Origin of the sequence: Pseudomonas sp. Q1 (assembly GCF_009935975.1) — a bacterium.
Taxonomy (GTDB): Bacteria; Pseudomonadota; Gammaproteobacteria; order Pseudomonadales; family Pseudomonadaceae; genus Aquipseudomonas; species Aquipseudomonas palleroniana.
Window position 1 is genome coordinate 1 of the sequence record NZ_QODI01000028.1, and the last position, 40,479, is coordinate 40,479.

Sequence of the window (40,479 nt, forward strand, 5' to 3'; positions counted from 1 at the left end):
CGTAACTTCTTGTTTACCAAGGAGTTTTCAGTTTCGACTGCGCCGGAAGTGGGGCGAATTATAGACAGATATAATTCACCGTCAACACTTAATTTGAATTGACTATCAAATAGTTTGAAATCCCCATTTTCCTCTATATAAGTGAGAGCATCACGCAAAACTGAGCAATATATTGCCCAACGACAAACAGTTAAGCATCATAGCGCCTTCCGCCTACCGACCAAGACCCGGACGTACCCCAATGACCACCTCACACCGCAGCCTGGCCTCGACATTGTTTCCTGTCGGCCTGCTGTTGATCGCCATGGCTTCCATCCAGTCCGGTGCCTCCTTGGCAAAAAGCATGTTCCCTATCGTCGGCGCGCAAGGCACCACCACCCTGCGCTTGATTTTCGCCAGTGTGATCATGTTGCTTCTACTACGCCCATGGCGCGCCAAGCTGACGGCCAAGTCCCTGCGCACTGTCGTCATCTACGGGATGGCGTTGGGCGGCATGAACTTTCTCTTCTACATGTCCTTGCGCACGGTCCCGTTGGGTATTGCAGTGGCCCTGGAATTTACCGGACCACTCGCTGTCGCCATCTATGCATCCCGCCGAGCAGTGGACTTCCTATGGATCGGCCTTGCAATCACCGGCCTTCTCTTATTGATCCCAACGAATGAGGCCAGCAGCGGCATCGACCTGACCGGCGCAGCCTACGCACTCGGCGCCGGGATTTGCTGGGCGCTGTACATTCTGTTTGGCCAGAAAGCGGGTAACGACAATGGCGTCCAGACCGCAGCCCTCGGGGTCATGATTGCCGCATTGTTCGTCGCACCCATCGGCATTGTCCATGCAGGCACCGCGTTACTCACGCCAGCGTTGATTCCTGTCGCCATCGGTGTCGCCATTCTATCCACCGCTCTGCCCTACACCTTGGAAATGGTCGCGCTCACTCGCCTTCCCGCCCGCACCTTCGGCACTCTGATGAGCATCGAACCCGCTTTCGGTGCACTTTCAGGCCTGTTTTTCCTGCATGAACATCTGTCCCTGGCGCAATGGCTTGCAATCACCTGCATCATCCTGGCTTCCGTAGGCGCCACTTTGACAATGCGCAACGAAGCCAAACCTTTGGTGCCAGCCGATTGATCCGCATGAAAAGGTAGCTCTGGCAATTACCCCTCATTTAGGCCATGTTTAGCCAGCAAACAAATGTCACTTATGGAGAATTTCGACAAGGACAGCCTGAACGCTACAATCGAGAGCGAATAAAGCCTGCATCGAGCCTTTTGCGAAGCGGCTATAAGGATAGGAATGAAACGAATTTTGATACTGTTAATGATCGTGGGCATAGCTGGCTGTGCCGCGACCACCAAGACAGAAGTGAAACGGGGCAAAAAAGGGCTGCATATCAACTGTTCCGGCCTGTCCTCCTCCTGGGACCAGTGCTACACCAGTGCAACCAATTCATGCGGCGCCAAGGGCTATCGGATCATCGCAAAATCCGGTGACAACGCCGAGGAACCAGGAGATTACCCCTTCGGGATAAACCCGGCCGGTTATACCAGCCGTAGCATGATTGTGATCTGCAAGTAGCGCCGTTCGGCGACTAGAGTCGCCGACGCTTTAGTCCTGCACCCCGAGCTGCGACCGATCAAATCGCAGCTGTACGTACCCGCAACCACTCCAAAGCGGCACCACTGAGCAGCGGGCTCAAGCGATCACGCACCTCGGCGTGGTAAGCGTTGAACCACTCCCGCTCGTCCGCCGTCAGCAGCGACGGTATCAGGCAACGGGTGTCGATCGGGCATAAGGTCAGGGTTTCAAACTTGAGGAACTCACCAAACTCCGTCTTGCCCGCCTCACGGTTCAACACCAGATTCTCGATACGCACGCCCCAACGACCTGGGCGATAAGTGCCCGGCTCGATTGAAGTAATCATGCCTGGCTGCATCGCCGTTTGCGGTGCAGTGGCGGCCTGGTAGGCGATCACCTGCGGGCCTTCATGCACATTCAGGAAATACCCTACGCCATGACCTGTGCCGTGACCGTAGTCCACACCTTCGGCCCAGATCGGCGCACGTGCGATGGCGTCCAGCAGTGGCGACAGAATGCCCTTGGGGAAATGCGCCCGGGACAAGGCGATCACCCCCTTGAGCACACGCGTGCAATCGCGTTTCTGCTCGTCACTCGGCGTACCGATCGGCACCATCCGTGTGATGTCCGTGGTGCCACCCAGATACTGGCCGCCCGAATCGATCAGTAGCAGGCCGTCACCTTCAATCACCGCATGCTCTTCTTCGGTCGCGTGGTAATGGGGCATGGCACCGTTGGCGTTGAACGCCGCGATAGTGTTGAAACTCAGCGATACGTAATCGGGACGGCGGGTACGCGCGGCGGTCAGGTGTTCGTCAATGGTCAGTTCGGTAATGCGTTCGCGACCCAGTGCACTGTCCAGCCAGGCGAAGAATTCGCACAGTGCCGCACCATCCTGTTCCATGGCCCGGCGGATATGCTCCGCGTCGGCCAGGCTCTTGCGGGACTTGGCCAAGGTGGTCGGGTTCAGCCCCTCAACCAGCTTGACGCCGGCATCGAGGTTCTCCAGCAAACCGGCGGTCACGCGCGCCGGATCAATGTGCAGGCTTGCCCCCGCTGGCACGTCACGCAGTGCTTGTGCGACTTCGCTGTAGTCACGCAACGTCACGCCATCCTGCGCCAATACCGCGCGCAGTTCGTCATCCACTTTGTTCAGGGCCACAAACAATGTGGCCTGCGCCTGGCTGATCAAGGCAAAGGATACAAACACCGGGTTGAACGACACATCGCCGCCGCGCAGGTTGAACAACCAGGCGATGTCATCCAGGGTGGCGATGAAATGCCAGTCGGCGCCCTTCTCTTTCAAGCTGGCGCGAAGTGCCGCGAGTTTTTCGCCACGGCTGACGGTGGCTTGCGGCGGCAGGTGCGGGTAGACCGGCTGGTTCGGCAGTGCCGGACGGTCTTTCCAGACCTCGTTCAGAAGGTCGATGTCCGTACGCAGCCGCGCTCCACGTTCTGCCAGCTTGGCGCTCAGGGTACGCGCCGAGGCCACCGCCATGACCGCGCCATCCACCGCCACCACACCGCCTTCCGGGGTTTGCTCGGCCAGCCATTCCAATGGGCCGGGTTGGCCTGGCTGCAACTTCACCAGTTCAATGCCGCTGCCCTTGAGCTCCTTGGTCGCTTGCTCCCAATAACGGCTGTCGGCCCACACACCGGCAAAATCCGCCGTGACAATCAACGTTCCCACAGAGCCATGGAAACCGGACAACCATTGGCGTCCTTGCCAGTAACCCGGCAAGTATTCGGACAGGTGCGGGTCAGCCGACGGCACCAGCAAGGCATGAATGCCCTCGCGGCTCATCAGTTCGCGGGTATGCGCCAGGCGCTGGGGAACCGTTCCATGGGTCAAAGGCTGCGTACTCATTGTGTCTCCTGCTAACCACTCATAATTGTTATGTGAATCAAACGGCCCAAAACGCGGGTGCACTGGCCAGGGCTGCCTTGATCAGTTGCACGGCTGCATCGATATCCTGCTCGGTGGTGAACCGACCCAGGCTCAGGCGGATGGTACGTGCGGCGCTGCGAGCATCATGGCCCAGGGCCAGAAGCACGTGAGACGGCGCATTGCTGGCCGAATTGCAGGCCGAGGTCGCCGAAAAGGCAATGCCTGCGCTCAATGCGCTCGAGTTGAACTCCCCTTCAGCAAAGGTCAGGCTGAGTGTATGGGGTATGCGCTGCGTCGGGCTGCCATTGAGGCGCACGCCGGCAATCGGTTCCAATTGGTCGAGCAGACGCTGACGCAACGCGGCAATCATCGCTTTCTCTTCGACAAAGGACTGCGCAGCCAAGGCGAACGCCGCCCCCATCCCCGCAATCTGGTGGGTCGCCAGGGTGCCGGAGCGCAAGCCGCCCTCGTGACCACCGCCGTGAATCTGCGCCAACACTTTCTGCTGCGCACGCGGGCCGACATACAGCGCGCCGATGCCCTTGGGGCCGTACAGCTTGTGCGCGGAAAACGACATCAGGTCCACCGGCCATTCAGCCAGGTCGATGGCGACCTTGCCGGCCCCCTGCGCCGCATCCACATGCAACAGCGCGCCGTGTTCACGCACGCACGCGCCAATGGCAGGGATGTCGTTCAAGGTGCCCAGTTCATTGTTCACCAGCATCAGCGACACCAGGAAAGTGTCCTCGCGCAACGCTTCACTCACTGCATCGGCGCTGATCAAGCCTTCGGCGTCCGGCACCAGGTAGGTCACGGCCACCCCGGCTTCCTGCAACTGCCGTGCGGTGTCCAGCGTGGCCTTGTGCTCGATCTGGCTGGTGATGATATGCCCACCCGCCACGCCGCGTGCCTGGGCGACGCCCTTGATCGCGAGGTTGTTGGATTCGGTGGCGCCGGAAGTCCAGACGATCTGCTCAGGACCGGCACCGACCAGATCGGCCACTTGGCGACGCGCCTGTTCAACCGTTTGCCGGGCCGCCTGGCCGAACGCATGGGAACTGGACGCCGGGTTGCCGAAATTGGCATGGAAGCCCAGGCACTCGACCATCACCTGGATGACTCGCTCATCCACCGGCGTGGTGGCGGCGTAGTCGAAATACAACGGACGTTTATTCATGACGTTAAAGACTCGCAGAGCGTATTCCCGAGAACAACGTCTCAGGGGCATCGATGGGAACAGAGGTCGTCAGGTTTAACCGATCGTATGCCATTGAAAGAAGATCACTGTAGGCAAATGTGCGTAGGAACGCTCCTGAAATCCAGCTTAACAGGCGCAAGTGACGTCATGGAAAACAAAAAGCCCGAGATTCCTTGTGGGAACCTCGGGCTTTTCGCCATTGAGCGCGGGCTCAACTGGGACGACCTTGCAACGTCACGCTGCGCTCGGCGTTCATTTCGCCCTGGCGATCAAAGCCAAAGGGCTTCTGTGGCTGGGCAGTCAGCGCGGCCCGTTGCTGTTGATATTCGTCAAACGACAGGCCGCGACGGCTCAGTGCTTCCAAGGCCAATTCCTTGGTTTCTTCGGCGGTGTAGGGGCGTAGTTCGGGCGAAGGGTGGGTTGCGCATCCGGCGAGCACGGAGCTGACGATCAACAAGCAAACAGCGAGAAAACGGTTCATGGCGAAGGTCCTGGGAAGAGGTTTCAAGTCGATGAACACAGGCTACTCCCGCCCTCGCACGGTTAAAAATCACCGCCCTTGATAGTCGCTATCAGCTATTCAGACACCTTCGATAGCCACCACCAAATATTCTATTTAGATCTATAAATATGGAAATACGTTCATTTACGGAATAACCAAGACCTTTTATAAAGGGCTCCCGGCTTCACCACACTGTTCGCCACGCAACTGTTGCCCAAACAACAGCCGTTTAACGAAACCCCCAGTTTCATTTTGAGGAATACCGTGTGACAGCCAACTCCCAAAGTGTCCTGCCCTCCCCCTTGCAGACCGCACAGTTGCTGGCCGCCGAATTCGCCCTTACCGCCGTTGAGCGTGACGAACGCGGTGGCACGCCCAAGACCGAACGTGACGCTTTGCGTCAGAGCGGCTTGCTGGCGCTAAGCATTCCCACCCAGTACGGTGGCCTCGGCGCGCGCTGGAGTGAAACCCTGGAGGTCGTACGCGAATTCGCCAAGGTCGACAGTTCCATCGCCCATGTCTTCGGCTTTCATCATCTAATGCTCGCCACCGTGCGCCTGTTTGCCCGACCCGAGCAATGGCAACCCTGGTTCGAACAGACCGCGCGCAAAAGCTGGTTCTGGGGCAATGCCCTCAACCCCCTGGACACCCGCACGCTGGTCAAGAATTTCGGCGGCTGGCGCGAATTCTCCGGTAAGAAAAGTTTCTGCTCCGGCGCCAGCGACTCCGAAATGCTGATTGCCTCGGCGGTGGATGAAAGCGCCGGAGGCAAGCTGCTGATTGCCGCCATCCCCAGCGGACGCAGCGGCATCACTTTGCATAATGACTGGAACAATATCGGCCAGCGCCAAACCGACAGCGGCAGCGTGAGCTTCGAGCGGGTGCGCGTCGAAGAGTCGGAGCTGCTGCTCGACCCTGGGCCACTGAGCACACCCTTTGCCTGCCTGCGCCCGTTGATCGCCCAGCTGACCTTCACCCATATGTTCCTGGGCATTGCCGAAGGTGCCTTTGCAGAAGCCCGTCATTACACCCTCACCGAAACCCGCTCGTGGCATAAATCCACGGCCGACGACGTGCGCCAGGATCCTTACGTGCTGCATCACTACGGCGACTTCTGGGTGGCCCTGGAAGGTATACGCCTGCTGGTGGAGCGCGCTGCCGGGTTGCTCGACCAAGCCTGGGCCAAGGGGCCCCATCTGAGCGAACACGAGCGCGGGCAATTGGCGATTGCGATTGCCACCGCCAAGGTCGCCGCCACTCGCCAGGGCCTGGACCTGTGCAGCCGCCTGTTCGAAGTCACCGGCGCGCGGTCAACCCACGCCTCGCTGCGCCTGGACCGCCACTGGCGCAACCTGCGCACACAATCCCTGCACGACCCGGTGGACTACAAGCTCCACGAACTGGGGGACTGGGCATTGAATCAGTCCCTGCCGATTCCGACGTTCTATTCCTGAGAGAGGTGCCCATGCAGCTTCTGACCCTACCGCCCTCACCCGCCCTCGCGACCTCGATCCGCGCCACGGCCCAGGTCTTCGAAGACCCCAAATCCCAGGCGCTGCTCGATCACATCAGGCAAGTGGCTCCCAGTGAAGCCAGCGTATTGATCATCGGCGAGACCGGCACCGGTAAAGAGCTGGTGGCGCGGCATATCCATAACCTCAGTGCACGGCGCAACCGGCCGTTCGTGGCGGTCAATTGCGGGGCGTTCTCCGAATCCCTGGTGGAAGCCGAACTGTTCGGCCATGAAAAAGGCGCGTTTACCGGCGCCCTCAGCGCCAAGGCCGGCTGGTTCGAAGAGGCCGATGGCGGCACCTTGTTCCTCGATGAAATCGGCGACTTGCCCATGGCGATCCAGGTCAAGCTGTTGCGCGTCCTGCAAGAACGCGAAGTCGTGCGCCTGGGCTCGCGCAAGAGCATTCCAATTGATGTGCGCGTGCTCGACGCGACCAATGTGCAACTGGAAAAGGCCATCAATGCCGGGCATTTCCGCGAAGACCTGTACTACCGTCTCGATGTGGTCAGCCTGGAACTCAGCCCGTTGCGCGAGCGCCCCGGCGATATCCTGGCGCTGACCCGGCATTTCATCGAAACCTACAGCCAGCGCCTGGGCTACGGCCCGATCACCATCAGCCGCGAGGCCGAGCACAAACTCAAGAGCTACAGCTGGCCGGGCAATATTCGCGAACTGGAAAACGTCATACACCACACGCTGTTGATCTGCCGTAACGGCGTGATCGAACGTGACGATTTGCGCCTGTCGAACCTGCGCATCGAGCGCCAGGACGATAGCCAGCAGGCCACCGACAACAGTGCCCAGGCGCTATTGGAGCGCGCCTTCCAAAAACTCTTCGAGGAACAGGCCGGCGCACTGCATGAAAAGGTCGAAGACGCACTGCTGCGCGCCGCCTACCGTTTCAGCCATTACAACCAGGTGCACACCGCCAATCTGCTGGGCCTGAGCCGCAATGTCACGCGCACACGCCTGATCAAGATCGGCGAACTGGCAGTGAACAAACGCCGCCCGGGGGAAACCGTGCAGGGCGAGCGGATGCTGCATTTATCCATTTAAACGGCAGTGCAGAGCGTTGTCATGGCTGCGCTCGAAGCTGCGCAGCACCTGAAACGAACCGAAGGTCACCGCCGTGGCCTGATGGGCGCGGATCAACGTCCAGAAATCTTCTTCGCCGTGCTCGAAGCATTTGAACGCCGCCTCGCCATCCTCACGCGAGCGCCATTGCAGGTAATTGAGTACTCGCCGGCCATCGTCGCTGACTTGCACACTCGCATTGATAAAGCCGGCATGGCGCTGGGCCAGACGCTCGCTCTGGGTAGACAAGGCCGCCACCAAGGCAAATTGTTGCTGGGGCTCGATCTGGAACTCGATCAACTGAGTGAAGCTGCGATTTTTCTCTGATACCTGCATGAACACTCCCCTTCCTTTGTAAGCAGAATCTTGCGACTCGATGCCGTGCAGGGTAAAACCTCTAGTTAAGTCAAGGTCAAGCGCGAATTCGGAGATTTTCATGCTCAACAAGGAACTCACCGTCGGCCAGTTGGCCGCCCGCAGTGGCGTGGCCGTCACGGCCTTGCACTTCTACGAGAGCAAGGGGCTGATCAAGAGCAACCGCAATGCCGGTAACCAACGGCGCTACCCCCGGGATGTGCTGCGGCGGGTGGTGGTGATCAAGATCGCCCAACGCCTGGGCATTCCGCTGGCGACGATTGGCCAAGCCCTGCAAACCCTGCCCGATGGCCGCACGCCCACGGCGCAGGATTGGCAACGCTTATCGGCGCTGTGGCGGGAAGACCTGGATGAGCGCATCAACAAGCTGACGTTGCTGCGGGACAAACTCAGCGGCTGTATCGGCTGCGGGTGTCTGTCGCTGGAGGCATGCCCGCTGCGTAATCAGGGCGACAAGCTCGGTGAATGCGGCCCAGGCGCCCAATTGCTGGAGCCTAGCCCTTAGCCGGGAGCGTGTAATCGCCCGCTCACACTCGCCAGTCCCGCATCTCGTCGGTTGCTCGCAGGCCACGGTCGGCGTGGCCTATAGTGAAAAAGTCGTACCTCCCTGCCTCCCCACCAAAGGAGAACGAAATGAGCGTTAAACCGATTCCCGAGGGTTTCCACAGCCTCACGCCCTACTTGGGCGTCGAACAAGCCGCCGAAGCCATTGAGTTTTACAAGAAGGCATTCAACGCCACCCAAGTCATGCGCCTGGATATGCCCGATGGCAGAGTGGGCCATGCTGAACTGCGCATAGGCGACTCGCCCATCATGCTTGGCTCGCCTTGCGATGAAAGTCCGTTCGGCAGCCCTCGCGACGGCCACACCAGCGTCGGCCTGCATTTATATGTGGCCGATGTCGACGCGCAGTACCAACAAGCCATCGCCGCGGGTGGTATTGCCGTCTCCGACCCCAAAGACCAGTTTTATGGCGACCGTACCGGCACGCTGAGAGACCCGTTCGGGCATGTCTGGTTTCTGGCCACCCACAAAGAAGACCTGACCGAAGCGCAGATCCGCCAACGCGCAATAGAGATGTTCCAGCAAGGCTGAGCCTGCAGGAGCGAGCGTGCTCGCTCCTGCATCACACTTCATGAACACCCCCTCCACGCTTTCCTCCTTGCCCCGAGCGCCGTGTGATTCCAGGATGCAGGCAATCATCACAAGGAGTCATTCCATGTTCGCCGGATTCCAAAAAGACCAGTGCCACGTCAACGGCGTCAGCATCAGTTACCGCAAAGGCGGTAGCGGTCCCGGCCTGCTCCTGCTGCACGGGCACCCGCAAACCCACGTCATCTGGCACAAAGTCGCCGAACAACTGGCCGCGCACTTCACCGTAGTGGCCGCCGACCTGCGCGGTTATGGTGACAGCAGCAAACCGCCGGCCAATGCGCTGCACACGAACTATTCGAAACGGGAAATGGCCCGGGACAGCGTCGAGCTGATGCGGGCCCTGGGCTTCGACGCCTTTTCGGTACTGGCCCACGACCGTGGCGCCCGCGTCGCCCATCGCCTGGCACTGGACCATCCCCGGAGCGTGCAGCGCATGGTGCTGCTGGATATCGCGCCGACCCTGTCGATGTACGCACAAACCGATGAAGCCTTTGCTCGTGCCTACTGGCACTGGTTCTTCCTGATCCGCCCGGCGCCGCTGCCCGAGGCGCTGATCGAGAGCAACCCCGAACTGTACCTGCGCAGTGTGATGGGCAGCCGTAGCGCCGGCCTCAAACCCTTCACCGATGCAGCCTTCGCCGAATACCTGCGCTGCCTGAGCCTGCCAGGCAGCGCCACCGGTATCTGCGAGGACTACCGCGCCTCTGCCGGTATCGACCTTGCGAACGACCAGGCCGACATCGACGCCGGCAACCAGCTGAACCTGCCGTTGCTGGTGCTGTGGGGCGCCGAAGGCACGGTCGGCCGCTGTTTCGAGCCACTCAAGGAATGGCAGCAAGTCGCCACCGATGTGCGCGGCAAGGCGCTGCCGGCCGGCCATTACCTTGCCGAGGAAGTGCCTGAATTGTTACTGGACGAAGTCCTGACCTTCCTTCGCTGAAGCCCTGATCCGCTTCCCCGCGCCGGCGCGCAAACGCCGGCGACGGGGTCTGCTTGCCTCAAAAAAGACCCGCGAGATAACAACAATGACAATCAGAAAACTGCTGGGAACCCTATATGTGCAGGTGCTCATCGCCATCGCGCTGGGCGTGCTGATCGGCCATGTACGGCCGCAGATCGGTATCGACCTCAAGCCGCTGGGCGACGGGTTTATCAAGCTGATCAAGATGATCATCGGCCCGATCATCTTCTGCACCGTGGTCAGTGGCATCACTAGCATGCACGACGTGAAGCAAGTGGGCCGGGTCGGTGGCAAGGCGTTGCTGTACTTCGAGCTCGTGTCCACCGTCGCCCTGTTGATCGGTATCCTGGCCGCGCACCTGTTGCACCCAGGCGAGGGCTTCAACATTGATGTCAAAACCCTCGACAGCTCGGCGATCGCAGGGTTTGTCGGCCAGGCCGAACATGGCGAAGGCATCACCGGCTTTCTGCTGCAGGTGATCCCCACGACGTTCTTCGACGCGTTCTCCAAAGGGGAAATCCTGCCCGTGCTGTTCGTTTCGGTGCTGTTCGGCATCGGCCTGGTGATGGTCGGCGAAAAGGCCCGGCCCCTGGTTGGCGTGATCAATCAGGCCAGCGAAGTGTTTTTCCGCATCGTGGGGATCATCAGCCGCGTCGCTCCTATCGGTGCCTTCGGCGCGATTGCCTTTACCATCGGCAAATACGGTGTGGGTTCGCTGCTGCCGCTGCTGAAGCTGGTGGGCACGTTCTATGTCACCGCGTTTTTCTTCGTGGCCGTGGTGCTGGGCAGCATCGCCCGCTATGCCGGGTTCAGCATTTTCAAACTGTTGGGCTATATCAAGTCGGAATTGCTGATCGTGCTGGGGACCAGCTCTTCGGAGTCGGCATTGCCGCAACTGATCCAAAAGCTCGAAAGCCTGGGCGCGTCCAAGGGCGTGGTGGGTATCGTGGTGCCGACCGGCTATACCTTCAACCTGGACGGTACCAACATCTATATGACCCTGGCCGTGCTGTTTCTGGCGCAGGCCACCAACATTCACCTGCCGCTGGAACAACAGTTGACCCTGCTCGCGGTCGCCATGCTGACGTCCAAGGGCGCAGGTGCGGTGGTGGGCGCAGGCTTTGTGGCACTGGCGGCAAGCCTGGCGGTGGTGCCGACCGTCCCCGTGGCGGCGATGGTGCTGATCCTCGGCGTCGACCGCTTCATGGCCGAATGCCGTTCGCTGACCAATATCATCGGCAACGCAGTCGCCGCCTTGGTGGTGGCGGCCTGGGAAGGTGAGCTGGATCGCGAGAAGATGGCGCCGATTGCCCTCAAGCAGGGTCGCCATGCGCGAGCTGTGGCACAGGCAAAAATCTCCGCTGAGTAAGCGGTGCTATTCTGGCGGCTCATGCCGCCAGGTCTGTTTCTGATGACTCATAAGAAAGATACCGTGCCCCTACCCGAAGACCTGCGGGTGTTCCTGACCGTGATCCGCAAGGCCGGCTTTGCCGCCGCCGCCGATGAGCTGGGGTTGTCGCCGGCGTATGTCAGCAAGCGCATCCAGATCCTCGAGACCACCCTCGCCACCCGCCTGCTGCACCGCACCAGCCGACGCATCGCGCTGACCGAGGACGGTGAGCGGGTGCAACGCTGGGCCGTGCGTATTCTCGAAGACTTCCAGAAACTGTCCGACGAGCTTTCGGACGCCCATGACAGCCCCAGAGGCCACCTGCACTTGTGCAGCAGTTTCGGCTTTGGTCGCAACCATGTGGCCCCCGCCCTGTCGTTGCTGGCCGAGCAATACCCTGACCTGGAGGTGCGCCTGGACGTGTTCGACCGCGTGGTGGATATCGTCAGCGAAGGCTTCGACCTGGAGATCCGTGTCGGCGATGACATTCCCGGCCAGCACATCGGCCGGCGGCTGGTCAGCAACCGCCGCATACTTTGCGCCGCACCCGCGTACTTGAAACGCCGAGGTACGCCGCAACACTTGAGTGAGCTGGAGCAACACGACTGCCTGGTCCTCAAGGAACGCGACAACCCGTTCGGTCTCTGGAACCTGGAGCGCGACGGCAGCCAGGAAAGCGTGCGCGTACGCGGGCCGCTGTCCTCCAACAACGGCGAAATCGTGATGCAGTGGGCATTGGATGGTCGCGGGGTGCTGCTGCGCTCGATGTGGGATGTGAAGCCGTTGCTGGAGCAAGGCAAGCTGGTGCAGGTGCTGCACGGCTACACCCAAAGCGCCAACGTGTGGGCGGTGTACCCGACACGGTTGGCGCACTCCGGAAAGCTAAGGGCATGCGTGGAGTTTTTACAGGAGCATTTCAAAGGGCTGTCTATTTAGCCCTACTCCAGCCCTGTAAACCCTTCCACCACTTGAACTGCGACCGGTCAGCTGAGCCAGGGGTTGGCCGCGAGGTGCCGACGTTCGAACGCCTGGATCTCATCACTGCGTTGCAACGTACTGCCGATTGCATCCAGCCCTAGTAGCAGCGCGTTCTTGCGCAGGGTGTCGATCTGGAACGGGATCACCTGGCCGTCCGCCAGGCCGATCTGTTGGGTCTGCAGGTTGATGCTGATCTGCGTCTGGTCGGGCTGGCTGACGGTTTGCCCGAGCTTGTGCAGTACCGCGTCCTCCAGGGTAATCAGCAACACCCCGTTGCGTTGGCAGTTGTCATAGAAAATCCCGGCAAAGCTGCTGCCGATGAGCGCACGAATGCCCATCTGCTTGAGGCCCCATACGGCGTGCTCACGGCTGGAGCCACAACCGAAGTTCGGCCCTACGACCATGAAACTCGCACCCTGCCAGGCCGGTTGGTTGAGCACAAACGCGGGGTTGGGTTCGCCGGACGCCAGAAAGCGCAAATCGAAAAACAGCCCACGGTCCAGGCCGCTGCGGTCAATGCCCTTGAGAAACTGCTTGGGCATGATCACATCCGTGTCGATATTGGCCGCCAGCATGGGCGCGGCCTTGCCGGTAACCAAGGTAAAGGGTTGCAGGCTCATAGGCGGTCTCCAAAGTCACGTATATCGGTAAGGCGGCCGGTGATCGCGGCGGCGACGACCATCGCCGGGCTCATCAGATGGGTGCGTGCACCGGCTCCCTGGCGGCCTTCGAAATTGCGGTTGGTGCTGGAGGCGCAGCGGTCGCCGGGGGCCAGCACATCGTCATTCATGGCCAGGCACATTGAGCAGCCCGACTGACGCCACTCGAAACCTGCCGCGATAAAGATCGCCGCCAGCCCTTCGGCCTCGGCCTGGTCGCGGACCTCGGTGGAACCGGGCACGATCATCGCCCGCACGTGCGCGGCCACCTGTTTGCCGCGCACCACGCTGGCAGCGTCGCGCAGGTCTTCAATACGGGCGTTGGTGCAGGAGCCGATAAACGCATGGCTGATCACGATATCGCTCAACGGCATACCGGCTTGCAGGCCCATGTAATTGAGGGCGCGGCGCATGTCCTGGCGCAGGATCGGGTCGTCGACGTCTTGCGGGTCGGGTACGCGCGCACCGATGGGCGCGGCCTGGTCGGGGCTGGTGCCCCAGGTGACCATGGGTTCCAGCGCGCCGGCATCCAAGTGCACTTCCTGATCGAACACCGCGTCGGCGTCCGAATGCAGTTGGCGCCAGCTCAGCAGGGCCTGCTCCCATAATTCGCCCTTCGGCGCGCGAGGCTTGTCTTTGAGATAGGCGAAGACTTTTTCATCCGGCGCCATGAACGCGCCACGCGCCCCCGCCTCCACTGCCATGTTGCAGATAGTCATGCGCGCTTCGACGCTCAATGCATCAATCGTGGAGCCGCGAAACTCGATGGCATAACCGGTGGCGCCGGATGCGCCGATCTGGCCGATCAGCGCCATGATCACGTCCTTGGAAGTCAGGCCGCTGGCTAACGCACCATCGACGGTGACGCGCAGGCTTTTCAGGCGTTTGTAAACCAGCGTCTGCGAGGCCAGCAGGTGCTCGATTTCCGAGGTGCCGATCCCGAAGCCGAACGCGCCCAGCGCGCCATAGGTGGTGGTGTGGCTGTCGCCGGCGGCAATCACCATGCCCGGCAGGATGAAGCCCTGCTCCGGCGCGATGACGTGTTCGATACCCTGGCGCTTGTCGAGGATATCCAGCAACTCGATGCCGAAGTCCCGGCAGTTTTGCGCCAGGTAAGAGACTTGCCGGGCGCCGCCCGCATCCGGCATCGCCGCGATGCGCTGGGGCGTGGTCGGGTTCACATGGTCGACCACTGCCAGTGCCGTGCCTGGGCGCCATACGTTGCGCCCGGCCTCGCGCAAGCCGCTGAACGCCTGGGGGCTGGTGTATTCGTTGATCACCTGGCGGTCGATATACAGCAGGACATGGCCCTGATCATCCAGGGCGCACACGGTATGGGCATCGATGTGTTTGTCGTAGAGGGTTCTGGCAGTCATTTTTCCTGGGGCTCACTCAACGGTGTGCGCCCATCCTACGCAGCGCCCTGGCGCCATCAATGGCAGCCGGGTGATAGCAGGGAACATGTTTCGTGTTCGATTCGGCCTTGAAATACACAAGCGATTTGAACCAGAAACATTTTCTTTCATTTTCCGCTTAGGGATTTCCCACTCTCATTCGTCTTAACTTAGATACAGCCCGTCGCGTCAGCAAAAGCTACGACCGGCCTTTTCCGGGCCTCCATCGCCCGCTCCGATCAAGACCCGCATTCACATGTCGAAGAAGTCGCGCTCAAAACTCTGGTTTCTCGTCCACAGCTGGCTGGCATTGCCCATCTGGTTCTTTGTACTGATCGTCTGCGTCACCGGCACCCTGGCAGTGGTCAGCCAGGAAATCGTCTGGCTGGCCAACCCGGATATCCGTGCGAGCAAACCGTCAGAGGATGCACCACTGCTGAGCTTCGACCAGGTGATCGCCGCGATCAAACAGGCCGCCCCCCAAGTCATCGTGCAATCGATCATCCGCCCGGATGAATCGCACTTCGCCCTGAGCGTCAATCTCACCTACCCCGATGGGCGCTCGGTAGAGGCCTACGTCAACCCGTACTCCGGGGTGATCCAGGGCATCAGCCCGGCGTTCGACTTCAAGCAGTTCACCCGTGCCCTGCACGGCTGGTGGCTGGTGCCGTTCACCAACGGTTACAGCTGGGGCTGGTACCTGGTATCGCTGCTCGGCCTGCCGTTACTGGCCTCGCTGATCACCGGGCTGGTGGTGTACAAGCGTTTCTGGAAGGGCTTTTTCAGGCCGACCCTGCGCATCCGCCACGGCGCCCGGATCTTCTGGGGCGATTTCCACCGCCTGAGCGGGATCTGGTCGATCTGGTTCATCGCGGTCATTTCCATCACCGGCACCTGGTTCCTGATCCAGGCGATCCTGGGCGACAACCAGATTTCCATCTCCAGCGAACCCATCGTGCCGGTGATCGCCCGGGAGAAAGTGCCGCTGTCGGCCCCCGGCGTGCCGGCACCGAGGATCGCCCTGGACGACGCGATCAAGATTGCCGGCGAACGCATCCCGGGACTGGACGCCACCTTCGTGTTCCTGCCGGGCAACGCCTACAGCCATCTGCAGATCGGCGGGCGCGGCTGGTACCCGTTGATGTTCCAGACCGCGCAACTGAACCCGTACAACGGTGAAATCGGCGTCTCGCACCTGCTGTCCGACCGTACCCCGCTGGAGTTCGTCACCGAGTCCATGCGCCCGCTGCACACCGGCGACTTCGGCGGCCTGTGGATCAAACTGATCTGGGCGTTCTTCGGCCTGGTGCTGAGCATGATGGTCTTGAGCGGCCTGCTGATCTGGACCAAACGCACCGCCCTGGCCACGCTCCATGCACTCAAGCGCGAAGCCAAGGCCCCACGGCAATCGGCGCCTATCCCGGTGCTGCAAGCTGAAACCACGGAGGGTCACTGATGAGCAAAGTCGTCGCGGCTGCCCCTTCGCCACTGCGGGCCTTCTGGCTGAAGTGGCGCTTCTATCTCAATGTGCTGCTGATCCTGATACCGCTGGGGTTCATGCCTCGCTATTTTTCCGAGGCGGCCCTGTTTCGTGGAGACGCCGGTATCGGCGAGCGAGTGGCCGGGGAAGTGCAGGTCGGCCCCTGGAGCCTGACCCTCGCCGAATTTCGCAACGAAGGCCCACGCCCGGACCCGGCCGGCCCGATGAAATTCTTCAACGCAGCCCTGTGCGCCACGTGCACCGAACAGGTCAAGGCCACCTACTTGCGCATCGGCAAACCGCGCAGCCTCCGGGCCGCCGGGGTGATCTTCTTCGGTACGCCGTACCGCATGGGCGCGCTGTTGCCGGTGCCGGAACGCACGCCCGTCGATGCCGAGCTGTGGGTCACCATGGAAGGCTGGGACGGCAGCATGCACCAGGGTTCCATCCCGCTGAGCCAGGCCTCGCCTGCCACCATTGCCTGGCTGAACAAGCAAGGAGTCAAACCATGATGTTGAGGCGCTTATCCCGCGCAGTGCTATTGCTTTGCGCCGGTTTCAGTAGTGTGGCGCTGGCCCACAACCCGATGTGCGAATGCAAGGAAATCCCCGGCGAGCAGATCCAGTGCACGGGTGGTTTTTCCGACGGCAGCGGCGCGCCGGGCGTAACCCTGGATGTGATCGGCTACGACGAAACCATCCTGCTGCCCGGCAAGCTCGGCCAGGACTCGACCCTGACCTTCAAGAAGCCTTCCGCCGAATTCTACGTGCTGTTTGACGCCGGCCCCGGCCATGTCGTCGAAATCGACCAAGCGGACATCCAGCCACAATGAGTACCACACAGGTTGTACGCCCCGCCGGGGCCGGCCACGAAACCCTCTACGTGTTGCTGCTGTGCCTGATCATCCTGGCAGTGGCCGGCAGCGTGGTGTCCCTGCATGGCCAGACCCAGGAGGTAGCCGCGGTGCCCAGCCATCAGTTGGATGCCCGTCGTGACCTGAGCCCCGCCGAACAAGGCATCTACGCCGACCTGCGGGTCACCCTTGATGAAATCCAGCTGCTGCAACAAGAGCAGAACGCCCTGCCGACGCCCGAACAACTGGCCGAAGAAGGTTTTGTGCCGTTTGCCCAGGATGCCAGCTCGGTCAGCCGGGGCGGCCATCGCTGGCAATTGCTTGAGCCGGCCGCCTACCTGGGCTTGAGCCAGGTGCCCGGCACCAGCGGCTCATTGCTGATGCGTGTGCACGGTTCCGAACCGGATGTGTGGATCAACCGCCGAGCCGATCTCGCCGCCCCTTCCGACCTCACCGACCCGGCCCTGATTGCCGCCGGTTGGCAGCAGGTGGTCACGCAATTCGATGCCGGCGTGACCCGCCAGCACCGTCACTGAACGAGAAGACCGATTACCCATGCCTATTTCATCGCCCCTGTTACGCCTGTTGCTGGTTGGCCTCTGCAGCCTGGTGCTCGCCCCGCTCGCCAACGCCGAAGCGGCTAAACGCCTGCGCATCGGGATCACCCTGCACCCTTATTACAGCTACGTGACCAACATCGTCGGCGACAAGGCCGACGTGGTGCCATTGATCCCCGCCGGCTTCAACCCCCACGCGTACGAGCCACGCGCCGAAGACATCAAGCGCATCGGCACCCTGGACGTGATCGTGCTCAACGGCGTCGGCCATGACGATTTTGCCGACCGCATGATCGCCACCAGCGAGCGCCCGGACATCCCGGTGATCGAGGCCAACGCCAACGTGCCGTTGCTGGCCGCCACCGGTAACGCGGCCCGTGGCGCCGGCAAGGTGGTCAACCCGCACACCTTCTTGTCCATCAGCGCCTCGATTGCCCAGGTCAACAACATCGCCCGCGAACTGGGCAAACTCGACCCGGACAACGCCAAGACCTACACCCAGAACGCCCGTGCCTACGGCAAACGCCTGCGCCAGATGCGCGCCGACGCCCTGGCCAAACTGACCCGCGCGCCCAACCCGGACCTGCGCGTGGCAACGGTGCACGCGGCCTATGACTACCTGTTGCGCGAATTCGGCCTGGAGGTCACCGCCGTGGTCGAACCGGCCCACGGCATCGAGCCCAGTCCCAGCCAGTTGAAAAAAACCATCGACGAACTGCGCGCCCTGGACGTGAAAGTGATCTTCTCGGAAATGGATTTCCCGTCCACCTACGTCGAGACCATCCAGCGCGAGTCTGGGGTCAAGCTGTACCCGCTGTCGCATATCTCCTATGGCGACTACACGCCTGAAAAGTACGAAGTGGAAATGACCCGCAACCTCGATACCGTGGTGCGCGCCATTCAGGAGTCAGGCGCATGACGGCAGCGCAACCTCTGAAAGTGGCCAGCATCGGCCCGACCCTCGACTTCGACAAGGTGTCGTTGACCCTGGGCCGCACGACGATACTTGACGGCGTGAGCTTCCAAGTCCAGCCCGGCAGCATTCATGCGCTGGTCGGCCCCAACGGCGGGGGCAAAAGTTCGTTGATCAAGACCCTGCTGGGGCAAACCCCGCACCAGGGCCAATTGCGCCTGCACTGGCCGAACACGCCCGGCACCATCGGCTATGTGCCCCAGGCCCTGGAGTTCGACCGAGGCTTGCCGATGACCGTCGATGATTTCATGGCTGCCATGTGCCAGCCGCGCCCGGCATTTCTCGGCCTGTCCAGGCATTACGCCGGCGCGATAGGCGAAGCGCTGGAGCGGGTGGGCATGCAGGACAAACGCAAACGACGCATGGGCGCACTCTCCGGCGGTGAGCGCCAACGGGTACTGCTGGCCCAGGGGCTGATCCCGGCACCGCAATTGCTGGTGCTGGATGAGCCGATGTCAGCCCTTGATGAAGCCGGTATCCAGGTGTTCGAACGCCTGCTCAACGACTGGCGCCTGAGCGGCCTCACCGTGTTATGGATCGAACATGACCTGCAAGCCGTGAGCCGCCTGGCCGACCGCGTCACCGGCCTCAACCGTCGGGTGCTGTTTGATGCCACGCCCAAGGAGGCGCTGACCCCGGAGCGCCTGTTGAGCCTGTTCTCCACCCACCCGCGGAGCCCGGTGCAATGAGTTATGAAGCCTTTCGCTTGATGGTCCAGGGCTGGGCCTCTTCCGGCTATCTGCCGGAGGCACTGGCCTACGGTTTTGTGGTCAACGCGCTGCTCGCCGGTTTGCTCATTGGCCCGGTGCTGGGCGGCCTGGGCACGCTGGTGGTGGTCAAACGCTTTGCGTTTTTCTCCGAAGCCGTCGGCCACGCCGCGCTGACCGGCGTGGCAGTGGGCATCCTGCTGGGTGAGCCCTACACCGGCCCTTATGGCGCGCTGTTCGGCTACTGCCTGCTGTTCGGCATCCTGCTCAACTACCTGCGCAACCGCACGGGCCTCGCCCCGGATACCTTGATCGGGGTGTTTCTCTCGGTGTCGCTGGCGTTGGGTGCGAGCCTGCTGCTGATCCTGGCGGGCAAGATCAACGTGCACATTCTGGAGAACGTACTGTTCGGCTCAGTACTGACCGTCAATGGCAATGATCTGCTGGTGCTGGCAGTCGTCGGCGCACTGGTCATGGCCCTGGCCTTGCCGTTGTACAACCGCATCATGCTGGCCAGCTTCAACCCGCAGCTGGCGGCGGTACGCGGGGTGGCGGTGAAGACCCTGGATTATCTGTTCGTGATCCTGGTCACGCTGATCACCGTAGCGGCGGTCAAGGTCATCGGCGCGATCCTGGTGGGCGCGCTGTTGGTGATTCCGGCCGCAGCGGCGCGCCTGCTGAGCCAGTCGCTCAAAGGGTTCTTCTGGGTCTCGGTGGCGATCGCCACGGTGAGCACCCTGTGCGGCATCCTGTTGCCGATCATCTTCGACCTGCCCATCCCGTCCGGTGCCGCGATCATTCTGACGGCCGGCATCGCTTTTGCCTTTGCCGCCATCGCGCGCGGCACCGTGCCCAGCCTCAAAGGGAATCTTGGATAATGCACCCTGCCTTTCGCCCGCTGACCCTGGCCATTGCTTGTTTGCTGAGCACCTCGGCAACGGCCGCCGTCGACGGTTTCGACGCCAGTCACTTCAAGGTCAACCAGGGCCTCGGCCATGCCGCCCTGACCCAACCCCACACGCCGGTCAAGGTCCTGGCCTCACTGCCGATCACCTACGGTTTGGCCGAGGTGCTGCTCAAAGGTACCGACGTGAAACTCGAGCGAGCCGCCCCGGCCAACCTGCCGGGCTCGCGACAAGTGGCGTATTTCACCGGTCGCGGCGCGCAGGCTTTGAATGCCCTGGCACAGGACGCCGACGCGGCTATCGGCTTGCGCTCACTGTGGGCGGATGATCCGCTCTACCCCGTGGCGCGACGCAGCAATATCCGTATCGTCGAAGTGGACGCTGCACGCCCGGTGGACGGCGGTTTGCCAGGCATTGCCCTACAGCCAGGTGCTACCGATGGCCTGAACAGCCAGCCGTGGCAATCGAGCAACAATATGGGACGCATGGCCGACGTGATGTCTGCCGACCTGAGCCGCCTGGCACCGGCCGCCAAGCCGACAATCGACGCCAACCTCGCCGCCCTCAAGCAGCGCCTGCTCAGGCTCACCGCCGACAGCGAGGCCAGATTGGCCAAGGCGGATAACTTGAGCGTGGCCAGCTTGAGTGATCATTTCGGCTACCTGGTCAGCAGCCTGAACCTGGAAGTGCTCAACACCGATGCACGGCCTGATGCAGAGTGGACACCCGAGGCATTGCAGCAACTCACTGCCGACTTGAAGGGCAATGATGTGGCGGTGGTACTGCATCACCGTCAGCCGAGCGAAGCCGTACAAACAGCCGTGACGGCAGGGGGTGCGCAATTGCTGGTATTGAAGGTCGACGGGGCGGACCCGGTGGCTGAGCTGGAAGGCAATGTGGATCAGGTGATCAAGGCACTTGCACCCTAGCAATGTAGTGAGCGGGCTTGCACCCGCGCTGGGTGGCGCAGCCGCCCCAAATCCAGTCACCGCGGTCTTCCTGAAATACCACGGCGTCCTTGTTGGGACGGCTGCGCCACCCAGCGCGGGGCAAGCCCGCTCACTACCGTTAAACCACATCCACGCTCACATGGATCGCATCGTGCCGCCAGAACTCCAGGTCGCAGTCGATCAACCGCTGATGCTGGTCATAATTGACCCGGGCAATCCGCAGGCCCGGGCTACCGACCGACACGCGCAACGCGGCGGCGGCTTCCACCGGCAAGGAGGTCGGTACGATCTCGAAACGCACGCGGCCGTAATGCAGGTCATATTTGCGTGCGTACAGCTCGGTCATTGACTGGTTCAGGTCGCACGCCAGGATCCCCGGGAAGTATTGCGGGTTCAGGTAGTGCTCCACATACAACACCAGACGCCCATCAATGCGCCGGCCCCGGCAAATCTGAATCACGCTGGACAGCGCCGGCAACTGCAACCACGCACACACGGCCGCAGAGGCCGGTTGCAGGCGCGCAGAAATCACTTCGGTCGACGCCACCCGCCCCTGGTCGCTGACCATCGCGTGAAAGTGGCTGCGCTGCATCAGGTTGTAGGCCAGCCGCGGCGGCGAGACAAACCAGCCACGGCGCTCCTCACGATAGATCTGGCCCTGGGCTTCCAGTTGTAACAAGGCTTCCCGCACGGTAATGCGGGTGGTACCAAACAACTCGCTGAGCTTGCGCTCGGCGGGCAATTTACTCGCAGGCGCCAACAAGCCATGGTCGATCTGCTCTTGCAGCGCCAGGCCGATGGATGTCACCGCCTTGATTGCCTCATCACGCATCAACGTTACCTATCTGGACTAGACCAGCACCGTTCAGGTGCATAAACCGCGCTGTATTCGGGCTTCCACTGCTGCTTGCCAGCGTAGGCACTACAGATGACCGGCAGATGACAACCGGTGCCGCCACCCTGCTCCACACCCTGCAATACATCGGCCAAGTCCAGGGCCTGCGGGCACTTGAGCATGGTCTACGCTGAGTCTGAAGTGAGCGACATCGAGGATGTAAAAACGACATCGACATGAAACTGTCATCCAGTACGCCTAGATTGGCTCAGGTATTGCTGACCTAGACCAACACCACCGCAAACGTCGATAAAAACGCAGCGTTGAAAACGCCCAAAGGAGCTTCGGATGAAACAGCTTTTCCTGGCATCACTGTTAGGCTCGACCATTGCCATGTGCACCGCCGCCATGGCCGCTGATACCGATTTGAAAACCTTGGAAGCCGCCGCGAAAGCGGAAGGCGCCGTCAACAGCGTCGGCATGCCCGATGACTGGGCCAACTGGAAAGGCACCTGGGATGACCTGGCCAAGACCTACGGCCTCAAGCACATCGATACCGACATGAGCTCGGCCCAGGAAATCGCCAAGTTCGCCGCCGAAAAAGACAACGCCAGCGCCGATATCGGTGACGTCGGCGCCGCCTTCGGCCCGATCGCGGTCAAACAAGGTGTGACCCAACCCTACAAACCGAGCACCTGGGAACAGGTCCCGGATTGGGCCAAAGACAAAGACGGCAACTGGGCCCTGGCCTACACCGGCACCATCGCCTTCATCGTCAATAAAAAGCTGCTGCACGGTTCCGAAGCCCCTAAAAGCTGGGCTGACCTGAAGACCGGTAAATACAAGGTTTCCATTGGTGACGTCAGCACCGCCGCCCAGGCCGCCAACGGCGTACTGGCTGCCGCCCTGGCCAACGGTGGCGACGAGAAAAACATCCAGCCGGCGCTGCTGATGTTTGCGGAAATCGCCAAGCAAGGCCGCCTGTCGCTGGCCAACCCGACCATCGCCACCATGGAAAAAGGCGAAGTGGAAGTGGGTGTGGTCTGGGACTTCAACGGCCTGAGCTACAAGGCCAAGATGGCCAACCCGGATGATTACGTGGTGCTGATCCCATCGGATGGTTCGGTGATTTCCGGCTACACCACCATCATCAACAAATACGCCAAGCACCCGAACGCCGCCAAACTGACGCGCGAATACATCTTCAGCGATGCCGGCCAGACCAACCTGGCACGCGGCAACGCACGTCCGATCCGTGCCGAGCACCTGACCCTGCCTGCCGAGGTTCAGGCCAAGTTGCTGCCGAACGAGCAGTACAAAAAAGTCACGCCGATCAAAGATGCCGAAGCCTGGGAGAAAACCTCCAAGGCACTGCCGCAGAAGTGGCAGGAAGAAGTCATCATCAATATGCAGTAAGGCTTCAACCCACATTGGATGGAGATCCAATGTGGGTGCGAGCTTGTGTGGGAGGGGGCTTGCTCCCGATAGCGGTGTGTCATTCAACACATACATTGGCTGATCCTGCGCTATCGGGAGCCGGCCCCCTCTCACAAAAATCGAGTCAAGCCCAACTGTTGCGGAGCCTCTCCCCCTATGAAGCACAACGTCATCCTTGTGGTGCTCGACGGCCTGAACTACGAGGTTGCCCGACATGCCATGGGGCATCTGCAGGCCTATATCGGCGCAGGACGCGCAGCGCTTTACAAACTGGAATGTGAATTACCGTCGCTCTCGCGGCCGCTGTATGAGTGCATCCTCACCGGTGTTCCTCCGATCGACAGCGGCATCGTGCACAACAACGTTTCACGCCTGTCCAATCAACGCAGCATTTTCCATTACGCCACCGACGCCGGGCTGACCACTGCGGCGGCGGCTTACCATTGGGTCAGCGAGTTGTATAACCGCACGCCCTTCATTGCCTCCCGTGATCGCCACACCGACGACAAGGCGCTGGCAATCCAGCACGGGCATTTCTACTGGAATGACCACTACCCCGATTCCCACCTGTTTGCCGACGCAGAAAGCCTGCGCTGCAAGCACACGCCGGACTTCCTGCTGGTGCACCCGATGAACATAGATGACGCCGGCCACAAGCATGGCCTCGACAGCGCGCCGTACCGCAACAGCGCACGCTCGGCCGACATCATCCTCGCCGACTACCTGCAGGGCTGGCTCGACGCCGACTGCCAGGTGCTGGTGACCGCCGACCATGGCATGAACAACGATCGCTCCCACAATGGCCTGCTGCCGGAAGAACGGGAAGTGCCGCTGTTCGTACTGGGCTCGGCCTTCAACTTGAGTGCCACGGCAAGCCCCAAGCAAACCGAACTGTGCGGCACCGTCTGCGAACTGCTCGGTGTGCCCCACGACAAACCTGTCTGCCGGGAGCTGTTGAAGTGAACGCCTTAACCCGTGGCAAATGGCTGGCGATCCTGTGCCTAGTGCCGTTTGCGCTGTTCTTCATCGTGTTTGAAATCGCCCCGCTGGTGTGGGTCATGATCAATAGCCTGCAATCGGAGGAGTTCGGCTGGGGCCTGGCCAACTTCACCAAGATCTTCAGTTCGAAGTTCTACCTGCAGGCCATTCAGTACAGCCTGGAGATCAGCTTCTACTCCAGCGTGTTCGGCATCATCATTTCGGTGCTCGGCAGCTATTCATTGCGCCGCGTGGACTCGCCCCTGCGCAACTTCGTGACGGCGTTCGCCAACATGACCAGCAACTTTGCCGGCGTGCCACTGGCGTTCGCATTCATCATCCTGCTGGGCTTCAACGGCAGCATCACGATCATGCTCAAGCAGGCCGGGATCATTCAGGACTTCAACCTGTATTCCAAGACCGGCCTGATCATTCTCTACACCTACTTCCAGATTCCACTGGGCGTGCTGCTGCTCTACCCGGCCTTCGATGCATTGCGTGAAGACTGGCGCGAATCGGCTTCACTGCTCGGCGCCAGCGGTTGGCAGTTCTGGCGGCATATCGGCCTGCCGGTGCTCACCCCGGCGCTGCTCGGCACCTTCGTGATCCTGCTGGCCAATGCTCTCGGCGCCTACGCCACGGTGTACGCACTGACCACCGGCAACTTCAACGTGCTGCCGATTCGTATCGCGGCGATGGTCTCCGGCGACATCTCCCTGGACCCGAACATGGCCAGCGCCCTGGCCGTGGTACTGGTGGCGCTGATGACGGTCGTCACCGTGGTCCATCAACTGCTGCTCAAGAGGAGCTACCATGTCTCGCGCTGAAGCCGGCCCGGCCTCCCTCTACCATCGGGTCGTGGTGTACCTGCTGTTTGCGATCCTGGTGTTGCCTTTGGTAGGCACCTTTGTCTACTCCATCGCCAGCAGTTGGTCGGCGACGGTCCTGCCCGCCGGGTTTACCGTGAAATGGTACGTGCAGCTGTGGAGCGACCCGCGCTTCCTGGCGGCCTTCGGCCAGTCGTTGGTGGTGTGCGTGGGCGCGCTGATCCTGTCGGTGGTGCTGATCCTGCCGCTGCTGTTCGTGGTGCATTACCACTTCCCCAAGCTCGACGCCTTGATGAATATCCTGATCCTGCTGCCCTTCGCGGTACCGCCGGTGGTGTCGTCGGTAGGTCTGCTGCAACTCTACGGCTCGGGGCCGCTGGCGATGGTGGGCACGCCGTGGATTCTGATCGGTTGCTACTTCACCGTGGCGCTGCCGTTCATGTATCGGGCAATCACCAACAACCTGCAGGCCATCAACCTGCGCGACCTGATGGACGCGTCCCAACTGCTCGGCGCCAGCACCTTGCAGGCGGCGATCCTGGTGGTGCTGCCGAACCTGCGCAAGGGTCTGATGGTCGCGCTGCTGCTGTCGTTCTCGTTCCTGTTCGGTGAGTTCGTGTTCGCCAACATCCTGGTGGGCACCCGCTACGAGACCCTGCAGGTGTACCTGAACAACATGCGCAACAGCAGCGGCCACTTCACCAGCGCCGTCGTCATTTCCTATTTCTTCTTTGTGCTGGTGCTGACCTGGGCCGCCAATATCTTGAACAAGGACAAAAGCCAATGAGCTTCGTCAGCGTCCAACATCTGCAAAAAGGCTACGCGGGCACCCCGGTGTTCAGCGACATCAACTGCGAGATCGCCAAGGGCGAGTTCGTCACCCTGCTCGGCCCGTCCGGTTGCGGCAAGTCGACCTTGCTGCGCTGCATCGCCGGGCTGACCTCGGTCGACAGTGGGAAAATCCTGCTGGACGGGCAGGACATCGTTCCGCTGAGCCCGCAGAAACGCAATATCGGCATGGTGTTTCAAAGCTATGCGCTGTTCCCCAACATGACCGTGGAGCAAAACGTCGCCTTCGGCTTGCGCATGCAAAAGGTCAACGCCGATGACAGCCACAAGCGCGTGCAGGAAGTGCTGCAACTGGTGGAGCTCAAGGAGCTTGCCGGCCGCTACCCGCACCAGATGTCCGGCGGGCAATGCCAGCGCGTGGCTCTGGCGCGTTCCCTGGTGACCCGCCCGCGCCTGTTGCTGCTGGATGAGCCGCTGTCGGCACTGGATGCGCGGATTCGCAAGCACCTGCGCGAGCAGATCCGCCAGATCCAGCGTGAACTGGGCCTGACCACGATCTTCGTGACCCATGACCAGGAAGAAGCGCTGACCATGTCCGACCGCATCTTCCTGATGAACCAGGGCAAGATCGTGCAAAGCGGCGACGCCGAAACCCTCTACACCGCACCGGTGGACGTATTCGCCGCCGGTTTTATCGGCAACTACAACCTGCTCGACGCCGACAAGGCCAGCCAATTGCTGCAACGTCCGATCAGCGGGCGCATCGCGATTCGCCCCGAAGCCATCGAACTGAGCCGCAGCGGCGAGCTGGACGCAATGGTGCGCAGCCACAGCCTGTTGGGTAACGTGATTCGCTACCGCATTGAATCGCGCGGCGTGGAGCTGGTGGTGGACGTACTCAACCGCTCGGCCGACGACCTGCACCCGGATGGGCAGCGCCTGGCACTTTCCATCGACCCCAGTGCATTGTGTGAAGTAGCCTGATGCAACGATTGACTTGAGAGAGCGTAACGGATGGCATTGGTAATTTTTGATCTGGACGACACCTTGATCCACGGTGACTGCGCCACCCTGTGGAGCGAACAGATGGGCCGGCTGGGCTGGGTAGACCCTGAGTCATTCATGCGCAAGAACAACGAACTGATGGACGCCTACAGCCAAGGCAAGCTGCGCATGGAAGACTTCATGGATTTCAGCCTGGAGCCGATGATCGGCCGCACGCCGGAAGAAATCGAGCATCTGGTGGAGCCGTGGGTTGAAGATGTGATCGAACCGCTGATCTACAGCGATGCCACTCAGACCATCGCCCGCCACCGTGCAAAGGGCGACCGGATCCTGGTGATTTCCGCGTCGGGCACCCACCTGGTGAAGCCGATTGCGGCACGCATCGGTATCGACGAAGTGCTGGGTATCGATCTGGACATCCAGCATGGCGTGTACAGCGGCCAGACCGTGGGGGTACTGACGTATCGCGAAGGCAAGATCACCCGTTTGCTGGAATGGCTGGAACAGGAAGGTGAGAAACTGGAGGGCGCGTACTTCTACTCGGATTCGCGCAATGACCTGCCGCTGTTGAGCAAAGTCGAGTTCCCACAGGTGGTGAACCCAGACCCGGTGCTGCGGGCCCATGCCGAACAGGCCGGCTGGCCGATCCATCATTGGGTCTGACACTGCCTCTGGAATTGTAATCCCAGTCAACATGTGGGAGGGGGCTTGCTCCCGATGGCGGGCATCAGATGAAACATTCTTCACTGAGACACCGCCATCGGGAGCAAGCCCCCTCCCACATGGCGCGTCGCACTCCAAATCCAACCCGGTTTTAGTCAAACCCGAGATAAAGGCTCAAAACTGTCGCGATTCAGACTCACAGAGGCGAACTTGACCTACGTTACAGGTAGGACTGGAATCCTCTAACCAATCCGTATGATCTCCAACGCCTTGCAATGCTTTCAGAGTGCCTCCATAGTGACTCCGGACTGAGCCCGTAGCAGTAGCGCCGGGCTTTTTGCATTATGCGACCGGACCATATGGAACCGGCTCCCTCAAAGACGGCCTAATATGCGTTATCAATTGCCCCCGCGTCGAATCAGCATGAAGCATTTGTTCCCCAGCACCGCCCTCGCTTTTTTCATTGGTCTCGGCTTCGCGTCGATGTCGACCAATACGTTCGCAGCCAACAGCTGGGACAACCTTCAGCCTGATCGCGATGAGGTGATTGCCAGCCTTAACGTCGTCGAGTTGCTCAAGCGCCATCACTACAGCAAGCCGCCCTTGGACGATGCTCGCTCGGTGATCATCTACGACAGCTACCTCAAGCTGCTAGACCCCTCGCGCAGCTACTTCCTGGCCAGCGATATCGCTGAGTTCGACAAGTGGAAGACGCAGTTCGACGACTTCCTCAAGAGCGGCGACCTGCAGCCCGGCTTTACCATCTACAAGCGCTACCTGGACCGCGTCAAAGCGCGTCTGGACTTCGCGTTGGCAGAGTTGAACAAGGGCGTCGACAAGCTCGACTTCACCCAGAAGGAAACCCTTCTGGTGGATCGCAAGGACGCGCCCTGGCTGACCAGCACCGCCGCCCTCGACGACCTGTGGCGCAAACGCGTCAAGGACGAAGTGCTGCGCTTGAAGATCGCCGGCAAAGAGCCCAAGGCCATTCAAGAACTGTTGACCAAGCGCTACAAGAATCAGCTGGCACGTCTGGATCAGACCCGCGCCGAAGATATCTTCCAGGCCTACATCAACACCTTTGCGATGTCCTACGACCCGCACACCAATTATCTGTCGCCGGATAACGCAGAAAACTTTGATATCAACATGAGTCTGTCGCTGGAAGGCATCGGTGCCGTCCTGCAAAGCGACAATGACCAGGTCAAGATCGTGCGTCTGGTGCCGGCGGGTCCGGCAGACAAGACCAAGCAAGTCGCTCCGGCCGACAAGATTATCGGCGTGGCCCAGGCCGACAAAGAGATGGTCGATGTGGTCGGCTGGCGCCTGGACGAAGTGGTGAAGCTGATCCGTGGGCCGAAAGGCAGCGTGGTGCGTCTGGAAGTGATTCCGCACACCAATGCACCGAACGACCAGACCAGCAAGATCGTGTCGATCACCCGCGAGGCGGTGAAGCTCGAAGACCAGGCGGTGCAGAAGAAAATCCTCAAGCTCAAGCAGGATGGCAAGGATTACAAGCTGGGTGTGATTGAAATCCCGGCCTTCTACCTCGACTTCAAAGCCTTCCGAGCCGGCGACCCGGACTACAAGAGCACCACCCGCGACGTTAAGAAAATCCTCACAGAACTGCAGAAAGAGAAAGTCGACGGCGTGGTCATCGACCTGCGCAACAACGGCGGCGGCTCTCTGCAGGAAGCGACCGAGCTGACCAGCCTGTTCATCGACAAAGGCCCGACCGTGTTGGTACGTAACGCCGATGGCCGTGTCGACGTGCTGGAAGACGAGAACCCGGGGGCCTTCTACAAAGGGCCGATGGCGTTGCTGGTCAACCGTCTTTCGGCCTCGGCTTCGGAGATTTTCGCCGGTGCCATGCAGGACTATCACCGTGCGCTGATCATCGGCGGCCAGACCTTCGGTAAGGGCACCGTGCAGACCATTCAGCCGCTGAACCATGGCGAGCTCAAGCTGACGCTGGCCAAGTTCTACCGGGTTTCCGGGCAGAGCACCCAGCATCAGGGCGTGCTGCCGGATATCGACTTCCCGTCGATCATCGACACCAAGGAAATCGGCGAGAGCGCCCTGCCCGAAGCCATGCCGTGGGACACCATCCGCCCGGCCATCAAGCCGGCGCAGGACCCGTTCAAACCATATCTGCCGCAGTTGAAGGCCGACCATGATGCTCGCTCCGCCAAGGATGCCGAGTTCGTGTTCATCCGCGACAAACTGGCCCTGGCCAAGAAGCTGATGGAAGAAAAAACCGTCAGCCTCAATGAAGCGGACCGCCGTGCGCAGCACACCGACATCGAAAATCAGCAACTTGTGCTGGAAAACATCCGCCGCAAGGCCAAGGGCGAAGACCCGCTCAAGGAACTGAAGAAAGAAGATGAAGATGCGCTGCCGGCCGAGGCGGAAAAAACCAAGCCGGAAGACGACGCTTACCTGGCCGAGACCGGCCGGGTCCTGCTGGACTACCTCAAGCTCAGCAAACAGGTGGCCAAACAGTAAATGATGGCGATTTAATATTGAACACTCTACGGAGTGTCATCATATAGACATCATTCTGTCGTGAAATGAAGGACCGCAGGCTCCATGCCTGCGGTCCTTTTTTTTCGATCGAGATCGCCATGACCATGACCGAACAGCTGAATGCATTGGGCTCTATTCTCGCTCATGGCAGTTTGCACAGCCTGTTCCAACCGATCATCTGCCTGTCCGAGCGACGCATCCTCGGCTATGAAGCCCTCAGCCGCGGCCCCTCCAACAGCCCGCTGCACTCCCCCGTCGCCCTGTTCTCGGTGGCCAGCCAAACGGGGCGACTCAGTGAGCTGGAAATGGCCTGCCGCGAAAGTGCATGTCGACGCTTCAGCGAGCAGAAGCTGCCGGGCAAGCTGTTCCTGAATATCTCGCCGGAATCCCTGATGGAGACTGCGCACCAGCCAGGCCGTACCCTGCAACTGCTGCGCGATTTCGGCATTCCACCCAGCCAGGTGGTCATCGAGCTGACCGAACAGACCCCCACCGACGATTTCGCACTCCTGCAAACCGCCCTGCACCATTACCGCGACATGGGCTTCGCCATTGCCCTGGATGACTTGGGCGCCGGGTATTCCAGCCTGCGCCTGTGGTCGGAACTGCGCCCGGACTACGTGAAGATCGACCGACACTTTATCGACGGTATTCACCAGGACGCGCTCAAGCGCGAATTCGTCGGCTCTATCCTGCAAATCGCCAGGGCGTCCCATGCCCAGGTCATTGCCGAGGGCATCGAACTGCCTGGAGAACTCGCGGTATTGACGGAGATGGGCGTCGACCTGGTCCAGGGCTATCTGCTCTGCCGGCCCCAGGAACATCCGCCGCAAGAAGCGCACTTGATGCTGCCCAAGCAAGACAGTGCCAGCACCGCCCTCAGCGAAGAAGGCAGCGACCTCAGCGCCCTGCTCAACGAACAACCAGCGGTGGACCAAGACACCGCCACCGCCCAGGTGCTGGAGTCGTTTCGCCGCCAGGCCAACCTGAACTCGCTGGCCGTACTGGACCGGCGTGGCCACCCGGTCGGCATTGTGCATCGACACTCGTTGTCCGATGCGCTGCTCAAGCCTTTCGCCACCGATCTGTTCGCGCGCAAGCCCATCAGCCGCTTGATGAGCGATGACTTTCTGGCTGTGGAGTTGAGCCAGTCGCTTCAGCAAGTCAGCCGCCTGTTGACCAGCCGCGCGCGGCAACGCATCGAAGAAGATTTCATCATCACCCTCAACGGGGATTACTTGGGCCTGGGCCGGGTGATCGATGTGCTCAAGCTGATCACCGAGCTGAAAATCCAGCAGGCACGCTACGCCAACCCGCTGACCCTGTTACCGGGCAACGTGCCCATCCAGCAATGCCTGACGCGGCTATTGCAGCAACAGCGTGAATCGGTAATTTGCTACGTGGATATCGACAGTTTCAAGCCGTTCAATGATATCTACGGCTACGGACGTGGAGATGAGGTACTGCTATGCCTGGCGCAATGCCTGAACGACCGGATCGACCCCAGCCGAGACTTTGTCGGGCATATTGGCGGTGATGATTTTTTGCTGGTGCTCGGCCCGCAGGATTGGCGCAAGCGGCTCAACCAGTTGCTGGATGATTTCCACACCCAATGCCGACGCTTCTATCGCGCCGAACACTTGGAGGCCGGCTGTTTCGTGGCGTTGAACCGCCAGGGCATACGTCAGGAGTTCGCGCTGCTGTCGCTGTCCATTGGCGTGGTGCATCTCTATCCACAGGCCTGTGGACAACTGGATGCCAGCCAGTTGGCGGAGCTGGCCTCCCAGGCCAAACACCATGCCAAGAATGTGGCCGGTTACAGCATCCATGTCATCGACAGCGTGGAGACGCTGCCCCAGGCGCTTTAAGCCTCGGCGGATTCCGGGTACTCGTATTCGAATACCCGCACCACTTCCGAGGCATGCCAGGAGGCAGCGGCCACGCCATCGGATGGCCCACTGAAGCGCCCCAGGCGCTCTACACACTCAAAGAAACCGGTACGTGGCAGGCGGCTGGCGCCCTGGCTGATCACCAGGGAACTGCGCAACGGCTGCTCGGCCTTGGCATCCAGCGCCGCCAGGTGTTCGAGAGCGGCAGCCAGGGTTTGCATGGCAGGGGTCGGAAACTGCAGGCGCTCCAGCAGCGCGCGGTAGGTCAGCAAATGGCGCTGGCGGCGCGCCTGGTCCAACTCGTTGAGTAATCCATCCCAGTGTTGACGACTGATACGTAGGCTCAAGATTCATCCCTCCAACCTGCAACGCCCAATTCCCAGGCCAGGCTGCGGCGGATAGCGGCATCCGGCTGGCGCTCACCACTTTCAATCAATCCAAGGTACGAGGGGCTGATCCCCACGGTGCGGGCCAGGGCTTCGATGGCCAGGCCCTTGCCTTCACGCAAGCCGCGCAGGTCGGCGAGAGGACGCAAAGCCTGATCAGGCGTGGCCTGGGTGGCAGAAGATGAAGTCGGTACGGGTTGTTGCTGGCCGGCAGCTTTAAGCAGCGCCTGGTACTGGTCCCATGGCAACACCGCGTATTCGGGTTCGCCATCGCGTGAAATGATCTGAATATCCATGACTGCCCCGTAGGATAACAACACTTACTAAGTAAGTTCTTTCCTTAGAAGTGTAATCCTAACAGCCACAAAGGTCGCAGGGGGATATAAGCACCGTCAGTTTTTTTGCGGGTTTTCCTCGGCCAGCAGCGCAGGCGTCGCCGGCAGGCGCTCAACCACCGCCAGCTTTTCGGGGCGCTGGGCGTCACGCCAGGCGCGAAAGGCGCTCAGTTCGCCGTCCAGGGTCTTCATGAGCCATGCCAGCACGGCGATGTCATCCAGCATACCGAATACGGGGATAAAATCCGGGATCGCGTCAATCGGGCTCAGGAAGTACATCAGCCCCGCCACCACCGAGATGAGTGCCTTTGGGCTGATGGCGCGGTATTCGCCACGCCAGTAAGCCAGGCACAGGGCCTGTAGCAGCTTTAGATCATCCTTGAGCTTGCCCAGGCGATTGCCCTGGCTCGACCCCTTGGCCGCAACGGCAAACAGCAAGGTGGGCAAGCGGCCGCGGCCGAGAAGGCGCGCAGCCATGGGCAGGAAACGGGTGAAATTGAAGGGTGGTTTCATTCGTCACTCCAGTTCCAGACGACAGAAAAGGTTATCCACACAAATTGTGGATAACCTTGTGAACAGAGCCTTTTTTCATGGCTGAAACCCTCTGTTTACAAGGCTTTCAGTTAGATCGGGCGTTTTTTGCGCACATTAAAAAAACCCAAGATTTCATTGACTTGACGTTGATGTGCGGCTACCCATGCTTGAGTCTTAGTTCAGACTGCGCGGCACAACGGACGTTCGATCAGATTCACTGCACGAACGGAGGGTTGGTGTTTCACCAATATGCAGAAACAACAACGCCCCGTCAAAACGGGGCGTTGTGTGTTCAGGCGCCGATTACTTCTTGGCGGCTGGTGCAGCAGGTGCTTCAGGGGCGTCAGCCTTGGCCGGGTCCTTGATACCCAGCAGTTCCAGGTCGAATACCAGCACGGAGTTGGCCGGAATCGCCGGGCTCGGGCTTTGTGCGCCGTAGGCCAGGTCCGAAGGGATGTACAACTCGACCTTCTCACCCACGTGCATCAGTTGCAGGCCTTCGACCCAACCCGGGATTACGCCGCTGACCGGCAGGTCAATCGGGCTGCCGCGATCTACGGAGCTGTCGAAGGTGGTGCCATTGGTGAGCTTGCCGGTGTAGTGAACAGTCACTACGTCGGTCGGCTTGGGCTGAGCGCCGTCGGCCTTCTTCAGGATCTTGTACTGCAGACCGGAAGCGGTCGTGACCACACCTTCTTTCTTGCCGTTTTCTTCGAGGAATTTCTTGCCGGCAACTGCCGACTCTTCACTCATTTTGGTCATACGTTCTTCAGCACGTTTTTGCAGTGCGGCAAACGCTTCGACCAGCTCGTCATCTTTCAGCTTCTGTTCTTTCTTGCCGACGGCATCTTCGATACCTTGGGCTACCGCTTTGGAGTCCAGGTCATCCATGCCTTCTTGAGCAAGGCTTTTGCCCATGTTCAGGCCGATGCCGTAGGAAGCTTTCTGCGCCGGGGTTTTCAGCTCTACGCTGGTTTGCGAATCACAACCCGCAAGTACCAGGCTAACCAGGGCCACCGCCGCCGCCAACCGATGCTGTTTCATGCTATTTCCTTGTTCATGCGCCAAAAGGGCAATCGAATTAAAGTCGCGAGCTTATCAGGCGGCCACGACCAATGGCTACCGGCATCTGAGCGGGAAACTTCTGATAAGTTCACGTGTTTAAAAGCATTTTCATTCATCATGGGGGTCCGCGAAGGATCGCGGGACCACCTGTAACCGCGCTCATGGCCACTTGCCGCCCCCGTGGGGTGATGGCATAAGAGCGCTACCCCTCGACAAGGATAGTTATCTTGCGCATTTTTTCCCGTGTTTTACTCCTGATACTCCTGGCATTGGGCCTGCTCCTGGCCGTGGTGCTCTATTACACCGTCAACCCCAGGCTGCCGGACTACGTGCCCGTGCAGCAGGTGCATTACCAGGATCAATGGAGTGCCGCCGACCGTCAGACCTATTACTTCACGCCCCAGGGCACCCAGGTAAAGGGCCTGCATTACAACTGGTTCACAGCCCTGGAACTGCCCTTCTCGGAGCAGCGCTTTGCCACGCCCGAATACCTGGCACGCTTCGGTTTCCTGGTCGATCCCAAGCAGGTGCCCACCGCGCAAAACCCTGGCAACCTGCCCGTGGGGTTCGCCCGGCATCAGAACGCCGACAGCAAAGTGGAGTATCTGGATATCACCTGCGCCGCCTGCCACACCGGCGAACTGCACTTCAAAGGCCAGGCCCTGCGCGTAGACGGTGGCTCGGCTCAACATGTGCTGCCTTCCAGCGTGCCCACCTTGCGGGGCGGCAGTTTCGGCCAGGCCCTGGTGGCCAGCCTTGCCGCCACGTATTACAACCCCTGGAAGTTCGAGCGCTTTGCCCGTGAAGTGCTCGGTTTCGATTACGACGACAACAACAAGAAACAACTGCGCGCGGACTTCAAGCTGTCCCTGGACCAGTTCCTCAAAGTCGCCTGGAACGACACCCACCGTGGCCTCTACCCCACCGAAGAAGGTCCCGGCCGCACCGATGCATTTGGCCGCATTGCCAACGCCAGTTTTGGCGATGCGATTTCACCGGACAATTACCGCATCGCCAACGCCCCCGTGGACTACCCCCATCTGTGGGATATCTGGACCTTCGATTGGGTGCAATGGAACGGCTCAGCCCAGCAACCCATGGCGCGCAATATCGGCGAAGCCCTCGGCGTCGGCGCCACCCTGAATTTCTTCGACAACGCCGGCCAGCCGCTGCAGGGGGACGCCCGCTACCCTTCCAGCGTGCGCGTGCGTGACCTGAACCTGATTGAAGAAACCCTGCAACACCTCAAGCCACCAACCTGGCCGGAAGACCTGTTCGGTGCCATCGACAAACCCCTCGCCGCCCAGGGCCGCGCCCTGTTCGCCGAGAACTGCGCCGGTTGCCATGTGCCCGCCGTCAGCCAGGAAACGGGACGCCCGGTGCAGCAACTGAAAATGCTCCCGGTCGAATACATCGGCACCGACCCAACCGCCGCAAGCAACATCGCCGACCACCGTTATGACCTGAGCGCCCTGCAATGGGACCCGGCGGAACTGGCCAAGCTCGATGTCCAGTTGCACCCGACCCCGACCGAACCGATGGACTTGAAAAAGATGTCCGTGGCCCAGGGCCTGGCCTACGTCACCGCCTTCGTCGAAGAGCACGCCTACCGCGCTGCCGGTGTGACTCCGGCCGAACGCCCGGGCCTGGACGGCTTCGGCCTGCCTATCGGTGTGCGCGAACTGCGCGCCTACAAGGCACGCCCGCTGGCCGGCGTCTGGGCAACCCCGCCGTTCCTGCACAACGGCTCGGTGCCCACGATCTATCAATTGCTTTCGCCCCAGGACGAGCGCAGCACCACGTTCTATAAAGGCACCTTCAACTACGACCCGCGCCACCTGGGCTTTGAAACCGCTGCCTTCAAGAACGCCTTCCTGTTCGATACCAAAATCACCGGCAACCACAACAGCGGCCATGAATTCCGCGCCGGTCAACGCGGCAACGGCGTGATCGGCCGTAGCCTGCAGCCACAAGAACGCTGGGCGCTGCTGGAATACCTCAAAGTGCTGGGCGGCCCGCTGGAGCAACAATTGCCATGATGATTCGATCCCAATACAACGAACGCTCGCTGCTCGCACGTCTCTGGCTGCGCCTGGGCCGGTTTCTCGGCAAAACCCTGTTGTGGCTGATCGGCCTGGGCGTGCTCGGCTGGCTGGGAGCCACTGCCTGGTTCGCCTGGCAGCACAGTGGCCCGGTGTCGCCGAACGAGCAGATCCCGGCCGGTGAAGCGGCCATGACCCAGGGCATCATCCAGACGGCGGTACGGATTGTCGACCAACACCGCGAAGGCACGCGCTACCTGCGTGATGCCCACGCCAAGGCCCACGGCTGCGTGAAGGCCGAAGTCAGCGTACTGGCGGACCTCGACCCCGCCTTGCGCCAAGGTGTGTTCGCCGAGCCGGGCAAGACCTGGCAGGCGCAGATGCGGCTGTCCAACGGCAATGCCTACCCGCAGTTCGACAGCATTCGCGATGCTCGGGGCATGGCGCTCAAGCTGCTGGATGTACCGGGCAAACAATTGATGGCGGACCAGCAAGCACGCACGGAACAAGACTTCGTAATGTTCAGCCACCCAAACTTCTTTGTCAGCGATGTGGCGGAATACGCGCAGAACATCGGCGCCCAGGCCGACGGCAAAAAGGTCCTGGCGTTCTTCCCCAAAGCCGACCCTCGCAGTTGGCAGGTACGCCATCTGTTTATCGCCCTGGCGACTTTGGCGCCGGCACCGGCGAGCCCGACGCAGGCGACCTACTTTTCAGTTTCACCCTACAAATTCGGCGCGGCCAATGCCAAATTCCGCGTCGCCCCCGACCCACAAAGCTGCCCGGAGTATGTGCTCCCCAAGCAGAACCAGGACCTGCCGAATTTCCTGCGCAGCGCCTTGAACCAGCAACTGTCTACCGACCGTGTACCCGCCTGTTTTGTATTGCAGATTCAGCGGCAGAACCCGCAGAAATTCATGCCGATCGAAGACACCAGCATCGAGTGGAAGGAAAGCGATGCGCCCTATGAAACCGTGGCCAAGGTGCGGATTCCCGCGCAGGACTTTGACACACCGGCCTTGAACCTGGCCTGTGACAACCAGTCGTTCAACCCGTGGTTCGGGCTGGAGGCGCACCGGCCGATCGGGGGGATCAATCGCTTGCGCAAGGCGGTGTACGAGGCGGTCAGTGACTATCGGCATAGCCGCAACTTGTAATGTTGTCCGGGTCCCTATCCGTTATCGAGGTAACGGACAGGGACAGGGTAACCCGCAAAGAATCCGTATAGATCGCCTGCTCGGCATAACGATTACGTCACCCCTATTGAGCAACCCGCCCCACAGACTCTACCGTCACCTCCTACCCCTCAACCCGTAGGAAGTCATCGTGGAAAGCTCAACGTTAGGTATGGTCGTCCTCTCAATGATCGCGCTCTTCGGCACCGCCGCATTTTGCTTTGAACTGCTTGCCACTCGCGGCGAGAAGAAAAAGAAAGCCAAATAAGTTGATCGTTGAAATCAGCCGCCGCCCTTACTCTTGATAGGTGGTGAACAGGTGCGCAGCGGCAAAGTCCACGAACGCACGGATTTTCGGCGAGAGATGACGACTGGAGGGCCACAGCGCCCAGAACTGGCCTTGGTCATTGGAATGCCCGTTCAGCACGGTCTCCAACTGCCCCCTGGCCAACGCCTCCCGGGCCAGGAAATCCGGCATATAGGCGATACCATGGCCGTCGATGGCGGCCATGAGCATGGCTTCCATGTTGTTCAAGGTCATCGCGGTGGGCAGGCGCAACTGGGTGATCGCCGGATTGGCGGACAGCGTCCACTCCATTATTTTACCGGTAGTGGCAAACCGATAACGCAGGCAGGGGTGGTGCTCAAGGTCAGTGAGCGTTTCGGGCCGGCCGTGGGTTCGCAAGTACTCGGGCGATGCACACATGACAAAGCGGAACGGCCCCAGCCGACGCGCCATTAATGTCGAGTCGACCAAGTCTCCGCTACGAATCACTACGTCGAAGCCTTCTTCAATCACGTCCACCAGATGATCGTTGAAATCCAGCTCCAACTCGATTTCCGGGTAGGCCTCCCGGAACGCGACCATATGCGCCAGGAGAAAGCGATAACCGATGGTGGGCAGGCTGACCCGTAACTTGCCACGCGGCGCCTGGATGGCATGGGAGAGCATGGCGCGGGCGTCTTGCAGATCATCGAGGATTTTCCGGCAGCGCTCATAAAACAATTGCCCTTCGACGGTAAGGCTGACTTTACGGGTGCTGCGATGCAACAGCCGCACATTGAGCTCAGCCTCAAGCTTGGCGACGTTTTTGCCCACTGCTGAGGCGGAAACCCCCAAGACTCGCGCCGCGCCAATGAAGCTCAGAGCCTGTGCAGTCTTCACGAAGGCGATCACACCACTAAGGTTATCGGTCACAGCATTACATCCTTTTGTTCCGCTATGAGTGGAATTCCTGCCTGTTTATCATGAATTACATCCTGATTAGAGTCTTCATCTTTATAGACCAACGGGAATTCCCATGAACACACCCTCCGCTGCGGCTCAGGGCGGCTATGCCATCCTGATCGCGATCTGCCTGGCCGCTCTGGTTTTACCCATGAGCTTCACCGGAGGCGCCGTGGCGACGCCGTCCATTGGAATAGCGTTCGCTGCCCATCCCACGCAAATGGCCTGGATAACCAATGCGTTCATGCTCAGCTTCGGCAGCTTGCTGATGGCGGCGGGCACCCTCGCCGACCTTTATGGGCGCAAGCGCCTGTTCTTGTGGGGGATGGTGCTGTTTGCAGTGACCTCCCTGCTGCTGGCCGTGGCGCCGGATATTTTCTGGTTGGACGTATTACGCGGCGTGCAGGGTGTCGCGGCGGCCATCGCCTTGGCCAGCGGCAGTGCGGCGTTGGCGCAGGAATTTGACGGGCATGCCAGGACGCGCGCTTTCAGCCTGTTGGGTACCACTTTCGGCGCGGGCCTGGCCTTTGGCCCTGTGATCTCGGGTGCGCTGATCACACAGTGGGGCTGGCGCGCGATTTTTATAGCCACGGCCATGCTGGCGGGGCTCTCGCTGCTGTTCGCCGCACCCAAAATGCGTGAAAGCCGCGACCCGCAAGCACGCCGCCTGGACTTGGCCGGCATCCTGATGTTTTCGGCCATGCTGGTGAGCCTGACCACAGCGGTAATCCTGGCGCCGCAACAAGGCTGGACCTCAACGACGACGCTAGCCCTGCTCACAGCGGCGGTGATGTTCTTACTGATGTTTATCCTCGTTGAAAACCGCGCAAGCCAACCGATGCTGGATCTGCGGCTGTTTCGCTTTGCGCGCTTCATTGGCGTGCAGTTGCTACCGATAGGCACCTGTTACTGCTACATCGTACTGGTGGTATTGCTGCCACTGAGGTTTATCGGTGTCGAAGGCGCCAGTGCATTTGAGGCAGGCCTGATGATGCTGGCGCTGTCGGCGCCGATGCTGGTAGTGCCTATGATCGCTGCGATGCTGACGCGCTGGCTGCCGGCTGGAATGCTGTGTGCGATTGGTTTTTTGATCGCCGCGGCGGGCTTGTATGGGTTGAGCCAGGGAACACCCGGTCATCCGCTGCAGACCGTCGTTGCCATGCTGGTGATTGGCATCGGTACTGGCCTGCCATGGGGCCTGATGGATGGCCTGGCGATCAGTGTGGTGCCAAAGGAACGGGCGGGGATGGCGGCGGGCATCTTCAATACAACCCGGGTGGCCAGTGAGGGTGTCGCGCTGGCTATCGTCTTGGCGGCGTTGAGCGCGCTGGTCGCGCATCATCTGAATGCCATCGCTGCGCAGGACGCTTCAGTGGTAGCCCAACAGTTGGTCATGGGTGACACGCCGCACGCCAGTGCGAACATTCCATTGGCGTTGCTACGTACGGCCTACCTGGAAGGCTTCGACACGTTGCTGCAATGGCTGGCGGCACTCACCCTGCTCACGGCAATGGTCGTTTTCATGTTCCTGGGCCGCCGGGATATCGCGCCGATTGCGGCGAAGCAAGCCATTAAGTCGTTGAGCTGAAGGACAGGCAAAAAAAAAGCCCGCTCAATGAGCGGGCTTTTCTGGTGACCTGGCGTTCAGTGTTCCAGGTTACCGAATATGGCGCAGCG

General features: G+C 60.7%; 40 protein-coding genes. 28 read left to right on the forward strand and 12 right to left on the reverse strand.

Annotated features, from left to right (window positions below; all coding sequences use genetic code 11):
- Positions 1-241: 241 nt before the first annotated feature.
- On the forward strand, positions 242-1,129 hold the full coding sequence (gene rhtA / locus DK870_RS28160) for a threonine/homoserine exporter RhtA (protein WP_060756998.1): 888 nt from the start codon (positions 242-244) through the stop codon (positions 1,127-1,129).
- A gap of 165 nt (positions 1,130-1,294) precedes the next feature.
- On the forward strand, positions 1,295-1,576 hold the full coding sequence (locus DK870_RS28165) for a hypothetical protein (protein ID WP_060756997.1): 282 nt from the start codon (positions 1,295-1,297) through the stop codon (positions 1,574-1,576).
- A 58-nt stretch (positions 1,577-1,634) separates the two neighbouring features.
- Here the strand turns inward: DK870_RS28165 and DK870_RS28170 are convergent, their stop codons facing one another.
- The 3 genes from DK870_RS28170 to DK870_RS28180 form a co-directional block, all read right to left on the reverse strand.
- Entirely contained in the window at positions 1,635-3,443 is a 1,809-nt protein-coding gene (locus tag DK870_RS28170) for an aminopeptidase P family protein (RefSeq protein ID WP_104995980.1), read from the reverse strand.
- A gap of 37 nt (positions 3,444-3,480) precedes the next feature.
- A complete protein-coding gene (locus DK870_RS28175) occupies positions 3,481-4,641 on the reverse strand; it encodes a cysteine desulfurase family protein (protein WP_161550329.1) in 1,161 nt (386 codons plus the stop codon).
- 232 nt (positions 4,642-4,873) lie between these two features.
- Positions 4,874-5,143: a hypothetical protein gene (locus tag DK870_RS28180; RefSeq protein WP_060756994.1), complete on the reverse strand. Its 270-nt coding sequence runs from the start codon at positions 5,141-5,143 to the stop codon at positions 4,874-4,876.
- A 287-nt stretch (positions 5,144-5,430) separates the two neighbouring features.
- On the opposite strand from DK870_RS28180, the gene DK870_RS28185 reads away from it, so the two are divergent.
- Complete coding sequence (locus DK870_RS28185) at positions 5,431-6,618, forward strand: acyl-CoA dehydrogenase family protein (protein WP_060756993.1); 1,188 nt, start codon at positions 5,431-5,433, stop codon at positions 6,616-6,618.
- An 11-nt stretch (positions 6,619-6,629) separates the two neighbouring features.
- Positions 6,630-7,733, forward strand: coding sequence for a sigma-54-dependent Fis family transcriptional regulator (locus tag DK870_RS28190; protein ID WP_161550330.1), 1,104 nt, complete (start codon positions 6,630-6,632; stop codon positions 7,731-7,733).
- Here the strand turns inward: DK870_RS28190 and DK870_RS28195 are convergent.
- A complete protein-coding gene (locus DK870_RS28195; RefSeq protein WP_060756991.1) occupies positions 7,722-8,087 on the reverse strand; it encodes an antibiotic biosynthesis monooxygenase in 366 nt (121 codons plus the stop codon). The two genes, DK870_RS28190 and DK870_RS28195, sit on opposite strands and share 12 nt — an antisense overlap.
- A gap of 100 nt (positions 8,088-8,187) precedes the next feature.
- Here DK870_RS28195 and soxR point away from each other — a divergent pair, with 100 nt between their 5' ends.
- From soxR to DK870_RS28220, 5 genes are all read left to right on the forward strand, one after another.
- Positions 8,188-8,631 (forward strand): redox-sensitive transcriptional activator SoxR, encoded by a 444-nt coding sequence (gene soxR / locus DK870_RS28200; protein ID WP_060756990.1) that lies wholly within the window; start codon positions 8,188-8,190, stop codon positions 8,629-8,631.
- 128 nt (positions 8,632-8,759) lie between these two features.
- Positions 8,760-9,221: a VOC family protein gene (locus tag DK870_RS28205; protein ID WP_161550331.1), complete on the forward strand. Its 462-nt coding sequence runs from the start codon at positions 8,760-8,762 to the stop codon at positions 9,219-9,221.
- A 124-nt stretch (positions 9,222-9,345) separates the two neighbouring features.
- Complete coding sequence (locus DK870_RS28210; RefSeq protein WP_161550332.1) at positions 9,346-10,221, forward strand: alpha/beta fold hydrolase; 876 nt, start codon at positions 9,346-9,348, stop codon at positions 10,219-10,221.
- A gap of 85 nt (positions 10,222-10,306) precedes the next feature.
- Positions 10,307-11,611, forward strand: coding sequence for a dicarboxylate/amino acid:cation symporter (locus tag DK870_RS28215; RefSeq protein ID WP_090365848.1), 1,305 nt, complete (start codon positions 10,307-10,309; stop codon positions 11,609-11,611).
- A gap of 42 nt (positions 11,612-11,653) precedes the next feature.
- Positions 11,654-12,568: a LysR substrate-binding domain-containing protein gene (locus tag DK870_RS28220; RefSeq protein WP_218580671.1), complete on the forward strand. Its 915-nt coding sequence runs from the start codon at positions 11,654-11,656 to the stop codon at positions 12,566-12,568.
- 47 nt (positions 12,569-12,615) lie between these two features.
- Here the strand turns inward: DK870_RS28220 and leuD are convergent, their stop codons facing one another.
- Both leuD and leuC read right to left on the reverse strand, forming a co-directional pair.
- On the reverse strand, positions 12,616-13,230 hold the full coding sequence (gene leuD / locus DK870_RS28225) for a 3-isopropylmalate dehydratase small subunit (RefSeq protein ID WP_060756985.1): 615 nt from the start codon (positions 13,228-13,230) through the stop codon (positions 12,616-12,618).
- Positions 13,227-14,645: a 3-isopropylmalate dehydratase large subunit gene (gene leuC, locus DK870_RS28230; RefSeq protein WP_161550334.1), complete on the reverse strand. Its 1,419-nt coding sequence runs from the start codon at positions 14,643-14,645 to the stop codon at positions 13,227-13,229. Before leuC ends, leuD begins: the two co-directional genes overlap by 4 nt.
- 274 nt (positions 14,646-14,919) lie before the next feature.
- On the opposite strand from leuC, the gene DK870_RS28235 reads away from it, so the two are divergent.
- Genes DK870_RS28235 through DK870_RS28270 form a run of 8 tightly spaced genes read left to right on the forward strand, consistent with a single transcriptional unit; the run spans position 14,920 to position 21,067 of the window.
- Positions 14,920-16,119 carry a PepSY domain-containing protein gene (locus DK870_RS28235; protein WP_161550335.1) on the forward strand — a complete coding sequence of 400 codons (1,200 nt, stop codon included), beginning with the start codon at positions 14,920-14,922 and terminating at the stop codon, positions 16,117-16,119.
- Positions 16,119-16,655, forward strand: a complete 537-nt coding sequence (locus tag DK870_RS28240) for a thiamine pyrophosphate-binding protein (RefSeq protein WP_161550336.1) — start codon at positions 16,119-16,121, stop codon at positions 16,653-16,655. The genes DK870_RS28235 and DK870_RS28240 overlap by 1 nt, the downstream gene beginning before the upstream one ends.
- Positions 16,652-16,975 (forward strand): hypothetical protein, encoded by a 324-nt coding sequence (locus DK870_RS28245; RefSeq protein WP_104995971.1) that lies wholly within the window; start codon positions 16,652-16,654, stop codon positions 16,973-16,975. The genes DK870_RS28240 and DK870_RS28245 overlap by 4 nt, the downstream gene beginning before the upstream one ends.
- A complete protein-coding gene (locus tag DK870_RS28250) occupies positions 16,972-17,532 on the forward strand; it encodes a DUF6162 family protein (RefSeq protein ID WP_161550337.1) in 561 nt (186 codons plus the stop codon). The genes DK870_RS28245 and DK870_RS28250 overlap by 4 nt, the downstream gene beginning before the upstream one ends.
- 19 nt (positions 17,533-17,551) lie before the next feature.
- On the forward strand, positions 17,552-18,472 hold the full coding sequence (locus DK870_RS28255; protein WP_161550338.1) for a metal ABC transporter substrate-binding protein: 921 nt from the start codon (positions 17,552-17,554) through the stop codon (positions 18,470-18,472).
- Complete coding sequence (locus DK870_RS28260) at positions 18,469-19,215, forward strand: metal ABC transporter ATP-binding protein (protein WP_161550339.1); 747 nt, start codon at positions 18,469-18,471, stop codon at positions 19,213-19,215. The genes DK870_RS28255 and DK870_RS28260 overlap by 4 nt, the downstream gene beginning before the upstream one ends.
- Positions 19,212-20,111, forward strand: a complete 900-nt coding sequence (locus DK870_RS28265; protein WP_090365864.1) for a metal ABC transporter permease — start codon at positions 19,212-19,214, stop codon at positions 20,109-20,111. The genes DK870_RS28260 and DK870_RS28265 overlap by 4 nt, the downstream gene beginning before the upstream one ends.
- Entirely contained in the window at positions 20,111-21,067 is a 957-nt protein-coding gene (locus DK870_RS28270; RefSeq protein WP_161550340.1) for a metal ABC transporter solute-binding protein, Zn/Mn family, read from the forward strand. The genes DK870_RS28265 and DK870_RS28270 overlap by 1 nt, the downstream gene beginning before the upstream one ends.
- A gap of 139 nt (positions 21,068-21,206) precedes the next feature.
- Here the strand turns inward: DK870_RS28270 and DK870_RS28275 are convergent, their stop codons facing one another.
- Positions 21,207-21,920 carry a UTRA domain-containing protein gene (locus tag DK870_RS28275; protein ID WP_161550341.1) on the reverse strand — a complete coding sequence of 238 codons (714 nt, stop codon included), beginning with the start codon at positions 21,918-21,920 and terminating at the stop codon, positions 21,207-21,209.
- A gap of 351 nt (positions 21,921-22,271) precedes the next feature.
- Between DK870_RS28275 and DK870_RS28280 the strand changes: the two genes are divergently transcribed.
- The 8 genes from DK870_RS28280 to DK870_RS28315 all read left to right on the forward strand — a co-directional run bounded on the left by DK870_RS28280 (position 22,272) and on the right by DK870_RS28315 (position 32,016).
- Positions 22,272-23,339 (forward strand): ABC transporter substrate-binding protein, encoded by a 1,068-nt coding sequence (locus DK870_RS28280; protein WP_161550342.1) that lies wholly within the window; start codon positions 22,272-22,274, stop codon positions 23,337-23,339.
- A 177-nt stretch (positions 23,340-23,516) separates the two neighbouring features.
- On the forward strand, positions 23,517-24,323 hold the full coding sequence (locus DK870_RS28285; RefSeq protein ID WP_161550343.1) for an alkaline phosphatase family protein: 807 nt from the start codon (positions 23,517-23,519) through the stop codon (positions 24,321-24,323).
- Entirely contained in the window at positions 24,320-25,165 is an 846-nt protein-coding gene (locus DK870_RS28290; protein ID WP_161550344.1) for an ABC transporter permease subunit, read from the forward strand. Before DK870_RS28285 ends, DK870_RS28290 begins: the two co-directional genes overlap by 4 nt.
- Positions 25,152-25,952, forward strand: coding sequence for an ABC transporter permease (locus DK870_RS28295; RefSeq protein WP_161550345.1), 801 nt, complete (start codon positions 25,152-25,154; stop codon positions 25,950-25,952). Before DK870_RS28290 ends, DK870_RS28295 begins: the two co-directional genes overlap by 14 nt.
- On the forward strand, positions 25,949-26,938 hold the full coding sequence (locus tag DK870_RS28300; protein ID WP_161550346.1) for an ABC transporter ATP-binding protein: 990 nt from the start codon (positions 25,949-25,951) through the stop codon (positions 26,936-26,938). The genes DK870_RS28295 and DK870_RS28300 overlap by 4 nt, the downstream gene beginning before the upstream one ends.
- Before the next feature lie 30 nt (positions 26,939-26,968).
- Entirely contained in the window at positions 26,969-27,622 is a 654-nt protein-coding gene (locus DK870_RS28305) for an HAD family phosphatase (RefSeq protein ID WP_161550347.1), read from the forward strand.
- A 423-nt stretch (positions 27,623-28,045) separates the two neighbouring features.
- Positions 28,046-30,127, forward strand: coding sequence for a carboxy terminal-processing peptidase (locus tag DK870_RS28310; RefSeq protein ID WP_244698092.1), 2,082 nt, complete (start codon positions 28,046-28,048; stop codon positions 30,125-30,127).
- A 119-nt stretch (positions 30,128-30,246) separates the two neighbouring features.
- Positions 30,247-32,016: a bifunctional diguanylate cyclase/phosphodiesterase gene (locus DK870_RS28315; protein ID WP_060756999.1), complete on the forward strand. Its 1,770-nt coding sequence runs from the start codon at positions 30,247-30,249 to the stop codon at positions 32,014-32,016.
- On the opposite strand, the gene DK870_RS28320 is transcribed toward DK870_RS28315, so the two are convergent.
- The 4 genes from DK870_RS28320 to DK870_RS28335 form a co-directional block, all read right to left on the reverse strand.
- Positions 32,013-32,384, reverse strand: coding sequence for a hypothetical protein (locus DK870_RS28320; protein WP_005786715.1), 372 nt, complete (start codon positions 32,382-32,384; stop codon positions 32,013-32,015). The two genes, DK870_RS28315 and DK870_RS28320, sit on opposite strands and share 4 nt — an antisense overlap.
- Entirely contained in the window at positions 32,381-32,719 is a 339-nt protein-coding gene (locus DK870_RS28325; protein ID WP_161550349.1) for a helix-turn-helix transcriptional regulator, read from the reverse strand. The genes DK870_RS28320 and DK870_RS28325 overlap by 4 nt, the downstream gene beginning before the upstream one ends.
- Positions 32,720-32,815: 96 nt before the next feature.
- Positions 32,816-33,271 (reverse strand): YkvA family protein, encoded by a 456-nt coding sequence (locus DK870_RS28330; protein ID WP_060756967.1) that lies wholly within the window; start codon positions 33,269-33,271, stop codon positions 32,816-32,818.
- A 324-nt stretch (positions 33,272-33,595) separates the two neighbouring features.
- Positions 33,596-34,336, reverse strand: a complete 741-nt coding sequence (locus DK870_RS28335; RefSeq protein WP_060756966.1) for an FKBP-type peptidyl-prolyl cis-trans isomerase — start codon at positions 34,334-34,336, stop codon at positions 33,596-33,598.
- 248 nt (positions 34,337-34,584) lie between these two features.
- Here DK870_RS28335 and DK870_RS28340 point away from each other — a divergent pair, with 248 nt between their 5' ends.
- The gene (locus tag DK870_RS28340) at positions 34,585-36,396 is read left to right on the forward strand and encodes a di-heme-cytochrome C peroxidase (protein WP_161550350.1); all 1,812 of its coding nucleotides are present in this window, start codon (positions 34,585-34,587) and stop codon (positions 36,394-36,396) included.
- The gene (locus tag DK870_RS28345; protein WP_090365883.1) at positions 36,393-37,556 is read left to right on the forward strand and encodes a catalase family protein; all 1,164 of its coding nucleotides are present in this window, start codon (positions 36,393-36,395) and stop codon (positions 37,554-37,556) included. Before DK870_RS28340 ends, DK870_RS28345 begins: the two co-directional genes overlap by 4 nt.
- Positions 37,557-37,869: 313 nt before the next feature.
- Here DK870_RS28345 and DK870_RS28350 read toward each other — a convergent pair whose 3' ends face one another.
- Entirely contained in the window at positions 37,870-38,772 is a 903-nt protein-coding gene (locus tag DK870_RS28350) for a LysR family transcriptional regulator (protein ID WP_161550351.1), read from the reverse strand.
- 103 nt (positions 38,773-38,875) lie between these two features.
- Between DK870_RS28350 and DK870_RS28355 the strand changes: the two genes are divergently transcribed.
- Positions 38,876-40,390 carry an MFS transporter gene (locus DK870_RS28355; protein ID WP_161550352.1) on the forward strand — a complete coding sequence of 505 codons (1,515 nt, stop codon included), beginning with the start codon at positions 38,876-38,878 and terminating at the stop codon, positions 40,388-40,390.
- Positions 40,391-40,479: the final 89 nt, after the last annotated feature.

Coding starts and splice junctions, on each gene's coding strand:
- DK870_RS28325 (WP_161550349.1), bottom strand. CDS start 32,719: ATGGATATTCAGATCATTTCACGCGATGGCGAACCCGAATACGCGGTG.
- DK870_RS28190 (WP_161550330.1), top strand. CDS start 6,630: ATGCAGCTTCTGACCCTACCGCCCTCACCCGCCCTCGCGACCTCGATC.
- DK870_RS28305 (WP_161550347.1), top strand. CDS start 26,969: ATGGCATTGGTAATTTTTGATCTGGACGACACCTTGATCCACGGTGAC.
- DK870_RS28265 (WP_090365864.1), top strand. CDS start 19,212: ATGAGTTATGAAGCCTTTCGCTTGATGGTCCAGGGCTGGGCCTCTTCC.
- DK870_RS28275 (WP_161550341.1), bottom strand. CDS start 21,920: ATGCGTGATGAGGCAATCAAGGCGGTGACATCCATCGGCCTGGCGCTG.
- DK870_RS28245 (WP_104995971.1), top strand. CDS start 16,652: ATGATGTTGAGGCGCTTATCCCGCGCAGTGCTATTGCTTTGCGCCGGT.
- DK870_RS28330 (WP_060756967.1), bottom strand. CDS start 33,271: ATGAAACCACCCTTCAATTTCACCCGTTTCCTGCCCATGGCTGCGCGC.
- DK870_RS28250 (WP_161550337.1), top strand. CDS start 16,972: ATGAGTACCACACAGGTTGTACGCCCCGCCGGGGCCGGCCACGAAACC.
- DK870_RS28255 (WP_161550338.1), top strand. CDS start 17,552: ATGCCTATTTCATCGCCCCTGTTACGCCTGTTGCTGGTTGGCCTCTGC.
- DK870_RS28210 (WP_161550332.1), top strand. CDS start 9,346: ATGTTCGCCGGATTCCAAAAAGACCAGTGCCACGTCAACGGCGTCAGC.
- DK870_RS28335 (WP_060756966.1), bottom strand. CDS start 34,336: ATGAAACAGCATCGGTTGGCGGCGGCGGTGGCCCTGGTTAGCCTGGTA.
- DK870_RS28205 (WP_161550331.1), top strand. CDS start 8,760: ATGAGCGTTAAACCGATTCCCGAGGGTTTCCACAGCCTCACGCCCTAC.
- DK870_RS28195 (WP_060756991.1), bottom strand. CDS start 8,087: ATGCAGGTATCAGAGAAAAATCGCAGCTTCACTCAGTTGATCGAGTTC.
- DK870_RS28220 (WP_218580671.1), top strand. CDS start 11,654: ATGACTCATAAGAAAGATACCGTGCCCCTACCCGAAGACCTGCGGGTG.
- DK870_RS28180 (WP_060756994.1), bottom strand. CDS start 5,143: ATGAACCGTTTTCTCGCTGTTTGCTTGTTGATCGTCAGCTCCGTGCTC.
- DK870_RS28300 (WP_161550346.1), top strand. CDS start 25,949: ATGAGCTTCGTCAGCGTCCAACATCTGCAAAAAGGCTACGCGGGCACC.
- DK870_RS28315 (WP_060756999.1), top strand. CDS start 30,247: ATGACCATGACCGAACAGCTGAATGCATTGGGCTCTATTCTCGCTCAT.
- DK870_RS28280 (WP_161550342.1), top strand. CDS start 22,272: ATGAAACAGCTTTTCCTGGCATCACTGTTAGGCTCGACCATTGCCATG.
- DK870_RS28345 (WP_090365883.1), top strand. CDS start 36,393: ATGATGATTCGATCCCAATACAACGAACGCTCGCTGCTCGCACGTCTC.
- DK870_RS28215 (WP_090365848.1), top strand. CDS start 10,307: ATGACAATCAGAAAACTGCTGGGAACCCTATATGTGCAGGTGCTCATC.
- DK870_RS28235 (WP_161550335.1), top strand. CDS start 14,920: ATGTCGAAGAAGTCGCGCTCAAAACTCTGGTTTCTCGTCCACAGCTGG.
- DK870_RS28175 (WP_161550329.1), bottom strand. CDS start 4,641: ATGAATAAACGTCCGTTGTATTTCGACTACGCCGCCACCACGCCGGTG.
- leuD (WP_060756985.1), bottom strand. CDS start 13,230: ATGAGCCTGCAACCCTTTACCTTGGTTACCGGCAAGGCCGCGCCCATG.
- DK870_RS28260 (WP_161550339.1), top strand. CDS start 18,469: ATGACGGCAGCGCAACCTCTGAAAGTGGCCAGCATCGGCCCGACCCTC.
- DK870_RS28270 (WP_161550340.1), top strand. CDS start 20,111: ATGCACCCTGCCTTTCGCCCGCTGACCCTGGCCATTGCTTGTTTGCTG.
- soxR (WP_060756990.1), top strand. CDS start 8,188: ATGCTCAACAAGGAACTCACCGTCGGCCAGTTGGCCGCCCGCAGTGGC.
- DK870_RS28285 (WP_161550343.1), top strand. CDS start 23,517: ATGAAGCACAACGTCATCCTTGTGGTGCTCGACGGCCTGAACTACGAG.
- rhtA (WP_060756998.1), top strand. CDS start 242: ATGACCACCTCACACCGCAGCCTGGCCTCGACATTGTTTCCTGTCGGC.
- DK870_RS28310 (WP_244698092.1), top strand. CDS start 28,046: ATGAAGCATTTGTTCCCCAGCACCGCCCTCGCTTTTTTCATTGGTCTC.
- DK870_RS28240 (WP_161550336.1), top strand. CDS start 16,119: ATGAGCAAAGTCGTCGCGGCTGCCCCTTCGCCACTGCGGGCCTTCTGG.
- DK870_RS28355 (WP_161550352.1), top strand. CDS start 38,876: ATGAACACACCCTCCGCTGCGGCTCAGGGCGGCTATGCCATCCTGATC.
- DK870_RS28170 (WP_104995980.1), bottom strand. CDS start 3,443: ATGAGTACGCAGCCTTTGACCCATGGAACGGTTCCCCAGCGCCTGGCG.
- DK870_RS28165 (WP_060756997.1), top strand. CDS start 1,295: ATGAAACGAATTTTGATACTGTTAATGATCGTGGGCATAGCTGGCTGT.
- DK870_RS28295 (WP_161550345.1), top strand. CDS start 25,152: ATGTCTCGCGCTGAAGCCGGCCCGGCCTCCCTCTACCATCGGGTCGTG.
- leuC (WP_161550334.1), bottom strand. CDS start 14,645: ATGACTGCCAGAACCCTCTACGACAAACACATCGATGCCCATACCGTG.